A 56690-nucleotide genomic window follows, 5' to 3' on the forward strand; every position below is an offset into this window, starting at 1 on the left:
TGTACTGCAGTGCTTCCTCTAATAGTGGTGCAAACATTTTATTTTTTGCGTATTCTTTTTCGACAGCTCGCTCAACAAGTTGCGAATCTGTACGAAAAGAGACAATGTTATAATTATGCTCCGTGCAATATTTTAATGCCGCAAGTAAAGCGTGGTATTCCGCTTCATGATTGGACATTGTCCCAAGGGGGAATGATAATTGTACAGCGGGTTGAACCCCTTTAATAAATACGCCTGCACCAGAAGGACCAGGATTTCCTTTTGATGCACCATCAATATATACTTCAATCAAAATGAGAAACCTCCAAATGATAAGATGATCCCCTACCTATATGTTTCATTGAAGTAGGGGATAGAGTAACTTAGCCGATTGTAATACTATAACGACATGTAAATGTTTCATGCGCTTGTAAAGATTGAATTCCTTTTTTTTCCTTGAAATCTTTTGCTGGATTTACTTCATCAGCAATTCCGTACCAAGGTTCAATACATAAGAAAGGTGCATTCTCGCCTGGTGTCCATACGCCGACAAATGGGAATCCATCAAATTCTACTTTTACGAATTTATTATGTTTATGAGAACGGATGGAGATTTCATCTGTATTCATATTTTCAAAAATAAGTGCATCGTTTTTAAATAGGTCGTATGTAAGTGGCAACTCATTCGTACTTTCAGCAATTAGTTGCTTCTTATTTGAAAGGTAAGGTCCTTCTAATACGCTCGTTTCTAAACGCTCTGAACCATTAAAAGATAGATGGTAATCTGTAAATGACTCGCCCTCTAATAACGGGAAATTGAAACCAGGATGTGCTCCGATTGAGAAGAACATCTCTTTTGAAGCAGGGTTATTCACTTCGTATGTTACATGAACGGTTTGTCCGTCTAGTTCATAAGAAACGAGTAATTCGAATTCGTATGGGTATTTTTTTAATGTTTCTTCATTACTAGTTACAATGTAGGTGATTTTCGTTTCACTTTGTTCTTCTACAGAGAATGTAAGATCACGAGCAAAGCCGTGTTGTGTTAAAGAATAAGGTTTACCATCTACGTAGTATGTATTATCTACTAATCGGCCGACGATTGGGAATAAAATTGGTGCACGGCGTCCCCAATAAGTAGCATCACCTTGCCATAAGTATTCTGTATTGTCTTCTTTTAAGCGAACGCTTTGTAATTCTGCACCTTTGTCAGAGATGGTAACGATCACTTTTTCATTTTGAATTGTTGCAGTCATGAAGTAAAACCTCCTAAATCTTTCATATATTTCATTATACGTTGTCTAAAAGAAAAAGGGTAGTTCATGGTAGGAATCTATTGACGAAAGGGGGGCTACCGCGTAAAATATAATCTTGTTGCTAAAAAAACGAATAACGTGGTTCGAAACCATCCCACGTAAAAAAACTAAGGAGATTTTGTCATGAATATTAGAACTTTAGTCGGTAATGGTATTTTAGCGGCATTATATATTGCTGTTTCTATGCTTATTCAGCCATTTGGCTTTACGAATGTACAGTTTCGTATTTCAGAGATGTTTAATCATCTCGTTGTATTTAATAAGAAAGCAATTTACGGAATTGTATTAGGTGTATTTTTAACGAATCTCTTTTTCTCACCTATGATCGCTTACGATTTAGTATTTGGAGTAGGGCAATCTATTCTTGCATTAGTTGCAACGATTATTTCTATGCGATTTATTAAAGGTGTTTGGGCTCGTATGATTTTTAATACAGTTATTTTTACAATTACAATGTTTATGATTGCAATTGAACTTCATCTTGCATTTGATTTACCATTTATGTTGACTTGGTTAACATGTGCAATCGGTGAATTTGTTGTCATGGCGATTGGTATGCCTGTAATGTACTGGATTAATAAACGAGTACAATTTGAAAGATTTATGTAATAGATGAAAGAGCTATTCCTATAGGGATAGCTCTTTTTGTATGTAATCACATTGAATATAATGCTGTGACTATTGATAAAATATAATAAAATAAAGTGAGGCTTTCATTAGCTGGCTACATATAAGAAGTCTTACATAAGGGGAATCTAGTATGAAATATAAAATTCATTGGTTGTATAAAACAAAGCGCGGTTTGCAGACGGACTTAACGACAGATTATATGAACATAGAAGAAGTACTTCAATTTGCAGAGGATTTCGAGAAAACAGGAAGAGTAAAAGAACTATTATTTTATGATGAAATGGATGCAGAATGGTCATTAAAAGAAATGAAAAAATTGAGTAAGCAAGTGGAGGATGAGCCTCAAGAAATACTCGTTTATTTTGATGGTGGTTATGATGTGCAGACGAAAGAAGCTGGAGTAGGTATATGTGTGTACTATAAAAAAGGAAATAAAAACTACCGAATTCGCCGTAATGCATATATAGAAGGCATATATGATAATAATGAAGCGGAATATGCATCATTACTATATAGCATGAATATACTCGAGGAATTAGGGATTAAGTATGAAGCGGTCACGCTTCGCGGAGATTCTCAAGTTGTACTGCAGCAATTGGCTGGAGAATGGCCTTGTTATGATGAACATTTAAATCATTATTTAGATCAAATTGAGCAAAAGGCGAAGCAAATGAAATTAAAACTTGTATGTGAGCCTATATCAAGAAAACAAAATAAAGAAGCACATCAATTAGCTACGCAAGCATTAGAAGGAACAGTGATTGATAGTCATAAAGAAATAACCGAATAGAGAGGTGCAAGAGTGGATAAAAAGCAACTCATTACAGAGGTAAATGACTTATTAGAAACGTATTGTGAAGGATGTTTTTTGCGAGAACATAATCGAAAGACAAATAGTAAGTATTATGCTCATTCCTTTTGTATAAGACAATGTACAGTTGGAGAAACATTGAAAAAATATGGGGAACAGTTGTCATGAAAAAATATCCAGAGAAAACTCTCTGGATGTTTTTTAGTGCTTCGCTTCATTTAATTGATGCTCACACTCGCTTAATTTCTTTTCCTCATTTATTAAAAATGGCTCGTCTAAATCTGTTGCAACAGATTTCATAATTTCAAGCTGAGAGCGAGCTGCTTCTACAGCAGTAGTCGCATGCTCTAATGTATCTGGATCCATTGAAATTGTCGCTGATCCTACCATTTTTTGTGCTGTTTCTACACGGAATTTCACTTCTTCAAAATCATTTACTTCTGATCCCATTAATAATTCCTCCTTTGTATAGTGCGCATTTCACATAGTTTTTGCTCTGGAAAACGGAAATATACAAAGGAATAACAAAGGAGGTTACCAAGTAAGGTAACCTCCTGTCATATGTTGGATTAAAGTTTTACTACGTTAGCAGCTTGAGGTCCACGGTTTCCTTCAGTGATATCGAAAGATACTTCTTGACCTTCTTCTAAAGCTTTGTAGCCTTCGCCTTGAATAGCAGAGAAATGTACGAATACATCGTCAGCGCCTTCAATTTCGATAAATCCAAAACCTTTTTCGTTGTTAAACCATTTTACTTTTCCTTGCATGTTACAATTCCTCCTAGAAAACATTTACGTTTTTTCATTTAGTGAAATTCATTTGAAAAGATAATATAAACTAAAAATGCTATAATCTTGAATATTCTGCTAAATGATTAATTTAAATATACACGAATTGGGAGAATTTAGTCAAGTAAGCGATTTTATTTTTTTGTATTTTTAAATAATTTTTTAGCCAAATTTTTTAATAGGTATAGGACAGGCCGAGTATGTAATAGTCTTAATTGAACGCTATACATAATGAGGTGAAAGAATGAATGAGTCTTATTTATTAGATAATGAAGCAATGAGAACGAGAAACGACATACCGAATTGGGTTGCAAAGGAATTTCAAAATTTTTCGAGTGTTGTGCTAGAACCAACTTTTCCGTGCTATTTCGGCTTAACAGCTTTAAAAAAGAATGAACTTCGTTATTCATTTCTCTCTCATAATGATTGGAGTCATTTGCCACATACAATGTTATCTTTTTTAGAGTTAATGAAAGAGCGTCCAATTGTAAGAAGAGGATTTTTTCTTTTTGTAGAACCGGAATGTGAGGAGCAATCACTGGAATATTACCGTGATTACTTTTGGAAAGTACTACAATATTTACATGAAAACGATAAGGAAACATGGCCAAAGCAAATTCCTGAAGACCCAGATCATTACTTATGGGAATTTTCATTTGGCGGGGAACCGATATTCGCATTTGGAAACGCACCAGCCTATAAACAACGAAAAACTAGGCATTTAGGAAATTCTCTCGTTATTGGATTTCAGCCACGTACTATATTTGATGGATTAGAAGGAGATCGTCCTAAAGGAGCATATTCTAGGCAAACGGTCCGTGAGCGAGTTGAAAAGTGGGATCAGCTGCCGAAACATCCTAACATTAGTCATTATGGTGATCCGGATCATCGTGAATGGAAACAATACTTTATAGGAGACGATGTAGAACCGTTAAAAGGAAAATGTCCTTTTCTTCATAAGATAGAAAAGTAAGAGTCATCATCTGGATGGCTCTTTTGCATATTTTGGATAAAAAAGGGTATTTTAGTAGTAAATATTTTGAGGAAAGCTAGTCTATTTTTAATTATTACATCATTACTTAATAGTAAAGGAAGTAGAAAGGATAGAGTGATGTTTGGAGCAATTATACAACAAATTGTATTAGGTATTTCATTAGCTGCGCCAGTAGGTCCGATTAATATTGAAATGTTAAAACGAGGAATTGAACGAGGTTTTTGGCATGCGTGGGTTGTTGGAATTGGTGGAATGACAGCAGATATTTTGTTTATGCTTCTCATCTATTTCGGTTTATCTTCTCTGTTTATGTATACATATGTACAAGCTTTTATGTATTGCACAGGGTTTTTCTTATTATTTTATTTAGGATTTCAAAGTGTAAAACAAGGAATTTCTCAATCGAATATGGAATATAAAAAAGAAGAGGTAGGCGGCCTTAAACAATCGTTTATGGCAGGTTTTTTAATTGCGATATCCAATCCATTAAATCTTGTTTTTTGGTTTGGTATATATGGAAGTACACTTAGCTCATTGCTTACGAAGGTAACGAAACAAGAAGCCTTTTTGTACAGTCTTTGTATTATCGTTGGTATTATTTTATGGAATGTAAATATTGCTTTTTCTGTCCATTTTGGCAGAACATTATTAAAGCAAAAAGCACTTGGCTATATAACAGCCGGAGCAGGTATTATTTTAGTAGGATATTCTATCCATTTTGCATACAAAGCTTTACAGTTGTTCACATAAGATTGAAGGGGAGATTTTTATGTATCGAACCACTATTGACGGAAAAGAAATCATTATTACGTTAGCACCAAAAATCAGAAAAGAAATTACTGATAGAAATCCACTATATGAAGCGGTATTTCATAATGCAGCAAGATTACTACAAACAAAGCAACCAACGTTTGCTGTAAATCATGAAATATTTGGACTTATCATTGGAGAGGTACAAAGAGGAGAAGTAACAGTGTTTGCGGTAGAACATATTATTCCAAAGCAAAATATATTTGGACCGAACAATTTTTTCTCGACAATAGAGCAACAGGCAAATTTGTAAAGCGTATAGAATAAGATATAGAAAAGAAATAGTCGTAACGATATGTTGCGACTGTTTTTTTTGAAAAGGGGGAAGGAAGATGAAGAGGGTGGGGAAAGAGTTCTTTTTACAACATGATATCGTTATTATGTATAGTATTTTATTTGTTTTTATCATTATTTTAAAAATGCAATTTTTCACATGGATCGGTTTGTTAGCATGTTTGTTTGGGATTATTTTTTATACGCTAAACGAATATATGACACACCGTTTTTTATTTCATTTAAAACCACCTAAAAACGTATTTTTATTAAAAATGCTAAGAAGATTACATTATGACCATCACGTATATCCAGATGATTTAAAACTTTTATTTTTGCCTGTATGGTTTAGTATACCGAGCTTTACTATATATTTACTTATATCATACGTGATAACAAAAAGTGTTACCATTACACTTTCATTCGGAATCGGAATGATTATTATGCTTCTCGTTTATGAATGGAAACATTATATTGCACATAAGCCAATTCGTCCCGTCACCAAGTTTGGTAGGTGGCTAAAAAAACAGCACATATTACACCATTATAAAAATGAAAAGTTTTGGTTTGGTGTTTCAAATCCAGTATTCGATTTCATATTTGGAACACTTAAAGATGGAAAAGACGTTGAATTAAGCGAAACAGCTCGTAATTTAGAAAAAGAGAAAAAAACAGAAGTGGTGCGATAAGCACTACTTTTTTATTTTGTTTTAATGGGTATGAAAGCTTCACTGGCACGTAAATTTTATGTTGAAAAAGTATATTAAAAACTTAGGGGAAAATGCCGAAAAATGTCTATCGAAAAATCTTTGCAGGAATGTATGGATTGTCTAAAATGAAAATAAGTTTCTGAATATTTATAAAATTTAGTTTTTTGGTATACAAGGGGGAATTGTACTTTCAGTAAGAGAGGGGATTAGAGAATGAAACGAGATGATACGTCAGCACGTAAGTTACAAAATGAGGTGAATTATACAGAGGTTGTTCAGTCAGAAGAATTTCAATTGTTATTAAATACGAAAAAGAAGTTCATCGTTCCAATGAGTATTTTCTTTTTAAGTTTTTTTATTGCGTTACCTATTTTAACATCGTATTCAAAGGTACTCAATACACCGGCATTTGGTGATGTTACGTGGGCGTGGATATTTGCTTTTGCACAATTTATTATGACGTGGTCATTATGTATGATTTACAGCAAAAAAGCTGAATCCTTTGATAAAATCTCACAAAACATTCTGCAAGAGATGCAAAAAGGGAGGGGCTGACTTTGAATACAACCGCTTTTGCACTATTTTTAATCATCGTACTTGGTACACTCGTCATAACTTATTTTGCATCGAAGAAAACGAAAAATGCGAGTGAATTTTATACAGCTGGAGGGGGATTAACTGGTTGGCAAAATGGTCTGGCCATTGCGGGAGATTATATGTCTGCTGCGTCTTTTCTTGGTATAGCGGGAGCGATCGCGTTAACTGGGTTTGATGGTTTCTTCTATAGTATCGGTTTCTTAGTTGCTTATTTAGTTGTACTATACTTAGTTGCAGAGCCGCTTAGAAACTTGGGGAAATACACATTAGCAGATATGATTGCGGCGCGTTTTGATGCGAAAAAAGTTCGCGGAGTTGCAGCGCTTAATACGATGACGATATCCATTTTTTATATGATTGCACAATTAGTTGGTGCGGGTGCACTTATTAAATTATTATTAGGAATCGAATATACAACATCTGTATTAATCGTTGGTACACTTATGACTGTGTATGTTATTTTTGGTGGCATGACTGCGACGAGCTGGGTACAAATCGTTAAGGCTGTATTACTTATGGCTGGTACATTTATTATTTCTGTAATCGTTTTCGCCAAATTTAATTTCAGTGTGACGGAAATGTTCGCGCAAATGAAAACAGCTACTCCGTTAAAAGAGTCGTTTTTAAATCCCGGTGTAAAGTATAAAGATGGTCTTGATACGCTATCTTTAAATTTAGGACTAGTTCTTGGTACAGCAGGGTTACCACATATTCTTGTCCGCTTTTTTACAGTACGTGATGCAAAAACGGCACGTCAATCTGTTGTATATGCGACATGGTTAATTGGCGCATTTTATATTATGACGATTTTCTTAGGATTTGGGGCAGCAGCGTTTGTAGGAAATGAGGCAATTATTAAAGCAAATCCAGCTGGTAATATGGCAGCACCTTTATTAGCTAAAGCATTGGGCGGAGATTTCTTATTTGCTTTCGTATCAGCAATTGCTTTTGCAACGATTTTAGCTGTAGTGGCAGGCCTTGTATTAACAGCAGCATCCGCATTCGCACATGATTTTTATAATGAAATTATCCGTAAGGGGAAATCAACGGAAAAAGAGCAAGTATCCATGGCTCGTTATGCGTCTATTGGAGTAGCTGTATTATCTATTATACTAGCGTTATTTGCTCAAACATTGAACGTAGCATTTTTAGTTTCGTTAGCATTTGCAGTTGCAGCGAGTGCAAACTTGCCAGTTATATTATTCACAATATATTGGAAGCGCTTCAATACAACAGGTGCCATCTCTGGTATGATTGCTGGTCTTGTATCAGCTATTGTTCTTGTAGCGTTAAGCCCAAATGTATGGAACCCTGTAGCTGGAAAAGCTATATTTGTTGGGGAAGCGATATTCCCATATACGACACCTGGAATTATTTCGATTCCGCTCGGATTTCTTGCAGCGTATTTAGGAACTGTTTTATCTAGTAAGAAAGAAGATGCAGCGAAATTTGATGAAATTCTCGTGAAATCTAATACTGGGCATGGTATTAGTGACGCGTCTTCGCATTAAAAAAGAGGAGCTTTTCGATAGATAAGAAAAGCTCCTTTTTCTTTTGTCATTTTCTTGTAAATAATACTGCTTTGTAAGTAGGATTTGTCTTAATTTTGTGGAATGAAAATAAGCAGGGAGAAATTTAAATCATCATGGTACCAGCGCAGCTTTTGTGAAAAATAAGTTGTTATGGAAGGTGGAAGAAATGATGAAAACGAAACAGACTGATGAATTATTAGCAAAAGATGAGCAATATGTTTGGCACGGAATGCGTCCCTTTAGTCCAAATAGTACAATGGTAGGGGCAAAAGCAGAAGGGTGCTGGGTTGAAGATATACAAGGAAAAAGATATTTAGATGGTATGAGTGGTCTTTGGTGTGTGAATAGTGGATATGGCAGAAAAGAGCTTGCAGAGGCGGCCTATAAGCAATTACAAACATTATCATACTTTCCGATGTCACAATCACATGAACCGGCTATAAAGCTTGCAGAAAAATTAAATGAATGGCTTGGAGGAGAGTATGTTATTTTCTTCTCTAATAGTGGTTCGGAAGCGAACGAAACAGCTTTTAAAATAGCGAGACAATACTATGCGCAAAAAGGTGAACCACATCGTTATAAATTTATGTCACGTTACCGCGGCTATCATGGGAATACAATGGCAACGATGGCAGCGACGGGACAAGCACAGCGTAGATATCAATATGAGCCATTTGCTTCAGGATTTTTACATGTAACGCCGCCAGATTGTTATCGTATGCCTGGAATAGAAAGAGAGAACATTTATGATGTAGAATGTGTAAAAGAAGTAGATCGGGTCATGACATGGGAACTAAGTGAAACGATTGCAGCTTTTATTATGGAACCAATTATTACAGGCGGAGGCATTTTAATGCCGCCACAAGACTATATGAAAGCTGTTCATGAAACGTGTCAAAAACACGGTGCCCTGCTTATTAGCGATGAAGTGATTTGCGGTTTTGGACGTACAGGAAAGGCATTTGGATTTATGAATTATGATGTGAAGCCTGATATTATTACAATGGCAAAAGGCATTACGAGTGCATATTTACCATTATCAGCAACAGCTGTGAAAAAAGAAATATATGAAGCATTTAAAGGAAAGGGAGAATATGAATTCTTCCGTCATATTAATACATTTGGTGGAAATCCTGCAGCTTGTGCACTAGCACTTAAAAACTTAGAAATTATGGAAAATGAAAATTTAATTGAGCGATCTGCGCAAATGGGTTCTCTTTTATTAGAGCAATTAAAAGAAGAAATTGGGGAGCATCCACTTGTTGGAGATATTAGAGGAAAAGGTCTACTAGTGGGAATTGAACTAGTAAACGATAAAGAGACGAAAGAGCCAATTGATAACGACAAAATTGCAAGTGTTGTAAATGCTTGCAAAGAAAAAGGGTTAATTATAGGTAGAAACGGTATGACAACAGCAGGATATAATAACGTCTTAACATTAGCGCCACCACTTGTTATTTCAAGTGAAGAAATTGCCTTTGTTGTTGGAACGTTGAAGACAGCGATGGAACGCATTTAATGAATCGAGCGAGCTGTGATTACAGCTCGCTTTTGTTTATCCCACTTAATGGGCAGTAAGACCCCCACCTCAAAATGCAGCGAAAGCAAAGGAGTTAGGTGGGGGTCGGGCTGCCCATTAAAGTCCGATTGGTGAGGGCTGATTAAAGTTTCACTTTATTAGGTGAAATATGATACGTTTTCAAAGGGAGGGAAATTATTATGAAGAAATATGATCCTAGTCAACATTATCACATCGGATATTATGAAGATGGATATGATTTAGAAGTGACAGCGTACAAAAGAATACATGAACCAGTTTGGGATGCTTATATTCCACACTATGAGGTAGAAGATTTTTATAAGAAAGTGGAGGAAATGAAGCTAGGTGAATATGTAGATGATTATGGCATTATGGTGTATTCATTTCGTAATGATATTGATGATGATGAAGCGCGAATTATTTTTGAAAAATGGTTAAAAACGAACGGGATTGTTTAAAGATAAAACGAAAAAGAAGCCTACTATCTTATAAGATAGTAAGCTTCTTTTTTATTAAACTTATTTACTTGCTTTCATTGCTTTATCTTTTGCACCAAAAGTGTATTTTAACATTGGTGGTGTAATCATTGTAGTTAAAATAACGACAATAACGATAGCTGTAAAGTAATCTTGTGCTAGTAGACCTGAAGAAAGTCCTGTTCCTGCGATGATAAGTGCAACTTCACCACGAGAAACCATTCCAGAACCGATAATTGCAGAAGACTTAGCGTCAAATCCAGTCATTCGTGCACCTAAGCCACAACCGATTAGTTTCGTTAATACAGCGATTACTGTTAATGCTAGGATGAACCAAATTTGATCGCCAATACCGTCAAATGTAATATTCATACCGATACTTACGAAGAATACTGGAACGAACATAGCGTAAGCGATTGGCTCTACTTTCTTTTCTACTTCATGTTTGTAGTTCGTTTGAGAAATAGCGATACCAGCTGCGAAAGCACCGATAATACCAGCAATTCCTAATAGTTCGCCGAAATATGCGAATGAGAAACAGATGATAAGAGCCGCGCTCACGATAGACTCAGATACGCGTAGTGGTGATAACCAGCGCATAATCGCAGGAACACCTTTCCATCCGATTAAAATAATAGAAGCGAAGAATACAACTTTCTTCAAGATAATCATTGTTAAGTTAACATCGTCTGTACCTAGGAAACTCATTGCAAATGCTAATAAAATAACGACAAGAATGTCATCAAATACAGCTGCGCCCAGCATAGTTGTACTTTCACGTGTTTTCATCTTTCCTAAATCGCGAAGTGTTTGTACGGAAATACTAACACTTGTCGCACATAGAAGTAATCCTAAAAATACAGCATTTCCTTGTTCCATTCCCATAATAAGACCAGAAACGTAACCACCTACGAATGGAAGAATGATACCTCCAAGTGCAACAGCTAAAGAAGAATTACGATTTGCGTTTAATTCCTCTAAGTCTGTTTCAAGTCCTGCCATAAACATTAAAAGAATAACACCAACATTACTTAATTGTGTTAGAAGCTCTGAATTTTCAATCCAACCTAATACAGCTGGACCGATAACGATACCGACAATTAATTTACCTAGTACAGAAGGTTGACCTAATCTAACACTAAGATCACCAGCAAGCTTTGTACTTAATAAAATAAGTGCAATTTGAAAGAAAAATTCGAATTCCATCGGATCCTCTCCTTATCATTTTTATTTTTATCATACGATTTCTCGGAATTTGCCTAATGAAAATATGTAAAACCCATTAAACAAAGGGTCTGATTACGAGTTCTTTTGAACTTGTAATTTGAACCTGTAATTAATATATAATAGATTTTACAAAAAATCAATGAAAAAATGGGGGCTTTTTTAGAGAGAGACTGTGTAATTGGAGATATACATATAAGAGTAGCGTGTGAATTTATATATGTATGAAATAGTATGAAGTCCTTTTTCATTACAAATAATAAAGCCTAAATACGATTTCACGAGTTATAAATGTGAAAGGGAGGGTTTATAGTTTGAAGTCATTAAAAAACAACGTGTCTATCGTTGCTTTAGGTGGAGTAAATGAAATAGGGAAAAATATGTATGTTATTCAATTTGAAAATGATATTGTCGTTATTGATTGTGGATCAAAATTTCCAGATGAAAGTTTATTAGGAATTGATTTAATCATTCCAGATGTCACCTACTTACAAGAAAATAAAGAAAAAATTCGCGGATTAGTCGTGACGCATGGACATGAAGACCATATTGGCGGAATACCATATTTTTTAAAACAACTAAACGTACCAATCTATGCTACGAAGTTAACGTTAGGTTTAATTGAAATTAAATTAAAGGAGCATAACCTTCAAGATAATACAGAATTAATCGTGATTCATTCAGAATCAGAAATTGATTTTGGTGCTATTAAGACAACTTTTTTTAAAACGAATCATAGTATTCCAGATTGCCTCGGTATTGTTTTTCATACACCAGAAGGTACTATAGTACATACAGGTGATTTTAAATTTGATTTAACACCAGTTAATAATCAACATCCTGATATTCATAAAATGGCTAAAATAGGTAGTGAAGGTGTATTAGCTTTACTATCTGAAAGTACAAATGCAGAACGACCTGGATTTACCCCATCAGAAAGGTCGGTAGGGGAACGGATAGAGGAAATATTTATGAAAGCAAATAGGAAAGTGATTATTTCTACTTTTGCTTCTAATGTGAATCGTGTTCAGCAAATAGTTGAAGCTTGTATAAAAACAAATCGAAAACTGGCTTTGCTCGGGAGAAGTATGGTAAATGTAGTAGAAGTTGCTCTAGAGAAAGGGTATCTAAATATTCCAGATGGTATGCTAATTGAAGCAAATGAGGTAAATAATGTAGATCCAAAGCAGGTCGCAATACTTTGTACAGGAAGTCAAGGAGAACCAATGGCAGCTTTAGCGCGTTTAGCTAGTGGAAACTATAGGCAAGTAGATGTTTTACCAGAAGATACAGTTATTATAGCTGCGACTCCTATTCCAGGAAATGAACGTAATGTTTCGCGAATTATCGATAACTTATTTGCATTAGGGGCAAGAGTGATTTACGGATCAGGCAGTTCTACTGGAGTCCATGTATCTGGCCATGCATATCAAGAAGAATTAAAGTTAATGCTCACATTAATGAAGCCAAAATATTTTATCCCCATTCATGGAGAGTTTAGAATGCTACATCACCATAGCTTGCTAGCGGAATCAATTGGTGTTGAAAAAGAAAATATCTTTATCGTTCGTAATGGAGATGTTGTAGATATAAGTAATCAAGTGGCAATTCAATCGAGAAAAATACAAGCAGGAAATATATATGTAGATGGATTAGGAATTGGTGATGTTGGAAATGCATTATTACGTGATCGAAAACAACTTTCAGAAGATGGAATGCTCGTTATAGTTATTACTTTTAATAAAGTGGATGGAGAAATAATTTCAGGTCCTGATATTATTTCTCGTGGATTCGTCTATGTTCGTGATTCAGAAGAATTTTTGAAGGAATTAAATAAATTAGCTGTTATTACGATTAATAATGTAAAGAAAGAGAAAGTGAATAGCTGGGGTATTTTGAAAAGAGAAGTAAGAGAAGCTTTAGGGAAGTATATATATACGAGTACGAAAAGAAAACCGATGATTCTTCCTATAATTATAGAGGTGTAATAATGAATAAAAAGAATTCTCTTAAGGGAATTCTTTTTTGTTTTGAAGATAGAATGAACATATAATGAAATAAATAGAAATGGAAGGGAATAAAAGATGTTATTAAACAAACGCTTTACAATTGGAGAAATGGCAAAAATGCATAATATAGCGGAATCTACTTTACGTTATTATGATGAAAAAGGAATTTTTCATCCGTCCATTGTGGACCCACAAACAAATTATCGCTATTACACAATCGATCAATTTTCACTATTAGATACGATTAAGTTTTTACGCCAATTAAATATTCCATTAAAGGAAATTAAGAAATATATTGATGAAAGAAATCCAGCATACGCACTCAATTTGTTGGAAAAACAACAAGAAATGATGTTGAAAAAACAAAGAGAAATTGAGTATGCTTTGGCGAAAATGGAGCATAGAATTCATTTGATTAAGGAAGCAACAAAAGCAAAAGCTAAACAAATGGTAATAAAAGAGATCCCGCGGCGAAAAATAACAGCCATTGCGGTTGCTCCGAATACGACGGATGATATGTTTGAGTACTACATCCATTCGTTGCAAAAAAATATGAGGCAAATGGATGATAGTTTATTTTCTGGAGATATTGGTGTAACAGTTGCGAAAAAAGGATTCATGCAAAATGAGTTTCAAGCGTATAGTAGCGTGTTTATTCTTTTGGATTATATGCCGTATGAAGTGCATAATTCAGATGAGATTAAGGAAGGTTTATATGCTTGTTCTTATCATCATGGACCGTATGAAGAAACAGATGCAACGTATAAGGAATTACTTGCATACATTGATCAAGAAGGATATGAAGTAAGTGGAGATGCGATTGAGATTGGATTAATCGATTGGTCTGTAACAGAAAATCCAGAGGAGCAAGTAACAGAAATTCAAATTCCTATCATGAAAAAATAAAACAATAAGCTGTGGCACTCGTATCATTACAAATGGGTATTAAATACGATAATTCAGTTACCTATTTTTTAAATTCTCTATTGACCTTCAAGTTACTTGAAGGTTTAAACTAAGAAAAGAGAGTTAAAAAAAGGAGCATAATAGTATGGAAGCAACAGAAAAATTAAGAGAAAAACCGATAAAAAGTTTATTTATTTCTTATTTAATACCAGCTGTTCTAGGAATGGTATTAATGTCGGTTAATATTGTAATTGATGCGGTAATGATTAGTCGGGGAGTTGGAGCAAATGGATTGGCAGGAGTAAACGTGGCTATTCCAGCGTTTTCAATTTTCTTCTCTATTTCATTATGGATTGGAATGGGCGGGGCAACGTTATATTCCATTGCATTAGGTGAAAATAAAATTGAAAGAGCAAGGTCTATTTTTACTCAATCCATGACGGTAGCAGTCATTATTGTAGGCGTTTTAGCGGCCATTTGCTTATGGAGAATAGAAGATTTAGCATACGTATTCGGTGCGAATGAAGTAATTTTACCGTATGCGTTAGACTATTTACACGTATTATTAACATTTGGAATGATATACGTTTTAGAAAATATTTTAAGTACATTTATACGAAATGATGGAAATCCTAATTTAGCAATGGCAGGTTTAGTTGTAACAGCTGTATTAAATATAGTGTTTGACTATATCTTTATTTTCATCTTTAAATGGGGCGTAACAGGAGCTGCTTCAGCAACTATTCTTTCAGCAGCGATTGGTTTCCTTGTATTATTAACGCATTTCTTTAGAAAAAGTAGTATTTTAAAATGGACGAAATTCCATTTTGAATGGGATACAGTAAAACAAATTATGATAATTGGTTTCCCGAGCTTTACAGCAGAAAGTACAGTAGCGATTGTAACGATTGGTTTTAATATTGCATTCGTTCAATATGCAGGAGAAGTAGGAGTCGCTTCTTATGCGATGGTGAATAGTATTCATGCAATGACATTGCTATTATTCTTTGGTGTAGGTGCAGCATTACAACCGATTGCTAGTTTCCATTATGGTGCAAATTTAGCAGAGAGACTTCGTGAAGGATTGCAGTTTGCAGTGAAAATTGCAGTTGTACTTGGAGGCGTTGCAATAATTGTCGGATTATTCTTCGGGAAATATATTATTGGTCTATTTGATGTCCAATCTCCAGAGTTATTGGAGTTAACATTAACAGGTATGAGCTTGTTCTTTATCCAATATGTATTTTTAGGCTATAACATTGTGTATGGAGAGTACTTCCAATCAGTGCGACAAACGACAAAATCAGTACTTATTATAATGAGCCGAGGGCTGCTATTTATTATTCCGTTATTATGGATTATGCCGAAATTATTTGGGATAAACGGAATTTGGCTCGTTATGCCAGTAGCGGAAGTATTGACAGCGATTATCGTATTTACGATGAATCGTATGAAACATCCTGTGCCATTAAACATGGCAGGCGAGAAAGAAGCAATATGATGAAGAAAATCCCCTTGAGCAAGTAAGGGGATTTTTTATTCTTTTAAACTAATAGCAAAAGATCCATCCGTTTCTTGAACAGACGCAAAGGCAACGTTTTTAATATTTGTGATGCCTTTTTCTTTTAATTCTTTATATAACCACTTTTCGTCCTTATGAATTAACTTTAAGTTATCGTATTGAATTTGTGAATCAACGATAAGGGCAATTGGTAATCCAGCATACTTAACATCTATGTTCAAATCTTTCGGAGTTAATGGGACAAGTTCACGCTTTGGTAAAATGCTAATGGCTCCATTCGCTTCTAAAATAGCGTATTCAATTTCATGAACACTTGGATATCCTGCGACACGAAGGTTAGAAAGTAATTCAGCAATGGGATACCTACTTTTTTGTAAGTTCTCAAAAATAATATCACCATGTTTAATTAAAATAATCGGGTGTCCGAGAATGAAACGATTTAGTTTGTTGAATAGGCTTAATTTTGTAAGGATTAAATGCAAACATGTAATAACGACCATACCGAGAAAAGCTTGCAAAGCACCAGAGACTGGTATGGCCTGAAAAGCTAAATAAGATAAAAAGATAATAGCACCAAAATCATGAGGAGTTAGTTGTGCTAAAGCTGATTTACCGAGCATCTTAAGTGATAGTAAAAATAAGATAAAAAAGAACGATACGTTACATAAAAAGAGAAGCAATAGAGACACTCCTTCGTGCAAAGTTGTACTTACTGTTCCCGAAAGAAATATAAATATTACTTTCTAGAGGATAAATTAGGTTGAATTGGAATTTGTCTGTATACAAACAAATAAATGGATATTATCATGAAAGAAGCAAAGAACATAGGAGTATAGAGATATGAGAAAGAAAAAAATAATGAAGTATATGATAGGAATGATAATGGTTTGCGCCGTTTATGTGGGATTTTTACAATATAACATTTATAAGCATGGGCAAATGAATGCCACCTATGAAGCTGATTATATCATTGTATTAGGCTCGAAAGTAAACGGAACGAAACCATCGTACTCATTGCAATATCGTATTGATAAAGCAGCTGAGTATTTGAAAGCACATGAGAAAGCAATTGCTATTGTGTCTGGAGGAAAAGGAAAAGGGGAAGATATTTCAGAAGCATTAGCAATGAAAAATGAATTAATAAAACTAAAAATTGCAGAAGACCGCATTATAATGGAAGATAAGTCAACGAGTACAGATGAAAATATTAAATTCTCAAAACCTTTAATTCCGGACAATATGAAAAAAGGACTGATCGTAACAAATGACTTCCATATGTTTAGAGCGAAAAAAATAGCAGCTAAGCAAGGTTTACAATTAGAAGGTCTTCCGGCCGAAACACCAAAGCGAATTGTCATTCCATCGAATATACGTGAATATTTAGCCATTACGCAATATTGGTTTATGAATCGAATATAGTGGACGTGGTCCCGCCTAGCATTCTAGGCGGGATTTTTTGAGGGGAATCTTACAAATATGTCATCTTAATGAAAGGTAAAGCGATAGTTTCTAGAATGGATTCCTGACATAATGAAGATAACAAAAACTATTTAGAGGTGAATCGGATGAAAGGAAATAATATATTATCTTCACTATGTTACTTTAGTATCTTTTTTGCACCATTTTTACTACCAATTATCGTGTACTTCGTTGCAGAGGATGAAGTGAAATATCACGCGAAAAAAGCATTTTGGTCACATATTTTCCCGTATGCAATTTTATTCGGAGGGGTAGCGATATCAGGAATATACGGTTTAGGATTCAATCAATCTGACGGTGCTGGAATTGGGATCATGATCACATATGCAGTGTTCATTCTTGTAGGGATTTATTACTTCATTTGGAATATTGTAAAAGGTGTTAAAGTGTTGAAAACAGCGCAATAAGATAAGGAATAATTTGGAGTTAATTTGTCGTTATTTGTCGGTAAGTCGATATCCTTTTTCGAATAGACGATATATTTGAAAAATCGTCGATATAGTGCAAGGAATCGTTGATATATTGAAAAAATCGTCGATATAATTTCATTTACCGTATTAATAGATCTTTTAAAAGGAGCAATTCAAAAAGAATTGCTCTTTTTGTGCTTATAAGTTGTGAATATTGGAAAAGATATGTTAATTTTTCATTAGGAAGAGAAAAAAGGAGTGATTTTCATGAATGAGATGATACATAAAATGGAGCAACACGTTTCAGTTCGTAAATATAAAGAAGAATCCATTCCGAAAGATGTAGTAGAAAGAATGGTGCAAGCTGCGCAGCATGCTGCTTCCTCGCATTTTGTACAAGCTTACTCTGTTATATATGTAACCGATCAAGACTTAAAGGCGAAACTAGCAGAGTTATCCGGAAATCGTCATGTGAAGGACTGCGCAGCATTCTTTGTTTGTTGTGCAGATTTAAAACGACTTGAAATGGCATGTGAAAAACATGGTACAGAGATAAAGCATGAAGGAGTAGAAGACTTTATCGTAGCAACGGTAGATGCTTCACTCTTTGCGCAAAACTTGGCGTTAGCAGCAGAATCGTTAGGATACGGTATTTGTTATATTGGTGGTATTCGTAATAATCCGGGAGAAGTGAGCGAATTGCTTCATTTACCAGATAAAGTATATCCTGTATTCGGAATGACAGTCGGTGTATCAGATGAAGATCATGGAGTAAAACCACGCTTACCAGTAGCAGCAATCCTTCATGAAAATGGATATGATGAAAAGAAATATGATGAATTACTAAACGAATACGATGAAACGATGAGCGCGTATTATAAAGAAAGATCATCAAATAAGAAAAACGCAACATGGACGGAATCGATGAGTTCGTTTATGTCTAAAGAAAAAAGAATGCATATGAAAGAGTTTTTAAGTGAAAAAGGATTTAATAAGAAATGAGTAAAAAGGCAGATCTGAAGCGAAGGAGAACTTGCAATATTTTAAAAATGTAACAGAGATTTGTGATGAAACGTTAGTTTAAGTGAAAATAAAAAGCGGCATAATAGCCGCTTTTTATTGTTATCACGTTCAAAAATATTGAAAACTTATCCGTTATGACACAAACTAAAGCACCTTCTATAACGAATGCAAACTTTCAATAAGAAGATATATGCCCGTGCAACTTAAAAGGATGTACGTAAATATTTTAAAAATCCGTTGATTAAGCCATTTGAAAATAATTTGACCTATATACAAACCTAGAAATACGATTGGAATAGCGTAAAAACTTGATTCCCAAATTGTTTTGTTTGTGCCAGTAAAGAGTATTTGCGTTAGTAGACTAATGAAATATATAAGTAGATAAAAAGCTAAAGTAGTTGCTCTCAGCTTCTCTTTTTTTGTATCAGTTCCTGTAAAGTACAGTAACAGAGGTGGTCCCGGCATACCGATACTTGTCGTTAAAAGACCGGATAATCCTCCCGCTAAGAAATCTCTAGATTTTGTTGATTGAATCTTAAAGTTACAGATTAGCATCAACGTTAATAGTAAGAGCAAGATGCTAATTGCTAATTTAAACGTATTGATGTTAATGGAAACGAAAATGAAAATACCAAAAGGAACACCAACTATACTGCCGACAATTAATTTTTTCAGTAGAATACAATCAATGTCCATTCTTATTTTCCAAATGAGTGATATAGAAATAATGAATGATAAAATGATATTTATTTGTATAGCTTCTTGTGGTAGAAATAACATGAGTAAGAAAGGTGTTGCCATAATAGAAAAGCCAAAACCGGTACTCGTTTGTAAAATAGAAGCTACTAATATAATACAAATGAACATGAATATAGTATTCAAAAAAGCCCTCCTACATAATCAAATTTCATTAATATTTTAACATAAAGTAAAACTTTAATCAGTGAGGGCTTACTACCTAGCAAATCGCCGCTTGTTATGTTGCGGTTAATATTCCAATGATGATCCTGTAGCCTTAAAATATTTTTCTCGTGAAGGAGTCATTACTCGGATTGCTAATAAACAGGAAAGGAAAAGGATGAGTAACGAGCTACTTATTACAGTCATTTGAACGGAAAGAAATTGTGCGGATGCTCCAATTGCTAAAATGAAAAAGATTTGGATAAAACTTTTTATGGAATCAAATACGCTATCGATACGTCCTATCATATGAACCGGGATGTTATTTTGATAAAATGTAAAAAAGCCAGTACCAGCAAATGATGAAGAAATGCCAAGTAAAATAAAACCGCCTGCCGCGACGATAAATGAATTTGAAAAGGCGAAAATTACATAGCCTATTGCTGTGAAAATTGTCCCTAATCCGATACAATATTGAATTGGTAAACGTTTGGCAAATAGAGAGACAAGAAATGAACCGGAAACGTAAGCAGCGCCAGTTATACTAACAAGCATACTGTATTCTATATCGGTTAAAAACAGTACTTGTCTTGTAAAAACAACTTCTTGTGAATCAAGTGCCATAGCGACAAGCATAGTCGCTTGAAATAAAACGAATATGAGAATAATGTACGTTTCAGTTCGAGCGAATGAAAAAACTTGTTTCCAATCACTTCGTAATGTTTGTACGAAAGTATTTGCAACTTCTTCGCTTTGCTTTGTTTGTAACGTAATATTAGGTAAGAAATAAATGAGAATAGTAGAAAGTAGAAAGGAAAGTGAGTTGCAGTAAATTACAAAGGATGCTGAGTGCGTGGTGAGAAGTATTCCAGCAAGAGCTGGACCGATAATAAAAGCCCCGCTTGTACAAAAGCTACTCCAAGCGTTGAATTGAGCGCGTTCTTCAGCAGGTATAAGCATTGTTTTATAAGAAAATGAAGCTGGATCGAAAAATGATGTAGCGATACGAGTTAAAAAGATAAAAATATAAATGGCCCAAATAGAATCAAATAGTGGAACGCAGCCAATGAGAATTGCTCGAATTATATCTGTGATGAGCATAATGGACCGTTTGTTTAATCGATCTACTATGCTACCAGACCAAATTTTTGTAACAACGGTCGCAATTGGACCGACAATCCATAATCCTGCTACAGCAGCAGGGGAGTTTGTGCTATGTAACACCATTACGTTTAGGGCGATGAGATACATAAAATCACCTAAACGAGAAATTCCTGTTCCCGACAATAATAATAATTTATTTTTCATGAACAAATGGCCCTTTCTTTCATTGTTTTTTTAGCCTGCAGGAAATAGCGTATTCCTCTTCAGAGTTTGATTGACGAGCGGTTTTGTTTTCCCATCGTAATAAAACTTGTGTAACTTCCCAAGTAAGCTGTTGTAATTCCTCTGGAGTTAAAAATAAATGAGATACAATATGACTATCTGTATTCGTTCCTTCTGTGCCGCTTTCTTCAATATAGAAATGAGCTGCTTTTGCTTTGTAATATTTTTCAATAATTCCTCGTTTTTCTTTCGTGTCTACTAATTCAAGTAACCCTCCATCGTACAAAATTTGAACGTGATAATGTACGCTACCAGCAGATTTATTTAGTTTAGTAGCTACTTGCTTTGCAGTGAGTGCTTCGTCTTTTAAAAGGTGAAGAATTTGAATACGTGTTGCATTGGAAATAAGTTTCTGCTGCTCAGCTGAAATAGTAAGCCTATCTTCAAACATTATAATATCCCCTTTCTTATAATCTAAATTTATTGTACATTCTAAAAAATTAGAATGTAAGAAAAATAAATCGCCTTTTTCCTCTATTTTTCGACATAAATAAAAATAGCATGTACATAAACATGCTATTAAGTAATAGTAGATTCTTCATTAAGTTTCCCGCGATAAAACAGGTAAAGCCATATAAAACTTACAAATATACAGCATGTAGCTAGAAAACTACCAATTATTTGAGGAGAAAGGATTTCTAATAGCCATCCTGTAATGAACATAGAGAACTGTATAAGTGAACCGTAAATTGAGTAATGAAAGGAAAAAACTTTACCCATCATACTTTCGTGCGTGTAAGTTTTAAGTAATGTCGTATCAAGTGGAACGATGATTCCTCCTGCTATGCGCATACAGAGCAATGTAATGATACCGAAAATAAGTTGATCGGATAGAATGAATCCAAGAAAGAAAATGCCTTGTAGGAAATAGGCCCAACCAAATGCTTTTTTCATTTTTTCTTTATTGCTGGATATGTAAAGAGTAACGAGAAGGCTTCCTATCATAAGCCCAGCCCCTTGAACCGTATATAAAATCCCAATGTTCGTGTGGAAAATTTTTTCGGCATAGATTGTTAGAAGTAGCTGATAAGCACCTCCAATAAGCCCCCATGAAATGCCTACAAGAATTAATATTAAAATGATTTTTGTTTGTAATATGTATGTATATCCATCTTTTATATCAGTAAAAAATGCTTTTTTCTTATTAAAATTAATATGAGTAGGGATACTCATACTATAAATAAAATAGGCTGAAACAAAGTAGGAAAGGCTATTTACTAAAAAAGCGAACTCAATATGTAAAGATTGTGCAATAATCCCGCCTAGAGAGGCCCCCATAATAGACATAAAACCATTTATTATACTAGAAAGAGAATTAGCAGTTACGAAATGATTTTGATGTACGATGTTTTTTAAGGTTGCTTGTTTAGCCGGCTCAAATAAACAAGAAAGTACGGATAAACATATATTAGAAATGAAAATAATCTCAATTTTATATAGTGCGAATAAGTAAGTGAGGACGATTATGCCGCGTAAAATATCGGTAAAAATCATAATATTCTTTTTAGAAAAACGATCGACAATTCCGCCTATGAATGGACTAAGAAGAAGCTGAGTTAAACCTTTACTTATATAAAAGTGAGTGCGATCATAAATGGAGATTCCGTTATGCTATAGACGAACGTTAATAAAGCTACAGTATGAAACCAATCTCCAAGTACACTTAATGTTTGCCCGTAAAATAGTTTTTTGAAGTCATCATTTGTTTTAAGAAACGCGGAATAAGAAACTGACATAAAAAGATTAATCCTTATGTAATGATGATGCTTGAACTTGTTTTTTCCACTCACTTAAATACACTTTCTCCTCTGTAGGGAGTCCAACAGGTAATTGTGCAATCAATTCTAAACTATTTCCGTCAGGATCGTTAAAGTATACGGCGGCATGCGCTAATTCTGGAAAAACAATTGGTTCAATTGGCTCCATTCCAAAATCTTTTCGTGCTGAAATGCCTTTTTGGTTTAGCCAATGTATTGCATGTTCTAAATCATGTAAGCTTACTTGAAAGGCGATGTGTCGTAAAGAGGGATGATAATTTACTTTGTATTCTGTACCTTCCCAAAGACCGAGCCAACTTTCATTTTCCTTAATCCAAAAGAAAGCAATATCGTCTCCTCTTTTATATAATTTTAGTCCTAGCGATTCGTAAAAAGGTATAGACACTTCTAAGCTACGGACGGGTAAATGTGCTTCGTAAAGACCTTTAATCATTGTAATCCTCCTAAGTAAAAATATTTCTTATTTCATAGTAAACGTTTTTTTATTAGTTGAAATCACAAAAAAGAGGGACATAACTTCATACGAAAGTATGAAAAAAACAGCTCAAATATGAGCTGTTTTCTTATAGTTTTTCGTTCATTTGTTAAGGATAGGATATATTAGTATCCGTATCCGCCGCCACCCCAACAGCTACATCCGATGATGATTAGAAGGATGAATAGTACGATAAGCAAAGCAAATCCACCGCCGAAACCAGCGCAACTTCCACCATAACTCATATGTTTTCCTCCTTTTGAGTAAGTTAATCTATATAATTCATGGACTACTGTATACAGTATGTTTTTCGTATGGAAAAGGAGCCAGTCTCTTGAGTAATTAGACAAACGCCTGTATGGTCATTTTGATTGTATATGGAGCTAGGGGTATGTGAAGAAATCATTATATATTTCGCGATTTGTTCATAAAAAATATAAAAATTGTAAAAAAAACCATTTTTATATTTTTTTATGAGAGGATTTGTACTATAATTTTACAAGTAATATTATGGGAAAAGGGAGTTTTAGTGAAGAGATGGAGATGGGACAACTACAAAATAAAATAGAAACTAAAAAGAAAGAGCTAATTCAACTTGTTGCTAGACATGGATTGGATCATGATAAAGTTTTGTTATTTAGCCGAGATTTAGATATACTTATTAATAAGTTTATGAATGTGAAAGATAAAGTACATAAATAATTTGCAGTTTTTTATATTAAGATATTCAACGAAGAGGAGAGAGATATATTTGGAACATTTACAAGAAGAGCTATATAAACAAATAAAAGAAGAAAAAGGTATTGTTACAATTTTTTTAAAGAGTGGCGTTAGAATAGTAGGAGAAGTTGTTGCAATAGACAAATTTACCGTTTTAATGTTAGTTGATGGAAAACAACAACTTATTTACAAGCAGGCTGTATCAACAATAATGAAATAAGACACTCGTACTGAGTGTCTTATTTCATTATTGCTTGCAAGCTTCAACGTCAATGCCGGCAGCTAATAATTTTTTTTCACCATCTTGCTCAATGATTTTTTGTAATTTAGATAGGAAAGAATCAAAGTTTGTATGCTTTGCTACTTGGAATGTCATTTTATGCTCAATTGGCAACCACGTATCAATATCAGCTTCGTTATGCTGAATTTTTACCTCAAGCTTATCAAGTGCGTTAGCAACTTTTGCTTCGTATGTTTCTTTCGCTTCAAACTCCATCCATAAATCATATAATTCCTCGCCGAGAGAACCTTTTAATGTTCGTTTAATATTTAAAATTGCTTCTTGTTCATTTATTTGTTTTTGTAATTGTAATTCATGACTATTCATTGTATCAAAAGCAGGAATATCACCAGCTTCTGCTTCGACTAGATCGTGAATAATAACCATTTTAAGTAATTTTTCAATATTTACTTTCTGATCTAAATAAGGTTCAACTAAAATGGCCATTAGAGACATGCGCCACGTATGTTCAGCAACGCTTTCTTGACGTCCGTTAGAAAGCCAGCTATGTCGCATTTCATATTTTAGTTTTTCTGCTAGTGCAATGACTTGTAAAATGTTATGTTCCATCGTGATCCTCCTCATATTTCCATACTATAATTCTAATATGGAAATGAAATGTGTCAATTTTATGAGTATATTGCGATAAATAGATGATGAGCGTATAATAAGCATTATATGTGAAAACGCATTATTAAAATAAAAAAATGTTTTATAAAAATGAAAAGGAAAGGGCAGGAATATGGGAGACAAAAATCAAGGATTTGCTAGACCAGAAAGAAGAAAAAGGAAGTTTGACATTTCTAGCCCATTTGGCATTTTAGTAGGTTTTGCTATAGTGATAGCGGCAATTATGCTTGGTGGAGGCGGAATAAAAGCTTTTAAAAACTTTTTAGATGTTTCATCTATTTTAATTGTCATAGGGGGAACAACTGCGACAATTGTTGTGGCATATCGATTTGGAGAAATAAAAAAATATACGAAAAGTATTTTTACTGTTTTACATAGAAAAGAAGAAGATTTAGAACAGTTAACGGATTTGTTTGTTGATTTTTCGAAAAAATCTAAAAAACACGGTTTGCTTTCTTTAGAGGTTGATGGAGAGCAGGTGGACAATCCTTTTATTCAAAAAGGAATTCGATTAATGTTAAGTGGTTACGATGAAGATGAATTAAAAGAAGTGTTAATGAAAGATGTTGAAACGGAAGTGTATGAATTAAGAAAAGGGGCAGTATTATTAGATAAAATTGGCGATTTCGCTCCGGCTTGGGGTATGATAGGGACTTTAATTGGTCTTATCATTATGCTTCAAAACTTGCAAGACACATCGCAAATTGGTACAGGGATGGCAGTTGCGATGTTAACGACATTGTATGGATCAGTACTTGCAAATATGATTGCAATCCCTCTTGCTGAAAAAGTGTATCGTGGTATTGAAGATTTATATACAGAGAAGAAGTTTGTTATTGAAGCAATTTCAGAATTGTATCGTGGACAAATTCCATCTAAATTAAAGTTAAAACTCGATACGTATGTATACGAAACAAAGATAAAAAAAGTAAAACGAGCAGCCTAATATTGCAAGGAGTGGTATGGTGATGATAAAACGACCGCAAAAGGGATCGCCTCGTTGGATGACGACTTTTACAGATTTAACGATGTTATTATTAACTTTCTTTGTATTACTAGTTGCTACTTCAAAGCAGGATGCAGTAAAATTGTCAAAGATGCTTGAAAAGTTTAGTGATACGGAGCAAGTTGATGCAAAAGTAATGGAAAATACTATACCAGATATTTCACATGAAAAAAATGATGAAAAAATGGTCTCAAAAAAGCGAATGGACGACTTGTACAAAAAGTTAAAAGCATATGTAGATAATAACGGTATTAGTCAAGTGAATGTATATCGAGAAGATACAGGGGTAAGCGTTGTTATAGTAGATAATTTAATATTTGATACAGGTGATGCGAACGTTAAGCCTGAAGCAAAAGAAATTATTAGCAAATTAGTCGGATTTTTTCAATCCGTACCAAACTCAATTGTTGTGGAGGGGCATACAGATAGTAGACCGATCCATAATGAAAAGTTCCCTTCTAATTGGGAATTATCTTCAGCACGAGCAGCTAATATGATCCACCATTTAATTGAAGTGTATAATGTGGAGGATAAAAGGTTAGCTGCGGTAGGATATGCAGACACAAAGCCAGTTGTACCGAATGATTCACCGCAAAATTGGGAGAAAAACCGTCGCGTTGTCATTTATATTAAAGAATAGTATTTTATTATTTTAGTAATAAAATACTAAAATGCAGAAATTCTTTTAAAAAAATATTAAATTTTATCGTTTTATTTTGTATAATGAGTGAGAATGATAAGGTGAAATATTAAGATATATTTATACATAGAAGGAGAGAATCAAAAAGAATGGCACATAAAATTTTAGTTGTAGATGATGCGATGTTCATGCGAACAATGATTAAAAACTTATTAAAAAGTAATTCTGAATTTGAAGTAATCGGAGAAGCGGAAAATGGAGTGGAGGCAATTCAAAAATATAAAGAACTTCAACCTGATATTGTAACATTAGATATTACTATGCCAGAAATGGACGGACTTGAAGCATTAAAAGAAATTATGAAAATTGATTCAAGTGCAAAGGTTGTTATTTGTTCAGCAATGGGACAACAAGGTATGGTATTAGATGCAATTAAGGGCGGGGCAAAAGACTTTATTGTAAAGCCATTCCAAGCAGATCGCGTAATCGAAGCTTTAACAAAAGTAGCAAATAGCTAATATAAAAGGGGTGCCACAAGGAATCAAAACAGTGATAACGGATAGATGTGTGGCCCCTTTTTTCTCATTTTAAAACACTAAATTGTTATACATAAATGAAATGTTTGTTAGACAGGTAGGGGATGAAAATGCAAACAGATCTATTAAATATATTTTTTGAAGAATCGGAAGAACATTTACAGTCGCTAAATGAAAATGTGCTAACTTTAGAACAAAATCCCACTGATATGGATGTTGTGGGAGAAATATTCCGCTCAGCCCATACATTTAAAGGTATGTCTGCGAGTATGGAATTTACGGAAATGGCGGATTTAACGCATAAAATGGAAAACGTTTTAGATGAAATTCGTCATGGGAATATAGTAGTACATGCGAATATTATTGATGTAATTTTTGAATGCATTGATAATTTAGAGAAAATGGTTGCAGATGTGCAGCAAGGCGGAATGGGTAATATTGATGTAGTCGCAACGAAGCAAAAATTAGAAGCGTTATTGAACGGAAATGCAGAAACTTCTATGGAGCATGTAGAGCAAGAGTCTATAAACAATGATGATGCAGTTTCGCATGAAGTGCATATAACCGTTGAACAGCAAGCTATTTTAAAAGCAGTACGTGCCATTATGTGTATTGAAGCACTGCAAAATATAGGTGATATACAAAAAACGGTTCCTAGTATTGAAGAAATCGAAGCGGATGCTTTCGGGTTTGAGTTTACAGTATTTATGAATACGGATCGTAGTGAACAAGAATTGAAACAGGTAGTGCTTCACGTTTCTGAAATTGAGAAAGTAGTAGTGAAACAAGGAGAATCATTACAGGAAGTAGATTCGATGGTTGCTACGCAAGAAACTACGCGAGTAGAAGAAATGATACAGCCGTCTGTAGTTGCGCAGGTGGAAGCACCTATTGAGACAGCGAAGCAACCTGCAAGTACTACGCCAACTAAAAGCACTGCAAAAACGAAAAATGCTAAAGGTGAGAATCGTTCCATTCGTGTGCAGCTAGAGAAAATTGAACGATTAATGAACATGTTTGAAGAGAGTGTAATTGAGCGTGGTCGCATAGATGAATTGGCACAAGCAATTCAAAGCAAAGAATTAATTGAGCATTTAAATCGATTAGGCGATATTTCAAAAGATATTCAAAATGTACTTCTAAACATGCGTATGGTGCCGATTGAAACAGTCTTTAATCGTTTTCCGCGTATGGTGCGTATGTTAGCGAAAGATTTAGGGAAGAAAATCGATTTACAAATTACGGGTGAAGATACAGAAGTTGATAAAATTGTTATTGATGAAATCGGTGATCCACTCGTTCATTTAATTCGTAATGCAATTGACCATGGTATTGAGACTGTTGAAAAACGTCGTGATGCAGGGAAAAATGAGACGGGTACAATTAAATTAGAAGCGTTCCATAGTGGAAATCATGTCGTAATTCAAATTACGGATGATGGAAATGGAATTCATAAAGGGAAAGTATTAGAAAAAGCGATTAAAAATGGTGTTGTAACAGAATCTGAGGCAAATAAATTAACGGATCGTGAAGTGTTTGATCTCATTTTCCAACCAGGATTTAGTACAGCAGAAGTAGTATCGGATCTTTCGGGGCGCGGGGTTGGATTAGATGTTGTAAAACATACAATTCATAGTTTAGGTGGACATTTAATTATTGATTCAGAAGAAGGAAAGGGAAGTACATTTAGAATTGAACTTCCATTAACGTTGTCCATTATTCAATCTATGCTTGTTCAAACGAATGATAAACGTTATGCTTTACCTCTTGGTAATATTGTTGAAGCAATTCGAATTAAGAGAGAAGACATCCAATCCATACAAGGAAAAGATGTGTTAAACTATCGTGATCAAATTATTGAAGTGAAGCATTTAAGTACTGTATTTGGTGAAAAAACAGTAGATGAGGCATTTGAATCATATGAAAGTCAAATGGTTCCTGTGTTAATTGTTCGTAATACACATCGTAGCTATGGACTTATTGTAAACACAATTATCGGCCAAAGAGAAATAGTCTTAAAGTCATTAGGTGATTTCTTTGCAGAGAGTTCGAACTATTTCTCTGGCGCGACGATTCTCGGCGATGGACGAGTGGTCCTCATTTTAAACCCAGAAGGTTTATAATAGGAATGAAGGAAAGCTCCCCACTTGTATACAATTGGGGAGCTTTTTGGTTAACTACATACTAATATAAAAAATTAATATATATAGCAGGAAATAAATACATGTTCACGATTTACGTAATAAGTTTGTTAAAATGTAATGAGTGTATTCATTGAATAGAAAAACAAAAATGAGGAGGCAGGGAAAATGCCTGAGCAACACACAAAAGGGGATACGAGCACAATTGTGCTAGAAAAAGAAAAGGAGCTTTTAACGCCTCAAGAATGTGATATTCTTGGCGAAATTGCAAATATATCATTTGGCTCTGCTTCGACAGTATTATCAACGATTTTAAATAGGCAAGTAAGTATAACTGCTCCTCATGTAGAGTTAGTGGATTTATACGATACAAGTGATGTTGAGGTTCCTCATGTTGTATTAAATATTTATTTTACAAAAGGATTAGATATGGAAAATCTACTTGTCCTTCAGCAAGATGTTGCTTTATCTATTGCTGATTTAATGATGATGGGGACAGGTGAAGTGGAAGAGGGAAAAGAACTTGGCGAATTAGAGCTCAGTGCTGTACAAGAAGCGATGAACCAGATGATGGGATTCGCAGCGACGTCTATGTCGGAATTCTTCCAAGATACAGTAGACATGTCACCGCCGACAATTAAAGTTGTAAAGTTATTAGAAGAGATGGAGAAAATCTCTGGAATAACAGGAAATAACACGATTGTGAAAGTGTCGTTTGACCTTAAAATAGATAATCTTGTAAACTCTAAACTCGTACAAATTGTTTCAGTTGAACATGCGAAACAAATGATAAATAAATTACTACAATTATCTGGTGGCGTAGAAGAGCAAGACGAGCCAGCAGAAGTAGCGGAAGCTGAAATTGTAGAAGAACATGTTAAAAAAGAACAGTTAACGCAAGAAGAGAAAGATGTACTTGGGGAAATTGCCAACATTTCCATCGGTTCAGCTTCAACGGTATTATCAACGCTTTTAAATCAGCCGGTTACGATTAGTACACCCAATGTAGAAGCGATTAATGTGCGTCATTATGACGGTGTACCGGTTCCCTTTGTGATTTTAAATGTCGATTTTGTTGAAGGTTTAAAGAATGAGAACGTATTCGTATTTACGAAAGATGTTGCTTTGACAATGGTAGATTTAATGATGATGGGAACAGGGGAGATTGATCCAGAGAAAGAGCTTAGTGAATTAGAGCTGAGTGGTATTAAAGAAATCATGAACCAAATGATGGGGCATGCGGCAACAGCGATGTCAGAAATGTTTAAAGAGAAGATGGACATGACGCCGCCAGACGTTAAATTTGTCACGTTAAAAGAAGAAATGGAATATTTGGGAGAGTCAATGGAAGTGGATGAACTCGTTCAAATTACGTTCAACCTTGAAATTGGCGACTTGCTTCAATCGAAAATGTATCAAATTTTACCGATTTCAGAAGCGAAAGAAATGGTAAGACGACTGCTATATCCAATGGTGGAAGCAGAAGAAGAGATTGCAGAGGAAGAAATGGAAGAAGAGGTTGTAGAACCTGTTGTACAACCTATTGAATTTAAAGAAGTGAAACAAATTGAGCCAGTGTATATGGATACATCTATTCTACAAAATGTAGAAATGAATGTGAAATTTGTATTTGGAAGTACAGTGAAAACGATTCAAGATATATTAAGTTTACAAGAAAATGAAGCCGTTGTATTAGATGAAGATATTGATGAACCAATTCGAATTTATGTAAATGATGTATTGGTGGCGTATGGTGAACTTGTAAATGTAGATGGATTTTTCGGAGTAAAAGTGACGAAATCACTATAAGGCGTTGAAATAGTAGATGAAAAGCGTAAAGTTTTTTCTAATTTGCTGGCTATGCATACATGTGTGCTTGCTCTTCCCGCTGCAAAGTCAGGCGGAAGAGCAAAATGTGCCAGAACAAAATATAAATGAAGTGAATGTACAAGAAGAGAATAAGGAAGTTCAAGAACAGCCAGAACAGGTGGAAATGAAGCAAGATAAAGAGGAACAACAAGAAGTAAAGAATGAGCAAGAAACCGAAAAAAAGATAGAGACGGATCAAGGGATTATTACAATAAATAAGCGAGAATTAAAGGTTGGCGAAGAAGTACGGATTATTGTAGAGCCAAAAGAGAAAAATATTCAAAGTATAAAAGGTATGTTGCGTTTGCCAAAAAACAGTAATCTGTATGAGCAAGAAAGAATGATACCTTTTGACTATGAAGAAGAGACGAAGCGATGGATTGCTAACTATAAGGTCGGGATTTTTGATTTGCAAGGTGATTGGAACCTTCAGCTTATTCAAAGTTTTAAAGAAAATGAGAAAGAAGAGCTTATAGAAAATGAAGTGAAAGTTCCTCTTATTCGTATAAATAATGAAACACCAACAATAGATAAAGAGATGCCGAAGTTGCATAAAGTCACTATTGACGAGGCGACGGAGAATGTAATCGAACGAAAACGAGGCGATTCTATACGTGTAAGAGTGAAGGCGGCAGACGTGGAATCGGTTGTGAAAGAAGTTCGTGTTACATTAAAAGGAAAAGAAAATAAAGAGATTACATTTTTATTAGATTACAATAAGCGCGACATGGAATGGCAAAAAGTATTTGAAATAACGGATGCATTGCCAAATGGGACATACGAGCTACTTGTAGAGGTAGTAGATGCGGCTGGAAATAAACTCGTTGAAGAAAGTGAGTATGTCGTTTCTGTTTTGGAACAAAAAACAGAAGAGGATAAAAAGACAGAAGAACGAGAGAAAGAAGATAAATTAGAAAATAAAATAGAAGATAAGAAAGAAACTGAGAAGCAGGAAGACACGAAAGTAGAAATCCCGCTGCAGGAAGAAAAACAGCCAGTTGTTCAAATTCCGAAAAAAGAAGCGAAAGTAAACGACTTTATAAAAGAACCATTGAAAGAGAAAGAAAAAATTACTTATGTTATAAAAGAGCCTCTCACAGACAACAAGGAAGTAAATAATACGAAGGCTCAAAAAGATAAAGATAATAACAATCAAGTCATTTCGAAAAAGAAAGAAAAAAAAGAAGAGCCAGAAGATAAGAAAGAAACTAAAAGTGACCATGGAATACAAGCTTCTAATGTATTTGCTATTATGTCAGGTTTATTCGTACTATTTTTAGTGTTAAAGAGTAATAAAGAATGGGGCTAATTATTTCATCATAGTGGAGGCGCTTAAATGGAAATTAAACGTACGACAATTGAAAATAAGACGCTACAACCATTAAAACAGCCTGCAGCTATTTCGGAACATGAAATCCAGAAAGAACGAAAGTATAGTAATCTAGTGTTTACTGGACAGTCTAAGATTATTTCGAAAAATAATGAAATCGGGATTTTACTTGCGAGTTTAGGTGATGGAAAGGTTATGAAGGAAATGCTTTCTAAAGAGATGGATACAGTATTACAACTCTTTAAAAAGTTACATACATTATCTGGAGAAGGAAAGCAAACAGATAAAATATTTGAACAAGTCATGAGAAGCCTGCAAGGACTTGTTAAGCAGGCGCATATAAAAGAACTTCCTTTGTTAGATGGAACGTATGATTTCGCTGAAGTACAACTATCATTTGGTAGAAAGGTACACATTCCGTTATTAGATGTAAGTGCACTCCTCTCTAGCGTGGAGAGTGATTCATCAGAAGGAAATATAAATTTAATGGTAACGGTTATTACTGCGTATATCACGAAATTGTCTAACGAAACCATTTTAATTAGCGTCACGGATCGCACAGCTAAAGAGCGGGATGCAAGTGTATGGAGAGCACTTGCAGAAATGAATATGACACAATTATCACAGGCGTTGAAACAAACGGTGCAAGAACATAAATGGTCAATGACGTTTCTTTTTCTCGTTATATGGGTTGCTTGTATTATTTTAATTCGAGTTATATAAGAAACGAACGGAATCACGCAATTCTTCGTTATGATTTTAGTAAATAAATACAAAAAAAGCAGGGTGCAATAATCCTGCTTTTTTCTATATTTTTTCATAAAAGAATGTATCAAAACGCTGAAGATTGAATCGTTCAGGTGTTAAAATTTGTTCTGTGCTACCGACAAATAGCACACCGCCTTTTCGTAAAGAACGGCTAAACTTTTCATACAGCTTGACTCTTGCTTCTTCAGTGAAATAGATCATTACATTACGACAAACAATTAAATCGTAATTTGTATCGAACGATTGCATTAATAGGTCATGCTGTTTGAACGTGACGTGTTGCTTAATATTTTGATGTAATGAATATACATCATCTTCTTTTGTGAAATGACGTTCTTTCAAATCGCTAGGTAATTCTTTTAAAGAACGGTCCGTATATTGACCACGTTTTGCACTCTCTAATATATGAAAATCAAGATCTGTTGCTAGTATTTCATAGCGAAATGGAGAGAGATGTTTCGATAAAATTAAAGAGAGTGTATATGGTTCTTCGCCAGCAGCGCAAGCGGCACTCCATACTTTTAATTTTCCGTTATTTTGTTCGAGTAATTTTGGCAGTGCTTTCGATTCTAACGTTTGCCAACGTTCTTTATTTCTAAAAAACTCTGAAACGTTAATTGTAATATAGTCAATAAAACTTAAAAATAAGTTTTGATCAACACGTAAAGTACTTAAAAACGTAGTGTAGTTTTCAAAGCCTTTTCTTGAAATAAAAGCATCGATTCTACGGCGCATCCTATCTTGTTTATACGAAGCGATATCCATATTGAATTGTTGTTTAAAACTCGCGATAAAATGATCATAATCTTGTTCAATTATCATATTTACAATGGGCACAATAACGATATTGTGCCGCCCCCTTTACATCATACGAATTTTTTGTTCAAAGCTTTTTTTCATTTGTTTTTCATGTAAACCTGGTAAATCATAAATGACAGCATCAATCCCAGCTTCTTTTGCAATGTCAACGGGAATGACAGATGTATGTTTGTCTCCGTTATAAAAACAGAGAACTAAATCGGTATCTTCAATAATTTGTTTCACAAAAAACATATAATCAGATCGATAAATAGAGTCGGAAGGGTGATCAAAAGCAACATACTCGGCTCCGTGTGATTTTAAATAATCTACGATTTCTTGGAATTCATCTGTTACTGCTTGTAACGGTTGGAGCGTGTAAAGGCATAAATTTTGAGCGAGTCTTTCGTTTTCAACGAAAAAACGAAGTACCTCATTTTCAATAGATTTATAACATAATATGTAAATTTTATGTTTGTGAGCATAGTCAGTTAAAAATTTTTTGATTTCTTCTTGATCTAATGCTGTTAATTGATTTGAACCACAAAGAAAAATATTCATAGAATTGTGCCACCTCATGCTAAATTGTAACATATCTTCTATAAAAAATAACTGCAAAATATTAGTGTTCAGAGTATAATTATAAATAACTAGATTTTACGATTAACTTTTGGAAGAAATAAAAAAATAAATAGGTGATATATATGCTGCGTTCAATCTCGCATAATCCAATCTTATCGCATATACCGCCTGCTACTCAAATGCCGAAAGAAGCAAATGTCAGGACTGGACTTGCATTTTCGGATAATTTGCATGCAGATCCGAAAAAAGATAAGTTGTTAGAACAAATGGAAGCGTTTGTTGATAATATTGGAGAAATTAAAGAAAAAATCGAAATGGAATTAACACTTGATAACGTAATGGAATACAAAAATACAGTAAAATCATTTTTGAATTTTTACGTTGATAATGTATTGCAATATAAAGATGTCATGTCTCGTCATCCGCGTTATGGCTATTCACAGAAAATGACGATTGTAAAACAGGCGGAAATGGGATTGAATGAGTTAGAAGATGTTATGAACTTAATTAATACAAAAACAGGACATTTAGAAATGTTAAATCAAATTGGAGAAATCCACGGTTTAATTGTAAATTTAGTCTTGTAAAAGGGAAGGAAGCTATATGTATATACAATTATATGAAAAGCTCGTTATTATTCAAAAAGCATATGAAAACATTCAAACGCTTGGAGAACAAATATATGAGAATTTAAAAAATAAAAATGTAAATGCAGTTCAAAAGTTACAAGTAGAGCAATTGCAGTACATTGAAGGTTTAAAACAATTATCGAGATCATTTGAAGAAATGGTTGTTCAGTTTTGTAAAGAACAGGGAGTGGAATCATTTCGCGTAAGTGCGTTATTTTCGTATTTTTCTCAAGAAGAAATTGAGAAAATGGAAAAATTACAAAAAAACTTAATTAGATTAGAAGAAAATGTAAAAATGCTTCTTTTGAAAAATCAATATTACTTAAACGTACTATTAAAAACTACAGAAAGTATTGTGGATTCAGTTTCTGAATATAACTTAGAACGAAACAATAATTCGCAAATCTTTATGAATGAACTATTGTAAAGGGGAAGTGAAGCATTATGAGATTATCTGATTACAATACCCCGTTATCGGGTATGTTAGCGGCCCAAATGGGATTACAAACGACGAGACAAAACTTATCAAACATTCATACACCTGGCTATGTGCGCCAAATGGTGAATTACGGATCTGTTGGAGCGAGCAATGGCCATACGCCAGAACAGAGAATTGGTTATGGTGTACAAACGTTAGGTGTTGATCGTATTACAGATGAAGTGAAGACGAAACAGTTTAACGACCAATTATCTCAGCTCTCTTACTATAATTATAAGAACTCGGTTTTATCACGAGTAGAGTCTATGGTAGGAACGACAGGCAAAAACTCACTATCTAGTTTAATGGATGGATTCTTTAATGCTTTTCGAGAAGTTGCAAAAAATCCAGATCAATCAAACTATTATGATACGCTAATTTCTGAAACTGGGAAGTTTACAAGTCAGGTAAATAAACTTGCGAAAAATTTAGATTCAGTAGAAGCGCAGACGACAGAAGATATTGAAGCGCATGTCAATGAATTTAATCGTCTTGCTGACAGTTTAGCAGAAGCGAATCAAAAAATTGGGCAAGCTGGTACACAAGTGCCAAATCAACTTTTAGACGAACGTGACCGTATCGTTACAGAAATGTCTAAGTATGCCAATATAGAAGTATCTTATGAATCTATGAATCCTAATATCGCAAGTGTTAGAATGAATGGCGTTTTAACAGTGAATGGACAAGATACATATCCATTGCAATTAAATAAAACGAAAGAACCTATGTCTGTTGAAATTTACGGTTCGGAAATTCCTTTAACTAGTGGGGCAATAAAATCTGCAATCGATACGAAAGGGCAGATTGCTAGTTATAAGAAAAATCTTGAAGAGTTAATGGGTTCAGTGAAAAATCAAGTAAATACAGTGATGGGAAAAGACTTCTTCGTTGGAGATTATGCGAAAGAGTTGAAATTAAATCCAGAATTTGCGAATGATTTTTCGAAAATGAAAATATCTGCTGAAACTGCAAATAAATTGGCAGGAATTACAGATGAAGATTATAAAGATGGTCTTTCATATAAAAAAGCATTAGACCAATTCATAGTGAAGGTAGCATCTGATAAAAGTGAAGTGAACGGTTATCAAAAAATTCATGGAGACTTATTAGAAGGTATTCAGCAAGAAAAGATGAGTATCGAAGGCGTGAATATGGAAGAAGAAATGGTTAATTTAATGGCCTTCCAAAAATACTTCGTTGCGAATTCTAAAGCTATTACTACAATGAATGAAGTGTTTGATAGTCTGTTTTCAATCATTAGATAATGAGAGGTAAAAACAAAACCCTTTTCTTTTATGTTTGAAGAGAGGGCCAGCAGAGTGTAGAAGCGGTCGGTGCCTAATAGAGGACCTATCGGTGTGAGACCAGAGATATGGAGCGGGTGCCAGATAAAGTAGAAGAGGAAACAACCTTGATTTGAGAATGGAACGCTTTGTAGCGCCTTTTGTATAACGATGAATGAGAGGTAAAAGCGAAACCTTTTTCTTTTATGTTTGAAGAAAGAGCCAGCGGAGTATAGTTCTGGTTTCAGCTTCCAATCAATTTTCAATAGATAAAGGAGGAGATATAAATGAGAGTATCTACATTTCAAAATGCAAACTGGGCAAAGAACCAGTTAATGGATTTGAATGCCCAACAGCAATATCATCGAAATCAAGTAACTTCAGGGAAGAAAAATCTTCTTATGAGTGAAGATCCACTTGCAGCAAGTAAATCATTTGCAATTCAACATTCGTTGGCGAATATTGAACAAATGCAAAAGGATATAGCGGATTCAAAAAATGTGTTAAGTCAGACGGAAAATACATTGTCAGGTATTGTGAAATCTTTAACGAGAGCGGATCAATTAACAATACAAGCATTAAATGGACCAAATGGTGAAAAAGAATTAAAGGCAATTGGTGCCGAAATCGATCAAATTTTAAAACAAGTTGTATATTTAGCGAATACGAAAGAGCAAGGTCGTTATCTTTTTGGTGGAGATAGTGCAGAGAAACCTCCATTTGCGGATGATGGGACATACCAAGGTGGCGAAAAAGATGTAATGTGGAAGCTAAATGACGGTTATGAAATTAAAGCTTTTCGTAATGGTGAGAACTTACTAACTCCTGTTATTCAAACGTTAGTAAAGATGAAAGATGCGATGCAAAGTGGTGATCAAAAGGCGTTGCAACCGATTTTAACGGAAAATAAGAAAAACTTGGACGGTGTTATTAATCGTACAACAGAAGTGGGAGCAACGATGAACACTGTAGATACGTTTAAGACAATTTTAAGTGAGCAAAATCTAGCGCTTCAAGAAAATCGTAAAGAAATTGAAGATGTTGATTTAGCAGTAGCAATTTCTGACTTAGCTTATATTAATGCGACGTATGAAGCAACGCTTAAAGCGGTTAGCACGATGAGTAAAACGAGTATTTTAGACTACATGTAAAAAATAAGGAGTGAGAAATATGGCAGGAACGTTAACGGGTATTGGCGGTAGACAACAGATTTGGAACCTCGGTAATAATATGATCGATACTTCTAATTTCGTTGAATTAGAAATGAATGCGCTGGATATGAGAAAAACACCGTATACAAATGAAAAGAATAGCCTTTCACAAGATAAACTTTTATATACAAGTTTAAAATCGGAATTTAGTTCTTTCACGCAAACATTTAAAAATTTAGCGGCTTTTAAAGGGAATGAGAAAAAGGTAACAACATCACAAGACGGCTATATTAATGTAAAAGCTGATGGTGGTGCGATCGCTGGGACTTTTAATATGACGATTACAAAGCTTGCGCAGCGTCATCAAATAGCGTCTGACCAAATTGAAAATATAGATGCCAAGATTAATAGTGATGAAACATTAAAACTAGGTGGTAAAGAACTAAAAGTAACATCTGATATGACATATAAAGATTTAATTAATAAAATTAATGATGGAGATTACGGCGTATCAGCATATACACTTGGAAATAAAATTTTCATGACTTCAAAAAAAGAAGGCGAAGATGGAGTAATTAATTTTGAGGGGAACAAATCTTCATTATTTCAAAAAATAGGTTTAGCTAATGATGACGGCGTAGCGCTTCATGAAATCAATAGTGCGCAAAATGCTGAATATACGATTAATGGTATTAAAGGCGATAGCTCTACCAATACAGTTGAAGCCCTTCCAGGTGTGAAAATTGAATTATTAAAAGTAACTGAACAAACAGTAGAAGAAAAGCCAGTAGAAAAACCAGACGGGGAAAAAACAGAGGTTGATCCAAAGACAACAGAGGCGAAAGCAAAAGGGATAGAACTGAAGTTTACAGTAAGTGATTCAAATGTAACCGATGCATCAAATGTTATTAAAAAGATGGTTGCGGATTATAATAAAGCTGTTTCTACAGTAGATATTTTTGCTGGGAAAGGCGGGGCGTTCCAAGGCCAAACGATTATGCAAAGTGTACGCCAAGCGATGAATAGTGTCGTAACATTTTCTCAAGATGGTAATTACTTATTTTCATTTGGTATTCAATTAAAGCAAGATGGAACGATGGAAGTTAATGATGAAGCATTAACAAAAGCGTTAAAAGAGAAGCCGGATGCAGCGAAGCAATTTTTCTTTAGTTCTAACGGTTTAGGGAAAATGATGGAAGAACCACTTGATAAATTATTCGGTGATAAAGGTATCGTTGGAGAACGTGTGAAAAACATCGACTCACGTGTAAGTGATTTAGACAAAAAGATTAAAGATATTGAAGCACAAAACTTACAAAAACAAGATGAAATTGTGAAGAAGTATCAAAAACTAGAAAGTACATTAGCGGCGCTAGATAGCCAATTGAAAACAATTAAAGCAATGACAAAACAAAAAAGTGATGATTAATGAAAGTTGAGGAAGTGATCGTATGCAAGCATGGCAACGTTATATGCAAAATGATATTATGACGAGTAATCCGATTAAAAATACAATTTTTATTTATGAAAGATGCATTGTAGAGTTTCGTAATTTAGAAGAGCTTTTACATACTTTTAAACTACAAGAGGGAGATGCGCTTCTTGAGAAGTTAGAACGTATTTTTGAAGAATTAAAGCTTCAATTAAACCCTGAGATTACGAAAGATTTATATGATAGTCTTTATGGTTTATATGATTGGATTAGTGTTCAAATTCAAACGATGAAAGTAACACGTGAAGCGAAAGATATTGATGCGATTGTGAAAGTGTTACAAGATTTAATAGACGGTTATCGCGGAGCGCTTGAAAATGAACAATGATATTTATCGAGCATTTGTCGGTTGTTTTAATGAAATTGGTGAATTGCAAGTGTCAGATCAAGAGTTTGCTGAGAAGAGCGCGATGTTAAATCGCTGGATGATGACATTGGATGAAGAAACGCGCGCACAAGTTGCGGCAGAAGTAAGTCCATTTATTATTAAGGCAGCACAGCATATTCGAGATAAGCAAAAGATTTTGGAAGAAATGATTATGACAAATGATGGGCGAATGAAAGCAAATTCATTTTACGGTAAATATTAATTATAAAGTGTGGAAACGGATCCCCCTTATTAAAAGGGGATCCATTCCTTCATGTAAATGAAGAATTCCGCTGATTGAGGTTTCATTTTATGACTGTAAAAAATAGAAGTAATCTAAATAATGTAAAAATAATCTGCAGCTAGTCGTAAATATGTTGAAATATTATATAGATTACTACGCGTATACAGTTTTTTTGTATTCTTTTTTATATTTTTGTATTTTTCTAAAGACAACAATGTAAAAATGGAATAAAATATGTAAGGGTACATAATAGTTAATATTTTAATAAATACATATAAGAAATTAAATAATGAAGTGAAACTTCCATCAGTGGATTATTATGCCAAAATGATAAGTTAAAAAGGAAGGGTGTGGAGTATGCCAGATTTAGTGACTGATGTAAGCCATTATATGAATTATTTAGTGACGAAACGAAATACTGTTTCTAGTAATATTGCAAATGCGAATACACCTGGGTATAAAGCACAAGACGTTACATTTGCTGAGCAAATGAATAAAAGTAGTGCATTATATAAGAGTAATACTACGGATTTAAAGACTAATGCAGATTTATATCAAACGAATGAAATGCACTTACCGACAGTAAATACGAAAAATACATATGCGAAGATTCAAACGAAGTCAATGCAAACGAATAAAGATGGAAATAGTGTGGATGTAACGACAGAAATGCTAGATTTAATGAAAACAAACCAATTGTATGGGATTTCAATTAACGCAATTAATACACAATATGCAATTAACCAAGCAGCTCGCGGACGTTAATAGTAGAAGGAGAGACAACGATGTTTCAGGCAATTAATGCAAGTGGATCAGGGCTAACAACAGCGAGAAAATGGATGGAAGTTACTTCAAATAATATTGTAAATGCAAATACAACGGCGGCTCCGGGGGCAGATTTGTATGAGCGCCGTAGTGTAGTGCTTGAATCAAATAATAGTTTTGCGAATATGTTAGACAGTGCACCGACTAACGGGGTGAAAATAAAAAGTATTGAGGCAGACAAAACTGAAAACTTAGTGTATGATCCGACGCATCCGCATGCAAATGAAGAAGGGTATGTACGGTATCCGAATGTTGATGTGACTGCTGAAATGACAAATGTAATGGTTGCTCAAAAAATGTACGAAGCAAATACAAGTGTATTAAATGCGAATAAAAAAATGCTGGATAAAGATTTAGAAATCGGCCGAGGATAAAGGGGGAATAGGGGAAGATGAAAATCCAACCAATGTTACATACACAGCCATTTGGCGCGATTCAGTCAATTGGTGCACCGAAGAACACGCAAGCATCTGTAGTCGAGGGGAAGAAGTTTATCGATTTATTGGAAGATATGAATCAAACACAAAACAATGCGCAAACAGCTGTATATGATTTACTAACAAAAGGAGTAGGAGAAACACATGACGTTTTAATTCAGCAAAAGAAGGCTGAGTCTCAAATGAAAACGGCTGCTCTTGTACGTGATAATCTTATTGAAAATTATAAGTCACTAATTAATATGCAAATTTAGGAAAATGGACGGGTGTGTTTAAATGGAAAAGTTAAAAAATGTTTTCCAATCGTTAAAAACGTGGCATAAGTTAGTCATTGGTGCTGCGCTTTTAGCAATTGTAACAGGAGCACTTTTATACTTCACCTTGCCAGATAAATATGTTGTTGTATATCAAAATTTAAATGATGCAGACAAGCAAGAGATTACAGCAGAATTATCGAAGCTAGGTGTCGATTACCAATTAGCAGCCGATGGTTCGATTCGTGTGCAAAAGAATGATGCTCCATGGGTTCGAAAAGAAATGAATGGAATGGGCTTACCGTTTAACTCAAAAAGCGGTGAGGAAATTTTATTAGAAAGCTCGCTCGGTTCAAGTGAGCAAGATAAAAAAATGAAGCAAATTGTCGGTACGAAAAAGCAATTAGAGCAAGACATTGTAAGAAATTTTGCGACAGTTGAAACGGCAAATGTTCAAATTACATTACCTGAAAAAGAGACAATTTTTGATGAAGAAAAAGCAAAAGGAACAGCTGCAATTACGGTTGGTGTAAAGCGTGGTCAACTATTAACGGCTGATCAAGTTGCGGGTATACAGCAAATGATCAGTGCAGCAGTTCCTGGTGTAAAAGCAGAAGAAGTAAGTGTGATTGATAGTAAAAAAGGTGTTATCTCAAAAGGGGCAGATGAAGCACATGCTACTAGTTCCTCTTCTTATGAGAAAGAAGTAGAGATGCAGCACCAAATTGAAGGTAAATTAAAGCAAGATATCGATGCAACATTAATGACGATGTTTAAACCAAATGAATATAAAGTGAATACGAAAGTATCTGTAAACTACGATGAAGTTACACGTCAGTCTGAAAAATATGGTGATAAAGGTGTACTTCGTAGTAAACAAGAGCAAGAGGAAAGCTCTACTGCGCAAGAAGGTGCAGATACGAAGCAAGGCGCTGGTATTACAGCGAACGGCGAAGTACCAAATTACGGTACGAACAATAATCAAAATGGCAAAATTGTCTACGATAATAAAAATGGTAACAAAATCGAAAACTATGAAATAGATAAAACAGTTGAAACGATTAAGAAACACCCAGAGTTAACGAAAACAAATGTTGTTGTATGGGTAGATAATGATACGTTAGTAAAACGAAGAATTGATATGACAACTTTCAAAGAAGCGATCGGCACAGCTGCTGGGCTTCAAGCTGACCCGAATGGAAACTTTACAAATGGTCAAGTTAACGTTGTAACTGTTCAGTTTGATCAGCCGAAAGAAGAGAAGAAGAAAGAGCCAGAAGAAAGTGGTATAAACTGGTGGTTATTCGGTGGAATTCCAGCTGGTCTATTAGCGATTGGTGGTCTAGTATGGTTCTTATTAGCAAGACGTAAGAGAAAGAAAGAAGAAGAGGAATATGAAGAATACTTAGCAGAAGATGAAGTTGCTGCAAGTAGTGAAAGTATTATGGAAATTCCTGAAGAGAAAATAGTACCAGAGCCAAAACCTGAGCCAGAACAACCGAAAGAACCGACGTTAGATGAACAAGTGCAGGATGCTACGAAAGAACATGTAGAAGGTACTGCAAAAGTAATTAAAAAATGGTTAAACGGACAGTAAGGGAGGAACAACGATGTTAGATGAAATCTCCTCCAAAGAAAAAGCTGCCATCCTCATTCGTACATTAGATGAAGAGGTGGCAGCGAAAGTCATTGAATATATGACGGCTGAGGAAAAAGAAGTGTTGCTTCGTGAAATCGCGAAGTTTCGTGTATATAAACCAGAAACGTTAGAAAATGTACTAGGGGAGTTCTTATATGAACTAAATGTAAAAGAATTGAACTTAGTCACTCCAGATAAAGAGTACATTCGTCGCATATTTAAAAATATGCCAGAAGACGAGCTTGAAAAATTATTGGAAGACCTTTGGTACAACAAAGATAATCCATTTGAATTTTTAAATTCACTTACAGATTTAGAGCCACTTCTTACAGTGCTGAATGATGAATCACCACAAACAATTGCAATTATCGCTTCTTACATTAAACCGCAACTTGCTTCTCAATTAATTGAGAGATTGCCAGATCATAAGCGAGTAGAAACGGTAATGGGTATTGCGAAACTAGAACAAGTTGACGGTGAACTCATTAATCAAATTGGTGAGCTATTAAAAGCAAAATTAAATAATATGGCATTTAGTGCAATCAATAAAACAGACGGCTTAAAAACAATTGTGAACATTTTAAATAACGTTTCACGAGGCGTTGAAAAAACAGTCTTTCAAAAGCTGGATGAAGTTGATTATGAGTTATCTGAGAGAATTAAAGAAAATATGTTTGTCTTTGAAGACTTACTTGGTCTTGAAGATCTTGCGCTTCGCCGTGTATTAGAGGAAATTACAGATAACGGTGTCATTGCAAAAGCGCTTAAAATTGCAAAAGAAGAAATTAAAGAGAAATTATTTACATGTATGTCTTCAAACCGTAAAGAGATGATTCTGGAAGAATTAGATGGCTTAGGACCACTTAAGATGACAGATGCTGAGAAAGCGCAGCAAATGATTACAGGTACGGTGAAAAAGCTAGAGAAAGAAGGAAGAATTATCGTTCAAAGAGGTGAAGAGGATGTCCTTATTTAAAAACAGAATTCCGAAGAATTCTGTTTCTTTTTCTAAAGAAACGTATGAATTACAATTTCCAAAACCAATACCAATTCACGTAGAAGAAGAAATACAAGTAGATCATGAAGAACTTCTTGCGCAGCAACAATCGTTACATGTTGAACTAAATCAGCTAAGGCAAGAGCAGCAAATATTAGAACGAGAGCGTCAGCAGCTATTACATGATCAAGAACAATTTCAAATGCACGTTCAGCAGCAGATGAAAGAAATAGAATCGGCACGTCAGCAGTTTCAAAAAGAGCAACAAGAAACTGCATACGAATGGACAGAATTATTATGGGATCAATCTTTCCAACTAGCAGAAAAAATTGTGAATCAAGCAGTAGATACTAGATTGCTTGATGTGTTACCTATTTTAACTGGCATCGTTCAAACGTTACCTACTTCGTTTGAAAAACTAGTTATTACCGTACATCCAGAAACGTTTGAACGTATTCAAGAAGAGAAGGAAAATACGAAAGAATATTGGTTGCTACAATTAGTAGAATGGAAATATGATTTCTCCTTACAGTTCGGTGAATTTGTTCTAGAAGAGGAGAAAGAGTTCTTTGAATTTAAGTTTGCACCTATATTTGCGAAACTTCGCCAGAAATGGGAAGAAGAGAAGTTATTTGAGGAGCAAAATGTATGAATCGACTATTAATGAATGAAAACCAAAAATGGAATACATTTATTGAAACACCGTTTTATACGAAAGTCGGTAAAGTTCATAGTGTGCAAGAGCAGTTTTTCGTAGCGAAGGGACCGAAGGCGAAAATCGGTGATGTTTGTCTCGTTGGAGAACATAGCGTCTTATGTGAAGTAATTGCAATTGAAAAAGAGAACAATATGTTACTCCCGTTTGAACAGACAGAAAAAGTATGTTACGGAGATTCCGTTACATTAATTGCAGAAGATGTTGTTATACCTCGTGGTAATCATTTACTCGGAAAAGTGTTAAGTGCAAATGGCGAAGTGTTAAATGAGAACGCTGAAAACATTCCGCTGCAAAAAATAAAACTAGATGCTCCGCCTATTCATGCGTTTGAACGTGAAGAGATTACTGACGTATTTGAAACGGGAATTAAATCCATTGATTCTATGCTAACAATTGGTATCGGTCAAAAGATTGGTATTTTCGCTGGGTCTGGTGTTGGGAAATCTACTTTACTCGGCATGATTGCGAAAAATGCAAAAGCGGATATAAACGTTATTAGTTTAGTAGGAGAACGTGGCCGAGAAGTAAAAGATTTTATTCGAAAAGAATTAGGCGAGGAAGGTATGAGGAAAAGCGTCGTTGTTGTAGCGACGTCAGATGAAAGTCACCTTATGCAACTTCGCGCTGCTAAGCTTGCGACATCTATTGCGGAATACTTCCGAGACGAAGGCAATAACGTACTACTTATGATGGACTCTGTTACTCGTTTTGCAGATGCGCGTAGAAGTGTTGATATTGCTGTTAAAGAGTTACCGATTGGTGGTAAAACACTTTTAATGGAAAGTTATATGAAGAAGCTGTTAGAGCGATCTGGGAAAACACAAAAGGGGTCTATAACAGGTATTTACACTGTACTCGTTGATGGAGACGATTTAAATGGTCCTGTACCAGATTTAGCACGTGGTATTTTAGATGGACATATTGTATTAAAACGTGAACTTGCAACGCTCAGTCATTATCCTGCTATTTCCGTGCTAGACTCAGTAAGTAGGATTATGGAAGAAATCGTTTCACCAAATCATTGGCAACTTGCAAATGAAATGAGAAAAATTTTATCTATTTATAAAGAAAATGAATTGTATTTTAAATTAGGAACGATTCAAGAAAATGCAGAAAATGCTTATATTTTTGAATGTAAAAATAAAGTAGAAGGTATAAATACATTTTTAAAACAAGGTCGATCAGATCGTTTCCAATTTGCTGATATTGTTGAAGCAATGCACCATATAGTATAAGACCTTGCGCCATGCAGGTCTTATTTTTTTGTTTTTTAATATTTCACAGATTTTTTTGGAAAAAAACTATATAATAGAAAAAGAGAGCGTTATAATAGGAAGGGGCTATAAAAACAGGTGGATAAGCAACAGTACGATACGATAAAATTGCAAATAAATCAAGAAAAAGAACAGATCTTGAAAGAAGTGTATGAATTAACAGCTGAAAAAAGAAAAATAGAACAAAAAAAAGAATATGATTTATATGTTGTAAAATCGCGTAGTAAAGTCGTACAAACTGGACAGCGTATTATGGCTGGCATGCTTTCGTCACATACGTTTTCACCTGAAAGAATAGAAGAATGGAATCGGAAAATTAAAAAAACGGAAGATTTTATTCAAAAAAATGAAAGCCTTTTAGAACAAGTAAAAGAAAAAGAACGTGTCATTGATGAGATGTATCAAGAAGATTGTAGAAAGCTTGCGAAAATACGAGAAAAGCAGGAAGAAAAAATGCTTCTTGATTTGAAAATGTGTATGAATGGATGAGGTGAATGTAGTGATACAGTCTGTATTACCGGTGCAACAAAGTTTACCTCCGCAAAAAGAAAAAGGGCTAGAAGTACAATCTAAAAGTGAAGATTCTTCATTCGATCATGCGATGAGAATGGAAAACAAAAAGCGGCCGAAAACGGAGAAAACAAAGCGAGAAGATGCACCAGAAGATAGAAAAGAAAACATTCTTTCTAAAAAACCGGAAACGAAAGAAGAGCCAAGTGTAAAGAAAGAAGAAAAAAAAGAGACAGAACAGTTATTGTTAGCTGTATCTGAGCAAATGGTTGCAATTGAGCAATTACGCGTGCAGCCAGAATTGTTATATCAATACATACAAAAAATACAAGAGCTATATAAAGAATATGGAAATATAAAACTTAACGAATTACCTGCAGGTGAATTACAACAATTACAAGAACTTCTTTCCAATATGAATATCAAAAATGCTATATGTTTAGAAGATACAATGCAAATGGTTTTAGACAAAGTGAAGATGCCAGAGCAAATGATGCAAATATTGAACGTTGTAGAAAAAGAAACTTGTAATATTGCAAAAAAACAAGAAGAATTCAAAGACTTAGATGTAGATTTTCCGAAAGCTGAGAGTGAAGATGTCAAGGTAGAGTTGCCAGAAGGTGATGTATTCAACGATTCGAATTCTGCCGGTGCGGAGTTATTAAATAAAGCGACGAGTACTGATCAAATAGGAAAATCCAATAGTGGCGCTGAGAAAGTTTCATTGCCTGACTTAGGAAAGAAAATGGAAGCACAAGTAGAAGCCTTGCAAAAGTTTGTAGTGAAACAAGAACGTGTGTTATTTCAGTTAAATCCAGAAAAACTTGGTACATTAACAGTGTTTATGAAAAAACATGGAGATCAAATTGATGTTCATGTGGAAATGGAAAAACACGATGCGAAGAAACGTGTTGAAATCATTTTTGATGAATTGAGACTGAAGTTAAAAGAAAAAGAAATCAATATTCAAATTAGCTATTCAGATAAAGATGAAAATCGTAAAGAACAGCGAGAACAAGAGCAAAGGCAAAAGCAGCAATTAGCAAGTACGAAACATGAGAAACAAGAATCAAAAGAATTTGCGGGATTATTGGAGGAATAAAGCGTGCCAACAGTTGGATTAAATACAACGAGTACAAATCATATTCCGTTGCAAGCAGGAGCGCAGAATAGGAACGCACCTGTTAACGGTGCACAACCGGCAGTAGGGCAAATGAATGGAGTATCAGCAGGAGAACAAAAAACTCCTGGAGTAATGGGAAAAGATGATTTTCTGAAATTGTTTTTATCGAGTTTCCAGCACCAAGATCCATTTAATGCGATGGATATGAATCAAATGATGAACCAAACAGCGCAGTTATCTCTTATGGAACAAGTGCAGAATATGACAAAGGCAGTTGACTCTTTAAGAACGACAATGTATTCGACAGCGCTTGATGGTGGAATGAAGTTTTTAGGGAAGTACGTAAGAGGTATTGACGGTGACGGTAAAAAAGTAACTGGTCAAGTAGAGACAGTTCGCCTTGCAGAAAATAACGATGTACAGCTCGTTATTGATAATAAAATTGTATCCCTTCGTTTCGTTGAGAGAGTGTCTGATAAACCAATTGGAGAAACGAATCCAGAAGATGCGAAGAAAGACGATCAAAAAGTAGCGGAAGAAGAAAAAACTACAAATTCATAAGGAGTGTCCATATATTATGATTAAAGCGTTATATACAAGTATTACAGGAATGAATGCAACACAAAATGCACTAAGTGTAACTTCAAATAATATCGCCAATGCACAAACGGTTGGTTATAAAAAACAAAAAGCTATGTTCGATGATTTACTGTACAACAATTCAATTGGTGCGAAAGGCGACGATAGATACGCAGGGACGAACCCGAAAAGTATTGGTAACGGTGTGAAAATGAGCGGAACGGTGACGGATTATACCGATGGTACAATTACGTTAACTGGTGGTAAAACACAAGCGGCAATGGAAGGTAATGGTTTCTTCGTTGTAGGTGATTCAAAAGCTGGAAATATGGAATTTACACGTAAAGGAACATTTACAATATCTTCAGATTACTATATTACGAATACGGAAGGGCAATATGTATTCGCTTATCCAGCAGATCCATCAACTGGTAATGTTGATTTATCTGGTATCCCAGGACCATTGCAAGTTCCAATGGGATCAGCAATCGGTGGTATTCGAACGTCAAAAGGAGTCGTTGGAGGGAACATTCCAGCAGATGCAAAACAGATTACGCAAGAATTGCCTGTATACGATAATGCCGGTAATACATGGACAATGCGCGTGGAGTTTAAACAAGATGGTGAACATAATTATAAATATAAAGTATATATGCGTAACGAATCGAAAAAAGAAACAGCGTTTAACGAGGTTAATGGCGCAGGTGGTGAGGTGAAATTCGATGCGGTAGGGAAGCCGGATCCGGTAAACCCTGAAGCGAATATTCCCTTTAATGGTGGAACAGTAAAAATAGATTTTAGTAAATTAACAAACCACCCGACAGAGAAAACATTAGCAGTAACAGATGTAGATGGTAGAGCAGCAGCGACTGTAAAAGATTGCTTTATTGCTGACGGTGGATATGTGATGGTAAAATACTCGGATGGAAGTATGAAAGCTGCGGGTCAATTAGCTGTTGCAATGTTCCCGAACGAAGGCGGCTTAATGAAAACTGGTAATGGTAACTATACAGCGACGAATACAACTGGTATTTTAGCAATGGGTGTATCTGGTCAAAATGGTGCAGGAAAAGTACGTGGTAGTGCACAAGAAGGTGCAAACGTAGATTTATCTGTAGAATTCGTTGACTTAATGTTATACCAACGTGGATTCCAAGGAAATGCGAAAGTAATTAAAATTTCAGATGAAGTATTAAACGAAGTTGTAAACTTAATTCGATAATATATAATAAAGAAAAATTGTAATGTAGTAGAAAGGGTTTTTTATTCGTATGACAAGACAAGAGCGAATTTTACAATTGCCTTTTTTCGAAAATAAACGTGAACTTGCCGAGCAAGTGTTAAAAATGGAACGAGAAGAGCATGTATATTTACCAGATCAATTTGAAATTAAGCAAGTGCCTCCCTATTCATTTGGTGAAAAACAAGCAATCATTGGCCGTATTCATGAATTTTATTTCGTAAGTGTTGGTAGTGAGGGCGAGTGGAAGTATCAACTGTTTAAAGATGAGATGAAGTGCCGTGAGTTTTTTGTTACGTTGCCAGATATCGCGGATCAGCAGATAGCATTCTGGTTCAATAACATCGAGTTACTGAAAAGATCTTAAAAAAGATTTTAAAAGCTCTTAAAAGCTCTTAAAAGCTCTTTTTTATGTTTTGAGAGAGGGTCGAGCCGTATGTGGTAGCGGTTGTGGCTTATGTGGTGCTCGACCGTTGTTTGAAGACCAGAGATATGTAGAGTTACTAGGGTAGTTTAAATAGATTTAAGCGAAGTGTAGTATGAATAATGCTCGTGGTCTTAACGTGTTTGATCGACTAATAAGTTTATTTGTGGCGATAGATTTCTATAAAAGGAGAGGTGAGGAGGATGGCGCTGAATAAGTATCGCGTTACATTCATTTCGCCGAGTGAGGTTGAGCAGCGGACTGTCATGACGGCGAGTAGTTTGCCAGATTTAATTCGTAAAGTAGAGAGTATTATTGCTGATTCGAACGGTTATTTTGTAAATGATAAAAAAAATAATTGCTATTTTAAAGTGATTAAAGAAAATGTTACATTCATTCAATATGAGTTGCTATTTTCAGATAAAGAGATTCATATTGAAAAATTAAAACATATAGCACCGGCAGTATTAAAGCGATTATTTGAAAAAATAAATGATCCGGAACTATATGCACTTGCGCTACTGGATGTTGATATAGCAACGAAAGAATATGTGCTAGAAGTAATGAATGCAGAGTTAAGAATAAGAGTAGAAACAGAGCTTTCGAAAAAATGGGAAGCGATGCCGACAGAAATTGTAGGAGCGCAAGAAGTGCTATTAGAAGCACTTGCTTCGTTTATACAAGAGTAATTGTCTTTTCAAATAAAGAAATGAATCGTTCGACTATCTATATTTTTTATATAGGTAGTTGACTTTTTCGTTTTAATAAAGCTTAATAATTAGATATACGGAAATAATGAAAGGGGAGCGACACCTTTATGTCACAAGCACAAAGTATTTTATTAGAAAGCGGAACAAATGAATTAGAGATTGTTACATATACTGTTGGTGAAAACCTATTTAGTATTAACGTAATGAAAGTACGTGAAATCATTAATCCATTCCCTGTTACAACTGTGCCAGAATCTCATCATGCAGTTGAAGGTGTTGTTCAAGTACGCGGTGAAATTTTACCAGTTATTAACTTAGCGACAGCTCTTAATTTAAAATCAACAAAGCCACTTGATCAAACGAAATTTATCATTTCAGAATTAAACCAAATGAAAGTGATTTTCCGCGTTGATGAAGTGCATCGTATTCAACGTATTTCTTGGGAGCAAATTGATGAACCAGCTTCATTATCTATGGGACTAGAAGAAACGACATCTGGTATTGTAAAACTAGATGGAAAAATCATCTTACTATTAGATTACGAGAAAATTGTATGTGAAATTAGCGGTACTGGTTATGATAATAAATCACTTTCAAAATTAGAACAAAAAACAGATCGTGGTGAAAAAATTATTTATATTGCGGAAGATTCAGCAATGCTTCGTCAAATATTAGAAGAAACATTATCATCAGCTGGATATACGAAAATGAACTTCTTCAGCAATGGTGCAGAAGCGTTAGCGCAAATTGAAAAGCTAGCGAAAGAGCAAGGAGAAAAAATGTTTGAACATATTCACATGTTAATTACGGATATTGAAATGCCGAAAATGGATGGACACCATTTAACGAAAGTAATTAAAGATAGTGAAATTATGAATCGTTTACCAGTCGTTATTTTCTCTTCCTTAATTACAAATGAATTATTCCATAAAGGTGAAGCGGTAGGAGCAAATGCGCAAGTAAGTAAGCCAGATATTCAAGAGTTAATCGGCTTAGTAGATAAGTTAGTGTTGTAAAAGATTTTTAAAAGCACTTTTTTGCTTGAATAGAAGCTTTAGCCATGTGTGGCAGCGGTTAGTGCCTAATAGAGCCCTATGCCATGTTAAGACTAGAGATATGTAGCGGGTTTTTTAGGTAAGTGGAAGAAGTGGGGCAGTGAGAGTGGTGGTGGCGGTTAAGCCACACGCGATGTGAGGTTTTAATTGAAGATTTGTAGATTCTACTTATAACTCTATTATTTTAGTGGAGAGAAGGGAACTAACCGTGTGTAGTATTGGTTAGTTCCTTTTTAGTGTTTTATACTCTATATAGGTGGAAAGATGGAGTGTTTGTGGTTGTATGTATGAAAAATCTTCATTTGAAGATTTTTGATTTGAAAATATAAAAATGTATCTTTGGATTTTTTTAGTAATATTTCGTGATAACGCAAATTTTTTCGGTGAAATTACATTCTAAATACCATATAATATAATTAAAAGTGATTAATATGCAATTGTGCATATTAATGAAAAAATCTTTTTCTATTTCTATACTTTCTATACATTTTTGTATGTTTATTATTTGACAGACAATTTCGAAATGTTATAATATGGATATGTAAAAATTGCTATTTTCTGAAAAGACATGGGAGTCAGATGAGAATTGTGAAAGGATGAGGGGGAGTGGCACAGATTATGTATCACCACACAGCAATCAATGTATTAAGTCTCTTACAAAACATGTCAAATAATAAAATGAACGATATGCAACTAGAAGCGGAATTTAAAAAAATAGAAAAACAATTCCAAGTAAAATATGAAGAACTAGTTGATTTACATAATAGAATGGTATTATTTCAAATAGATGTAGAAAAACATGGCGGGATGCGAGCATATGAAAAATCAACGATCACATGGCTCAAGTCTGAACTAGAGTTACTGTATGAAGTGTATCAATTTTGCCAACGTCACGGTTTAAACATTATTAATATTTCAAAGTATGTTAGTAAAAACGAACTAAATCTTTTCCCGAAAACAGAAAGTCAGTTACAAAATACGTATTACAAATTAAAAAAACGTGAAATACCGTTTGAAAATATTGAAAAACAAAAACCTGGACGCAAGCGCAAATATATACCTGTAAAAGAAGCTAATGTTGCAACGAAAAAAGAAAACAACCAAGTATTAAAAGAGGAAATCCAGCATAAAGAGAGTGAAAAAAGCCTCGTAACAGTTATATCTGGTATCGTTGATAACTTTGAGACAATTAGTCAACATAGTGAAAGAAAAGAAGATGAACTGCATCAGTTTATGGAAGGGATTTATAAGCTTTCTAACATGGCTGCAGGGCATTTCAAAGAAGAGTCGAATAGGAGTAGTCTGGAGAGTGAATTACAAGCGTTAAAATTAGAAAATGAAAGGTTAAAACGAGAAAAAGAAGAGCTTGTACAAGATGTGAAAGATATGACGCAACATTTAATTAGTTTTATTAAAAGTTCGGATGTCAATCAAATTCGTAAATTACCAACCTTCGTACAAGAATGCAAAATAGAATTAAATAAGCTAGGTTTATATAACGCACAAGACGGAAAGATGAAAATAAGAATCGACCGTAGAGGACAAGTTATGACGGTAGCGCCATAGAAGTATTGAGTGAAAAATAAAAGGGAAGTACATAGTTTATATGTATTTCCCTTTTGTTTTTGTATGGAATCGTTTTAAAGAGTGAAATGATAATTATGACTGCAGTAATTTAGAAACCATTTGTGGTATTTGATTTGCTTGTGAAACTATACTAAGTGCAACTTCAGTTAACAATTTATATTTTAAAAAGTCACTCATCTCCTGCGCCATATCCGCATCCTCAATTCGGGAAGCAGCATCTGTTAACGCTGTACTTTGGCTATTTAAATTTTCGATATTAAATTGCAGACGGTTAATCATAGCCCCGAGATCGGCACGGTGAAGTGATACATTTTGTAAAGCTTCTTCAATTTTACGAATCGCCGCTCTTGCTTCTTTTTCTGTTGAAATGTTGATGTCATGTTGTGTAGGGGAAGGGGGAATATGTTTCGTTACATTTACTGTATGACCAATATCATCTAACGTAACAGGCCGGTTTTGACCGTCGAAAACGGATAAATCATTAAACTCAGTCGTCTCATCAATATAGCCAATTTGTTCTGTTAAAGATTGAAACTCATTATTTAGTGAATTACGGTTTTTATTTAAATTTGTACCATTTGCAGATTGAACAGCTAAATCACGCATACGCTGTAAAACATTCGTCACAGTTTGAAGTGCAGCTTCCGCTGTACGTAGCATCGATATCGCATCCTCATTATTTCGAATCGCCACGCGCATACCACTCGCTCTCGCATGCATACGAGTTACAATCGCAACATTTGCTGGATTGTCAGAAGCATGATTTAACTTCTTACCAGTCGCCAAATGCTCCATAGCAACATTCATACGTTTTTCATTCTCATATAGCGATTGCCTAGCATTCATACTTAAAACATTCGTACCAATACGCATAATAGACACTCCTTATAGATTGATATAGTCGGTATCTCTTAATCTAATAAACAGCTATGAACAGAAAAAGAGACTTATGCTTATCTTCTAGTTGTGTTTTAACATGAGAGGGGATAAAGATAGGCACTGACCGCTTCTACGCCACGCGGATGCTCTCTCCCATCAAAAAAAGGAAGGTTTTACAAAAAATAAACCTCTCCGCAAGCAGAGAGGTTTATTCATGAAACTAACTCAAATGGCTTATTGTAATAATTTAGAAACCATTTGTGGAGTTTGGTTTGCTTGAGAAAGCATGCTGATTCCAGCTTCGTTCAAGATTTTGAATTTAGTCATTTCAGACATTTCTTTCGCCATGTCAGCGTCTTCGATTTGAGAAGCGGCTGAAGCCATGCTAGCAGATTGGCTCTTAAGGTTGTTTACGTTAAAGTCAAGACGGTTTAATGTAGCACCTAGAGTTGCACGGTTGTCAGCAATTGTTTTTAGTGCTTCGTCAATTTTATCAACAGCAACTAATGATTTTTCAGTTGTACCAGCTGTTTTAGCCTTTTCATAAGTTTCAACTAAAACTTTTGCAGCCTTATTAGCAGTGATATCTTTATTTAGTTCAGTTTCAGCTGCTTCAAATCTTGATTTTGATGAAATATCATTTTTATTTGCCTCATAAGCAGTTTTAGCTTCAAGGTATTCTTTAGCAATATCATTACCTAATGCATTTGATTTAGCAGTTTCATATTTAGTAACTAAATCTGCAGCAGCTGTAGATTTAGTAGACTGTTCTTTAGCAGCTGTATACTCAGCTTCTTTAGTTTTAGTAGTTGTTAATTTTTTCTCATATCCATCAACTAAGACTTTTGCATTATCATTAAGAGCTGTTGTAGCAGCGTCTAACTCCGCGGCTTTAGCTGCATAAGTTGCATCAGTTGGTTTCAGAGTTGCTAAAGTTGCTTTCGCTTCAATATATTCTTTAGCTAATTGAGCATCATTTTTAGATGGTGTATCTTTAGCTGCGGCATCAATTTCTTTTTTAGCAGCATCAGAAGCATCTTTAGCAGCATCGAAAGCATCTTTAGCTGTAATTGTAGCTTTAGCAAGTGTATTTTCGGTAGCGCCTACTGTTAAATCTTTAATGCCCAATGCTTCAAGAGTAGCAGATTTTAAATCAATAGAAATTTGTTTAGATTGATCTGCTGAGTCAAGAGTTTGAATGCTAATGCTAGGGTTTGATCCATCTAAAAGGTTTTTGTCGTTAAATTGTGTGTTTCCAGCGATGTAATCAATTTGTTTTTGTAATTCACCAAACTCTTTTTGTAGTGCAGCTTGGTTTTTGTCAGTGTTCGTACCATTCGCAGATTGGTTCGCAATGTCACGCATACGAAGTAAAATGTTAGATACTGAGTTCATTGCTGAATCAGCTGTACGGATTAACGCCATACCGTCTTGTGTGTTGTTCGCAGCAACACCTAATCCGCTTTCACGTGCACGCATACGAGTTGCGATTGCAAGACCTGCTGCATCGTCAGAAGCGTTGTTGATACGTTTACCGCTTGATAAACGGTCCATAGCGTTGCTCATTTTAGCTTGGTTTTGGCGCATGTATTCTTGCGTACGCATGCTATTAATGTTTGTATTAATTCTCATGTTAAGAACCCCCATTTTTTTATATTGAGTTTTCTGCAAATTGAAAAACGGTAATATGCAAAAAAAACAATTTCGAATTTATTGTAAGCCTTGCTATAATGGGTGTCAACTGAAAATTTGAATTAATAAATATAAAAAAATAACAGTTTAACAATTTAGTCGTTTTTTTATTACAATATAATTGCAAAGGATTATTGCAAACTTTACGAAAAAACTCTAATATTAGATTATCTTTGTTTACCGAAAAGGTGATATTATGGTAGTTGGAAATATAGTAAAAGAAGTACTTGCATAT

Annotated in this window: 64 protein-coding genes, 2 pseudogenes and 1 riboswitch (1 of these 67 only partly in view); of the genes and pseudogenes, 49 read left to right on the forward strand and 17 right to left on the reverse strand. The window is 34.7% G+C overall.

Annotated features, from left to right (window positions below; all coding sequences use genetic code 11):
* Both RTP99_RS01635 and RTP99_RS01640 read right to left on the reverse strand, forming a co-directional pair.
* Positions 1-292, reverse strand: the 5' portion of a protein-coding gene (locus RTP99_RS01635) for a reverse transcriptase-like protein (protein WP_000573869.1). 95 nt of this gene lie to the left of the window's left edge; 292 of the gene's 387 nt are visible here — the first part of the coding sequence; it begins with the start codon at positions 290-292; its stop codon lies beyond the left edge, outside the window.
* 70 nt (positions 293-362) lie between these two features.
* A complete protein-coding gene (locus RTP99_RS01640; protein ID WP_000127430.1) occupies positions 363-1235 on the reverse strand; it encodes an aldose 1-epimerase family protein in 873 nt (290 codons plus the stop codon).
* Between the two features lie 132 nt (positions 1236-1367).
* A riboswitch (PreQ1 riboswitch) is annotated at positions 1368-1412 on the forward strand.
* 6 nt (positions 1413-1418) lie between these two features.
* Here RTP99_RS01640 and RTP99_RS01645 point away from each other — a divergent pair.
* From RTP99_RS01645 to RTP99_RS01655, 3 genes are all read left to right on the forward strand, one after another.
* Positions 1419-1904 carry a QueT transporter family protein gene (locus RTP99_RS01645; RefSeq protein WP_001026467.1) on the forward strand — a complete coding sequence of 162 codons (486 nt, stop codon included), beginning with the start codon at positions 1419-1421 and terminating at the stop codon, positions 1902-1904.
* 151 nt (positions 1905-2055) lie between these two features.
* The gene (locus tag RTP99_RS01650) at positions 2056-2715 is read left to right on the forward strand and encodes a ribonuclease H family protein (protein WP_000875522.1); all 660 of its coding nucleotides are present in this window, start codon (positions 2056-2058) and stop codon (positions 2713-2715) included.
* 12 nt (positions 2716-2727) lie between these two features.
* Positions 2728-2904: a zinc-finger domain-containing protein gene (locus tag RTP99_RS01655; protein ID WP_000358801.1), complete on the forward strand. Its 177-nt coding sequence runs from the start codon at positions 2728-2730 to the stop codon at positions 2902-2904.
* A gap of 33 nt (positions 2905-2937) precedes the next feature.
* Here the strand turns inward: RTP99_RS01655 and RTP99_RS01660 are convergent, their stop codons facing one another.
* Positions 2938-3186, reverse strand: a complete 249-nt coding sequence (locus tag RTP99_RS01660) for a DUF2564 family protein (protein WP_000534391.1) — start codon at positions 3184-3186, stop codon at positions 2938-2940.
* 119 nt (positions 3187-3305) lie between these two features.
* A complete protein-coding gene (cspB, locus tag RTP99_RS01665; RefSeq protein ID WP_001161727.1) occupies positions 3306-3503 on the reverse strand; it encodes a cold shock-like protein CspB in 198 nt (65 codons plus the stop codon).
* Positions 3504-3768: 265 nt separating this feature from the next.
* Between cspB and RTP99_RS01670 the strand changes: the two genes are divergently transcribed.
* The 8 genes from RTP99_RS01670 (at position 3769) to RTP99_RS01705 (ending at position 10438) form a co-directional block, all read left to right on the forward strand.
* The gene (locus RTP99_RS01670) at positions 3769-4497 is read left to right on the forward strand and encodes a YqcI/YcgG family protein (RefSeq protein ID WP_001005927.1); all 729 of its coding nucleotides are present in this window, start codon (positions 3769-3771) and stop codon (positions 4495-4497) included.
* Between the two features lie 138 nt (positions 4498-4635).
* On the forward strand, positions 4636-5268 hold the full coding sequence (locus RTP99_RS01675; RefSeq protein WP_000466557.1) for a LysE family transporter: 633 nt from the start codon (positions 4636-4638) through the stop codon (positions 5266-5268).
* A 19-nt stretch (positions 5269-5287) separates the two neighbouring features.
* Positions 5288-5581 carry a hypothetical protein gene (locus RTP99_RS01680; protein WP_000286361.1) on the forward strand — a complete coding sequence of 98 codons (294 nt, stop codon included), beginning with the start codon at positions 5288-5290 and terminating at the stop codon, positions 5579-5581.
* A 79-nt stretch (positions 5582-5660) separates the two neighbouring features.
* Positions 5661-6290, forward strand: a complete 630-nt coding sequence (locus tag RTP99_RS01685; RefSeq protein ID WP_000832152.1) for a sterol desaturase family protein — start codon at positions 5661-5663, stop codon at positions 6288-6290.
* Between the two features lie 234 nt (positions 6291-6524).
* Complete coding sequence (locus RTP99_RS01690; RefSeq protein ID WP_000817374.1) at positions 6525-6866, forward strand: DUF485 domain-containing protein; 342 nt, start codon at positions 6525-6527, stop codon at positions 6864-6866.
* A 2-nt stretch (positions 6867-6868) separates the two neighbouring features.
* The gene (locus tag RTP99_RS01695; protein WP_001098251.1) at positions 6869-8419 is read left to right on the forward strand and encodes a solute symporter family protein; all 1551 of its coding nucleotides are present in this window, start codon (positions 6869-6871) and stop codon (positions 8417-8419) included.
* Positions 8420-8609: 190 nt separating this feature from the next.
* The gene (locus RTP99_RS01700; protein ID WP_000850971.1) at positions 8610-9959 is read left to right on the forward strand and encodes an aspartate aminotransferase family protein; all 1350 of its coding nucleotides are present in this window, start codon (positions 8610-8612) and stop codon (positions 9957-9959) included.
* A gap of 200 nt (positions 9960-10159) precedes the next feature.
* Complete coding sequence (locus RTP99_RS01705) at positions 10160-10438, forward strand: DUF3986 family protein (RefSeq protein WP_000759691.1); 279 nt, start codon at positions 10160-10162, stop codon at positions 10436-10438.
* A 60-nt stretch (positions 10439-10498) separates the two neighbouring features.
* On the opposite strand, the gene RTP99_RS01710 is transcribed toward RTP99_RS01705, so the two are convergent.
* On the reverse strand, positions 10499-11662 hold the full coding sequence (locus RTP99_RS01710; protein ID WP_000393887.1) for a cation:proton antiporter: 1164 nt from the start codon (positions 11660-11662) through the stop codon (positions 10499-10501).
* A gap of 332 nt (positions 11663-11994) precedes the next feature.
* Between RTP99_RS01710 and RTP99_RS01715 the strand changes: the two genes are divergently transcribed.
* From RTP99_RS01715 to RTP99_RS01725, 3 genes are all read left to right on the forward strand, one after another.
* A complete protein-coding gene (locus tag RTP99_RS01715; protein WP_000838591.1) occupies positions 11995-13668 on the forward strand; it encodes a ribonuclease J in 1674 nt (557 codons plus the stop codon).
* A 96-nt stretch (positions 13669-13764) separates the two neighbouring features.
* A complete protein-coding gene (locus tag RTP99_RS01720) occupies positions 13765-14595 on the forward strand; it encodes a MerR family transcriptional regulator (RefSeq protein ID WP_000925926.1) in 831 nt (276 codons plus the stop codon).
* 145 nt (positions 14596-14740) lie between these two features.
* On the forward strand, positions 14741-16096 hold the full coding sequence (locus RTP99_RS01725; RefSeq protein ID WP_000388382.1) for an MATE family efflux transporter: 1356 nt from the start codon (positions 14741-14743) through the stop codon (positions 16094-16096).
* 35 nt (positions 16097-16131) lie between these two features.
* Here the strand turns inward: RTP99_RS01725 and RTP99_RS01730 are convergent, their stop codons facing one another.
* Entirely contained in the window at positions 16132-16797 is a 666-nt protein-coding gene (locus RTP99_RS01730; RefSeq protein ID WP_000923931.1) for a DUF421 domain-containing protein, read from the reverse strand.
* Between the two features lie 160 nt (positions 16798-16957).
* Between RTP99_RS01730 and RTP99_RS01735 the strand changes: the two genes are divergently transcribed.
* The 4 genes and pseudogenes from RTP99_RS01735 to RTP99_RS01750 form a co-directional block, all read left to right on the forward strand.
* Complete coding sequence (locus RTP99_RS01735) at positions 16958-17536, forward strand: YdcF family protein (RefSeq protein ID WP_001227683.1); 579 nt, start codon at positions 16958-16960, stop codon at positions 17534-17536.
* A 146-nt stretch (positions 17537-17682) separates the two neighbouring features.
* The gene (locus RTP99_RS01740; RefSeq protein WP_000678047.1) at positions 17683-18003 is read left to right on the forward strand and encodes a magnetosome magnetite crystal formation protein family; all 321 of its coding nucleotides are present in this window, start codon (positions 17683-17685) and stop codon (positions 18001-18003) included.
* A 270-nt stretch (positions 18004-18273) separates the two neighbouring features.
* A complete protein-coding gene (gene nfsA / locus RTP99_RS01745; RefSeq protein WP_001004533.1) occupies positions 18274-19008 on the forward strand; it encodes an oxygen-insensitive NADPH nitroreductase in 735 nt (244 codons plus the stop codon).
* A 13-nt stretch (positions 19009-19021) separates the two neighbouring features.
* Positions 19022-19090 (forward strand): annotated as a pseudogene (locus RTP99_RS01750) (glutamine amidotransferase); the annotation flags it as partial.
* 95 nt (positions 19091-19185) lie between these two features.
* Here RTP99_RS01750 and RTP99_RS01755 read toward each other — a convergent pair.
* From RTP99_RS01755 to RTP99_RS01780, 6 genes and pseudogenes are all read right to left on the reverse strand, one after another.
* A complete protein-coding gene (locus RTP99_RS01755) occupies positions 19186-19911 on the reverse strand; it encodes a sulfite exporter TauE/SafE family protein (RefSeq protein WP_001092068.1) in 726 nt (241 codons plus the stop codon).
* A gap of 105 nt (positions 19912-20016) precedes the next feature.
* A complete protein-coding gene (locus RTP99_RS01760) occupies positions 20017-21237 on the reverse strand; it encodes an MFS transporter (protein ID WP_000791688.1) in 1221 nt (406 codons plus the stop codon).
* A gap of 19 nt (positions 21238-21256) precedes the next feature.
* Positions 21257-21706 (reverse strand): ArsR/SmtB family transcription factor, encoded by a 450-nt coding sequence (locus tag RTP99_RS01765; protein WP_000461272.1) that lies wholly within the window; start codon positions 21704-21706, stop codon positions 21257-21259.
* Between the two features lie 128 nt (positions 21707-21834).
* Positions 21835-23051 (reverse strand): annotated as a pseudogene (locus RTP99_RS01770) (MFS transporter).
* Positions 23052-23058: 7 nt separating this feature from the next.
* Positions 23059-23526: a VOC family protein gene (locus tag RTP99_RS01775; RefSeq protein ID WP_000589718.1), complete on the reverse strand. Its 468-nt coding sequence runs from the start codon at positions 23524-23526 to the stop codon at positions 23059-23061.
* A gap of 167 nt (positions 23527-23693) precedes the next feature.
* Positions 23694-23813: a YjcZ family sporulation protein gene (locus RTP99_RS01780; RefSeq protein WP_000120179.1), complete on the reverse strand. Its 120-nt coding sequence runs from the start codon at positions 23811-23813 to the stop codon at positions 23694-23696.
* Between the two features lie 238 nt (positions 23814-24051).
* On the opposite strand from RTP99_RS01780, the gene RTP99_RS01785 reads away from it, so the two are divergent.
* Both RTP99_RS01785 and hfq read left to right on the forward strand, forming a co-directional pair.
* Positions 24052-24270 (forward strand): aspartyl-phosphate phosphatase Spo0E family protein, encoded by a 219-nt coding sequence (locus RTP99_RS01785; RefSeq protein ID WP_002091864.1) that lies wholly within the window; start codon positions 24052-24054, stop codon positions 24268-24270.
* 49 nt (positions 24271-24319) lie between these two features.
* Entirely contained in the window at positions 24320-24508 is a 189-nt protein-coding gene (gene hfq / locus RTP99_RS01790; RefSeq protein WP_000400661.1) for an RNA chaperone Hfq, read from the forward strand.
* Positions 24509-24535: 27 nt separating this feature from the next.
* Here hfq and RTP99_RS01795 read toward each other — a convergent pair whose 3' ends face one another.
* On the reverse strand, positions 24536-25138 hold the full coding sequence (locus tag RTP99_RS01795; protein WP_000400753.1) for an HD domain-containing protein: 603 nt from the start codon (positions 25136-25138) through the stop codon (positions 24536-24538).
* A gap of 172 nt (positions 25139-25310) precedes the next feature.
* Here RTP99_RS01795 and RTP99_RS01800 point away from each other — a divergent pair, with 172 nt between their 5' ends.
* The 7 genes from RTP99_RS01800 (at position 25311) to RTP99_RS01830 (ending at position 33443) form a co-directional block, all read left to right on the forward strand.
* Positions 25311-26144 (forward strand): flagellar motor protein MotP, encoded by an 834-nt coding sequence (locus tag RTP99_RS01800; protein WP_000502570.1) that lies wholly within the window; start codon positions 25311-25313, stop codon positions 26142-26144.
* Between the two features lie 22 nt (positions 26145-26166).
* On the forward strand, positions 26167-26844 hold the full coding sequence (locus tag RTP99_RS01805; RefSeq protein ID WP_000596046.1) for an OmpA family protein: 678 nt from the start codon (positions 26167-26169) through the stop codon (positions 26842-26844).
* 149 nt (positions 26845-26993) lie between these two features.
* Complete coding sequence (locus RTP99_RS01810; protein ID WP_000940577.1) at positions 26994-27362, forward strand: response regulator; 369 nt, start codon at positions 26994-26996, stop codon at positions 27360-27362.
* A gap of 128 nt (positions 27363-27490) precedes the next feature.
* Entirely contained in the window at positions 27491-29503 is a 2013-nt protein-coding gene (locus tag RTP99_RS01815) for a chemotaxis protein CheA (protein ID WP_001192590.1), read from the forward strand.
* 186 nt (positions 29504-29689) lie between these two features.
* On the forward strand, positions 29690-31330 hold the full coding sequence (locus RTP99_RS01820) for a flagellar motor switch protein (RefSeq protein WP_001114998.1): 1641 nt from the start codon (positions 29690-29692) through the stop codon (positions 31328-31330).
* A 16-nt stretch (positions 31331-31346) separates the two neighbouring features.
* The gene (locus RTP99_RS01825; protein ID WP_041184655.1) at positions 31347-32699 is read left to right on the forward strand and encodes an Ig-like domain-containing protein; all 1353 of its coding nucleotides are present in this window, start codon (positions 31347-31349) and stop codon (positions 32697-32699) included.
* Positions 32700-32726: 27 nt separating this feature from the next.
* Positions 32727-33443, forward strand: coding sequence for a hypothetical protein (locus RTP99_RS01830; protein WP_000403991.1), 717 nt, complete (start codon positions 32727-32729; stop codon positions 33441-33443).
* Between the two features lie 84 nt (positions 33444-33527).
* Here RTP99_RS01830 and RTP99_RS01835 read toward each other — a convergent pair whose 3' ends face one another.
* Together RTP99_RS01835 and RTP99_RS01840 are read right to left on the reverse strand one after the other, a co-directional pair.
* Positions 33528-34310, reverse strand: a complete 783-nt coding sequence (locus tag RTP99_RS01835; protein ID WP_000582894.1) for a CheR family methyltransferase — start codon at positions 34308-34310, stop codon at positions 33528-33530.
* A 39-nt stretch (positions 34311-34349) separates the two neighbouring features.
* Positions 34350-34847 carry a flagellar motor switch protein FliG gene (locus RTP99_RS01840; protein ID WP_001020115.1) on the reverse strand — a complete coding sequence of 166 codons (498 nt, stop codon included), beginning with the start codon at positions 34845-34847 and terminating at the stop codon, positions 34350-34352.
* 143 nt (positions 34848-34990) lie between these two features.
* Here RTP99_RS01840 and RTP99_RS01845 point away from each other — a divergent pair, with 143 nt between their 5' ends.
* From RTP99_RS01845 to RTP99_RS01950, 22 genes are all read left to right on the forward strand, one after another.
* On the forward strand, positions 34991-35455 hold the full coding sequence (locus tag RTP99_RS01845) for a YaaR family protein (RefSeq protein WP_000946323.1): 465 nt from the start codon (positions 34991-34993) through the stop codon (positions 35453-35455).
* Positions 35456-35471: 16 nt separating this feature from the next.
* Positions 35472-35924 (forward strand): hypothetical protein, encoded by a 453-nt coding sequence (locus RTP99_RS01850; RefSeq protein ID WP_000275908.1) that lies wholly within the window; start codon positions 35472-35474, stop codon positions 35922-35924.
* A 17-nt stretch (positions 35925-35941) separates the two neighbouring features.
* Positions 35942-37240: a flagellar hook-associated protein FlgK gene (flgK, locus tag RTP99_RS01855; protein WP_001239726.1), complete on the forward strand. Its 1299-nt coding sequence runs from the start codon at positions 35942-35944 to the stop codon at positions 37238-37240.
* Positions 37241-37545: 305 nt separating this feature from the next.
* Positions 37546-38409: a flagellar hook-associated protein 3 gene (locus RTP99_RS01860; protein WP_001266388.1), complete on the forward strand. Its 864-nt coding sequence runs from the start codon at positions 37546-37548 to the stop codon at positions 38407-38409.
* Between the two features lie 19 nt (positions 38410-38428).
* Positions 38429-39838 carry a flagellar hook-associated protein 2 gene (locus tag RTP99_RS01865; protein ID WP_000929239.1) on the forward strand — a complete coding sequence of 470 codons (1410 nt, stop codon included), beginning with the start codon at positions 38429-38431 and terminating at the stop codon, positions 39836-39838.
* A 22-nt stretch (positions 39839-39860) separates the two neighbouring features.
* A complete protein-coding gene (locus RTP99_RS01870; protein WP_001149522.1) occupies positions 39861-40229 on the forward strand; it encodes a flagellar export chaperone FliS in 369 nt (122 codons plus the stop codon).
* Positions 40219-40491, forward strand: a complete 273-nt coding sequence (locus tag RTP99_RS01875) for a hypothetical protein (RefSeq protein WP_001058070.1) — start codon at positions 40219-40221, stop codon at positions 40489-40491. Before RTP99_RS01870 ends, RTP99_RS01875 begins: the two co-directional genes overlap by 11 nt.
* A gap of 378 nt (positions 40492-40869) precedes the next feature.
* On the forward strand, positions 40870-41277 hold the full coding sequence (gene flgB, locus RTP99_RS01880; RefSeq protein ID WP_001113122.1) for a flagellar basal body rod protein FlgB: 408 nt from the start codon (positions 40870-40872) through the stop codon (positions 41275-41277).
* Positions 41278-41297: 20 nt separating this feature from the next.
* Positions 41298-41711 (forward strand): flagellar basal body rod protein FlgC, encoded by a 414-nt coding sequence (gene flgC, locus RTP99_RS01885; protein ID WP_000484677.1) that lies wholly within the window; start codon positions 41298-41300, stop codon positions 41709-41711.
* A gap of 17 nt (positions 41712-41728) precedes the next feature.
* Positions 41729-42028, forward strand: coding sequence for a flagellar hook-basal body complex protein FliE (gene fliE / locus RTP99_RS01890; protein WP_000701665.1), 300 nt, complete (start codon positions 41729-41731; stop codon positions 42026-42028).
* Between the two features lie 22 nt (positions 42029-42050).
* Positions 42051-43625: a flagellar basal-body MS-ring/collar protein FliF gene (fliF, locus tag RTP99_RS01895; RefSeq protein WP_000413179.1), complete on the forward strand. Its 1575-nt coding sequence runs from the start codon at positions 42051-42053 to the stop codon at positions 43623-43625.
* 13 nt (positions 43626-43638) lie between these two features.
* Positions 43639-44643: a flagellar motor switch protein FliG gene (gene fliG, locus RTP99_RS01900; RefSeq protein ID WP_000883351.1), complete on the forward strand. Its 1005-nt coding sequence runs from the start codon at positions 43639-43641 to the stop codon at positions 44641-44643.
* Positions 44630-45316, forward strand: coding sequence for a FliH/SctL family protein (locus tag RTP99_RS01905; RefSeq protein WP_046646885.1), 687 nt, complete (start codon positions 44630-44632; stop codon positions 45314-45316). The genes fliG and RTP99_RS01905 overlap by 14 nt, the downstream gene beginning before the upstream one ends.
* Positions 45313-46617 (forward strand): flagellar protein export ATPase FliI, encoded by a 1305-nt coding sequence (locus tag RTP99_RS01910; RefSeq protein ID WP_001080960.1) that lies wholly within the window; start codon positions 45313-45315, stop codon positions 46615-46617. The genes RTP99_RS01905 and RTP99_RS01910 overlap by 4 nt, the downstream gene beginning before the upstream one ends.
* Before the next feature lie 117 nt (positions 46618-46734).
* Positions 46735-47145: a hypothetical protein gene (locus RTP99_RS01915; RefSeq protein ID WP_000360871.1), complete on the forward strand. Its 411-nt coding sequence runs from the start codon at positions 46735-46737 to the stop codon at positions 47143-47145.
* Entirely contained in the window at positions 47138-48268 is a 1131-nt protein-coding gene (locus RTP99_RS01920) for a flagellar hook-length control protein FliK (protein ID WP_000344728.1), read from the forward strand. The genes RTP99_RS01915 and RTP99_RS01920 overlap by 8 nt, the downstream gene beginning before the upstream one ends.
* A gap of 3 nt (positions 48269-48271) precedes the next feature.
* Positions 48272-48850, forward strand: a complete 579-nt coding sequence (locus tag RTP99_RS01925) for a flagellar hook assembly protein FlgD (protein WP_001143467.1) — start codon at positions 48272-48274, stop codon at positions 48848-48850.
* A 16-nt stretch (positions 48851-48866) separates the two neighbouring features.
* Complete coding sequence (locus RTP99_RS01930) at positions 48867-50090, forward strand: flagellar hook protein FlgE (protein ID WP_000588316.1); 1224 nt, start codon at positions 48867-48869, stop codon at positions 50088-50090.
* A 49-nt stretch (positions 50091-50139) separates the two neighbouring features.
* Positions 50140-50475, forward strand: coding sequence for a DUF3964 family protein (locus tag RTP99_RS01935; RefSeq protein ID WP_000198181.1), 336 nt, complete (start codon positions 50140-50142; stop codon positions 50473-50475).
* 260 nt (positions 50476-50735) lie between these two features.
* On the forward strand, positions 50736-51221 hold the full coding sequence (locus RTP99_RS01940; RefSeq protein ID WP_001197056.1) for a hypothetical protein: 486 nt from the start codon (positions 50736-50738) through the stop codon (positions 51219-51221).
* A gap of 128 nt (positions 51222-51349) precedes the next feature.
* A complete protein-coding gene (locus RTP99_RS01945; protein WP_000075952.1) occupies positions 51350-52258 on the forward strand; it encodes a chemotaxis protein in 909 nt (302 codons plus the stop codon).
* Positions 52259-52915: 657 nt separating this feature from the next.
* A complete protein-coding gene (locus tag RTP99_RS01950) occupies positions 52916-53863 on the forward strand; it encodes a DNA-binding domain-containing protein (RefSeq protein WP_000274722.1) in 948 nt (315 codons plus the stop codon).
* 93 nt (positions 53864-53956) lie between these two features.
* Here RTP99_RS01950 and RTP99_RS01955 read toward each other — a convergent pair whose 3' ends face one another.
* Positions 53957-54757: a flagellin N-terminal helical domain-containing protein gene (locus RTP99_RS01955; RefSeq protein ID WP_001219700.1), complete on the reverse strand. Its 801-nt coding sequence runs from the start codon at positions 54755-54757 to the stop codon at positions 53957-53959.
* Positions 54758-54997: 240 nt separating this feature from the next.
* Positions 54998-56395 (reverse strand): flagellin N-terminal helical domain-containing protein, encoded by a 1398-nt coding sequence (locus RTP99_RS01960; RefSeq protein ID WP_001222346.1) that lies wholly within the window; start codon positions 56393-56395, stop codon positions 54998-55000.
* Positions 56396-56690 lie beyond the last annotated feature (295 nt).

It is taken from the genome of Bacillus sp. (in: firmicutes) (assembly GCF_031983925.1).
Classification (GTDB): domain Bacteria; phylum Bacillota; class Bacilli; order Bacillales; family Bacillaceae_G; genus Bacillus_A; species Bacillus_A pacificus.

What these genes read in the sequence shown, in the direction of transcription:
- RTP99_RS01650 (WP_000875522.1), top strand. Translation starts at nt 2,056, where the DNA reads ATGAAATATAAAATTCATTGGTTGTATAAAACAAAGCGCGGTTTGCAG.
- RTP99_RS01845 (WP_000946323.1), top strand. Translation starts at nt 34,991, where the DNA reads ATGCTGCGTTCAATCTCGCATAATCCAATCTTATCGCATATACCGCCT.
- RTP99_RS01660 (WP_000534391.1), bottom strand. Translation starts at nt 3,186, where the DNA reads ATGGGATCAGAAGTAAATGATTTTGAAGAAGTGAAATTCCGTGTAGAA.
- RTP99_RS01865 (WP_000929239.1), top strand. Translation starts at nt 38,429, where the DNA reads ATGGCAGGAACGTTAACGGGTATTGGCGGTAGACAACAGATTTGGAAC.
- RTP99_RS01735 (WP_001227683.1), top strand. Translation starts at nt 16,958, where the DNA reads ATGAGAAAGAAAAAAATAATGAAGTATATGATAGGAATGATAATGGTT.
- RTP99_RS01910 (WP_001080960.1), top strand. Translation starts at nt 45,313, where the DNA reads ATGAATCGACTATTAATGAATGAAAACCAAAAATGGAATACATTTATT.
- RTP99_RS01640 (WP_000127430.1), bottom strand. Translation starts at nt 1,235, where the DNA reads ATGACTGCAACAATTCAAAATGAAAAAGTGATCGTTACCATCTCTGAC.
- RTP99_RS01960 (WP_001222346.1), bottom strand. Translation starts at nt 56,395, where the DNA reads ATGAGAATTAATACAAACATTAATAGCATGCGTACGCAAGAATACATG.
- RTP99_RS01670 (WP_001005927.1), top strand. Translation starts at nt 3,769, where the DNA reads ATGAATGAGTCTTATTTATTAGATAATGAAGCAATGAGAACGAGAAAC.
- RTP99_RS01810 (WP_000940577.1), top strand. Translation starts at nt 26,994, where the DNA reads ATGGCACATAAAATTTTAGTTGTAGATGATGCGATGTTCATGCGAACA.
- RTP99_RS01815 (WP_001192590.1), top strand. Translation starts at nt 27,491, where the DNA reads ATGCAAACAGATCTATTAAATATATTTTTTGAAGAATCGGAAGAACAT.
- RTP99_RS01830 (WP_000403991.1), top strand. Translation starts at nt 32,727, where the DNA reads ATGGAAATTAAACGTACGACAATTGAAAATAAGACGCTACAACCATTA.
- RTP99_RS01705 (WP_000759691.1), top strand. Translation starts at nt 10,160, where the DNA reads ATGAAGAAATATGATCCTAGTCAACATTATCACATCGGATATTATGAA.
- RTP99_RS01720 (WP_000925926.1), top strand. Translation starts at nt 13,765, where the DNA reads ATGTTATTAAACAAACGCTTTACAATTGGAGAAATGGCAAAAATGCAT.
- cspB (WP_001161727.1), bottom strand. Translation starts at nt 3,503, where the DNA reads ATGCAAGGAAAAGTAAAATGGTTTAACAACGAAAAAGGTTTTGGATTT.
- RTP99_RS01955 (WP_001219700.1), bottom strand. Translation starts at nt 54,757, where the DNA reads ATGCGTATTGGTACGAATGTTTTAAGTATGAATGCTAGGCAATCGCTA.
- fliG (WP_000883351.1), top strand. Translation starts at nt 43,639, where the DNA reads ATGTTAGATGAAATCTCCTCCAAAGAAAAAGCTGCCATCCTCATTCGT.
- RTP99_RS01800 (WP_000502570.1), top strand. Translation starts at nt 25,311, where the DNA reads ATGGGAGACAAAAATCAAGGATTTGCTAGACCAGAAAGAAGAAAAAGG.
- RTP99_RS01850 (WP_000275908.1), top strand. Translation starts at nt 35,472, where the DNA reads ATGTATATACAATTATATGAAAAGCTCGTTATTATTCAAAAAGCATAT.
- RTP99_RS01935 (WP_000198181.1), top strand. Translation starts at nt 50,140, where the DNA reads ATGACAAGACAAGAGCGAATTTTACAATTGCCTTTTTTCGAAAATAAA.
- RTP99_RS01765 (WP_000461272.1), bottom strand. Translation starts at nt 21,706, where the DNA reads ATGTTTGAAGATAGGCTTACTATTTCAGCTGAGCAGCAGAAACTTATT.
- flgC (WP_000484677.1), top strand. Translation starts at nt 41,298, where the DNA reads ATGTTTCAGGCAATTAATGCAAGTGGATCAGGGCTAACAACAGCGAGA.
- RTP99_RS01760 (WP_000791688.1), bottom strand. Translation starts at nt 21,237, where the DNA reads ATGAAAAATAAATTATTATTATTGTCGGGAACAGGAATTTCTCGTTTA.
- RTP99_RS01805 (WP_000596046.1), top strand. Translation starts at nt 26,167, where the DNA reads ATGATAAAACGACCGCAAAAGGGATCGCCTCGTTGGATGACGACTTTT.
- RTP99_RS01685 (WP_000832152.1), top strand. Translation starts at nt 5,661, where the DNA reads ATGAAGAGGGTGGGGAAAGAGTTCTTTTTACAACATGATATCGTTATT.
- flgK (WP_001239726.1), top strand. Translation starts at nt 35,942, where the DNA reads ATGAGATTATCTGATTACAATACCCCGTTATCGGGTATGTTAGCGGCC.
- RTP99_RS01725 (WP_000388382.1), top strand. Translation starts at nt 14,741, where the DNA reads ATGGAAGCAACAGAAAAATTAAGAGAAAAACCGATAAAAAGTTTATTT.
- RTP99_RS01645 (WP_001026467.1), top strand. Translation starts at nt 1,419, where the DNA reads ATGAATATTAGAACTTTAGTCGGTAATGGTATTTTAGCGGCATTATAT.
- RTP99_RS01780 (WP_000120179.1), bottom strand. Translation starts at nt 23,813, where the DNA reads ATGAGTTATGGTGGAAGTTGCGCTGGTTTCGGCGGTGGATTTGCTTTG.
- RTP99_RS01835 (WP_000582894.1), bottom strand. Translation starts at nt 34,310, where the DNA reads ATGATAATTGAACAAGATTATGATCATTTTATCGCGAGTTTTAAACAA.
- RTP99_RS01870 (WP_001149522.1), top strand. Translation starts at nt 39,861, where the DNA reads ATGCAAGCATGGCAACGTTATATGCAAAATGATATTATGACGAGTAAT.
- RTP99_RS01700 (WP_000850971.1), top strand. Translation starts at nt 8,610, where the DNA reads ATGAAAACGAAACAGACTGATGAATTATTAGCAAAAGATGAGCAATAT.
- RTP99_RS01680 (WP_000286361.1), top strand. Translation starts at nt 5,288, where the DNA reads ATGTATCGAACCACTATTGACGGAAAAGAAATCATTATTACGTTAGCA.
- RTP99_RS01920 (WP_000344728.1), top strand. Translation starts at nt 47,138, where the DNA reads ATGGATGAGGTGAATGTAGTGATACAGTCTGTATTACCGGTGCAACAA.
- RTP99_RS01795 (WP_000400753.1), bottom strand. Translation starts at nt 25,138, where the DNA reads ATGGAACATAACATTTTACAAGTCATTGCACTAGCAGAAAAACTAAAA.
- nfsA (WP_001004533.1), top strand. Translation starts at nt 18,274, where the DNA reads ATGAATGAGATGATACATAAAATGGAGCAACACGTTTCAGTTCGTAAA.
- RTP99_RS01950 (WP_000274722.1), top strand. Translation starts at nt 52,916, where the DNA reads ATGTATCACCACACAGCAATCAATGTATTAAGTCTCTTACAAAACATG.
- RTP99_RS01710 (WP_000393887.1), bottom strand. Translation starts at nt 11,662, where the DNA reads ATGGAATTCGAATTTTTCTTTCAAATTGCACTTATTTTATTAAGTACA.
- RTP99_RS01930 (WP_000588316.1), top strand. Translation starts at nt 48,867, where the DNA reads ATGATTAAAGCGTTATATACAAGTATTACAGGAATGAATGCAACACAA.
- RTP99_RS01820 (WP_001114998.1), top strand. Translation starts at nt 29,690, where the DNA reads ATGCCTGAGCAACACACAAAAGGGGATACGAGCACAATTGTGCTAGAA.
- RTP99_RS01905 (WP_046646885.1), top strand. Translation starts at nt 44,630, where the DNA reads ATGTCCTTATTTAAAAACAGAATTCCGAAGAATTCTGTTTCTTTTTCT.
- RTP99_RS01860 (WP_001266388.1), top strand. Translation starts at nt 37,546, where the DNA reads ATGAGAGTATCTACATTTCAAAATGCAAACTGGGCAAAGAACCAGTTA.
- RTP99_RS01875 (WP_001058070.1), top strand. Translation starts at nt 40,219, where the DNA reads ATGAACAATGATATTTATCGAGCATTTGTCGGTTGTTTTAATGAAATT.
- fliF (WP_000413179.1), top strand. Translation starts at nt 42,051, where the DNA reads ATGGAAAAGTTAAAAAATGTTTTCCAATCGTTAAAAACGTGGCATAAG.
- flgB (WP_001113122.1), top strand. Translation starts at nt 40,870, where the DNA reads ATGCCAGATTTAGTGACTGATGTAAGCCATTATATGAATTATTTAGTG.
- RTP99_RS01840 (WP_001020115.1), bottom strand. Translation starts at nt 34,847, where the DNA reads ATGAATATTTTTCTTTGTGGTTCAAATCAATTAACAGCATTAGATCAA.
- RTP99_RS01940 (WP_001197056.1), top strand. Translation starts at nt 50,736, where the DNA reads ATGGCGCTGAATAAGTATCGCGTTACATTCATTTCGCCGAGTGAGGTT.
- fliE (WP_000701665.1), top strand. Translation starts at nt 41,729, where the DNA reads ATGAAAATCCAACCAATGTTACATACACAGCCATTTGGCGCGATTCAG.
- RTP99_RS01675 (WP_000466557.1), top strand. Translation starts at nt 4,636, where the DNA reads ATGTTTGGAGCAATTATACAACAAATTGTATTAGGTATTTCATTAGCT.
- RTP99_RS01690 (WP_000817374.1), top strand. Translation starts at nt 6,525, where the DNA reads ATGAAACGAGATGATACGTCAGCACGTAAGTTACAAAATGAGGTGAAT.
- RTP99_RS01775 (WP_000589718.1), bottom strand. Translation starts at nt 23,526, where the DNA reads ATGATTAAAGGTCTTTACGAAGCACATTTACCCGTCCGTAGCTTAGAA.
- RTP99_RS01945 (WP_000075952.1), top strand. Translation starts at nt 51,350, where the DNA reads ATGTCACAAGCACAAAGTATTTTATTAGAAAGCGGAACAAATGAATTA.
- RTP99_RS01740 (WP_000678047.1), top strand. Translation starts at nt 17,683, where the DNA reads ATGAAAGGAAATAATATATTATCTTCACTATGTTACTTTAGTATCTTT.
- RTP99_RS01825 (WP_041184655.1), top strand. Translation starts at nt 31,347, where the DNA reads ATGAAAAGCGTAAAGTTTTTTCTAATTTGCTGGCTATGCATACATGTG.